At 75.2% G+C, this 47,730-nt stretch carries 32 protein-coding genes and 1 pseudogene; 23 read left to right on the forward strand and 10 right to left on the reverse strand.

From position 1 onward, the window contains the following. The first annotated feature begins 27 nt into the window (after positions 1–27). The 3 genes from EDJALFJO_RS17680 (at position 28) to polA (ending at position 4,711) form a co-directional block, all read left to right on the forward strand. The gene (locus EDJALFJO_RS17680; RefSeq protein ID WP_088287666.1) at positions 28–723 is read left to right on the forward strand and encodes an ABC transporter ATP-binding protein; all 696 of its coding nucleotides are present in this window, start codon (positions 28–30) and stop codon (positions 721–723) included. A gap of 358 nt (positions 724–1,081) precedes the next feature. Next, positions 1,082–1,924, forward strand: coding sequence for a GNAT family N-acetyltransferase (locus EDJALFJO_RS17685; RefSeq protein WP_088287637.1), 843 nt, complete (start codon positions 1,082–1,084; stop codon positions 1,922–1,924). Between the two features lie 78 nt (positions 1,925–2,002). Next, entirely contained in the window at positions 2,003–4,711 is a 2,709-nt protein-coding gene (gene polA, locus EDJALFJO_RS17690; RefSeq protein ID WP_233149927.1) for a DNA polymerase I, read from the forward strand. Positions 4,712–4,721: 10 nt separating this feature from the next. On the opposite strand, the gene EDJALFJO_RS17695 is transcribed toward polA, so the two are convergent. After that, complete coding sequence (locus EDJALFJO_RS17695; RefSeq protein WP_143448632.1) at positions 4,722–5,996, reverse strand: hypothetical protein; 1,275 nt, start codon at positions 5,994–5,996, stop codon at positions 4,722–4,724. 107 nt (positions 5,997–6,103) lie between these two features. On the opposite strand from EDJALFJO_RS17695, the gene EDJALFJO_RS17700 reads away from it, so the two are divergent. Then, entirely contained in the window at positions 6,104–7,945 is a 1,842-nt protein-coding gene (locus tag EDJALFJO_RS17700) for a hypothetical protein (RefSeq protein ID WP_088287640.1), read from the forward strand. Positions 7,946–7,975: 30 nt separating this feature from the next. Here the strand turns inward: EDJALFJO_RS17700 and EDJALFJO_RS17705 are convergent, their stop codons facing one another. After that, on the reverse strand, positions 7,976–9,412 hold the full coding sequence (locus EDJALFJO_RS17705) for a glycosyltransferase family 4 protein (protein WP_198950406.1): 1,437 nt from the start codon (positions 9,410–9,412) through the stop codon (positions 7,976–7,978). A 175-nt stretch (positions 9,413–9,587) separates the two neighbouring features. Here EDJALFJO_RS17705 and EDJALFJO_RS17710 point away from each other — a divergent pair, with 175 nt between their 5' ends. Both EDJALFJO_RS17710 and EDJALFJO_RS35680 read left to right on the forward strand, forming a co-directional pair. After that, positions 9,588–10,346 carry a bifunctional 2-polyprenyl-6-hydroxyphenol methylase/3-demethylubiquinol 3-O-methyltransferase UbiG gene (locus tag EDJALFJO_RS17710; RefSeq protein ID WP_088287642.1) on the forward strand — a complete coding sequence of 253 codons (759 nt, stop codon included), beginning with the start codon at positions 9,588–9,590 and terminating at the stop codon, positions 10,344–10,346. Beyond that, positions 10,343–12,358, forward strand: a pseudogene (locus EDJALFJO_RS35680) (alpha-(1->3)-arabinofuranosyltransferase family protein); the annotation flags it as partial. The gene EDJALFJO_RS17710 and the pseudogene EDJALFJO_RS35680, both read left to right, overlap by 4 nt. 2,061 nt (positions 12,359–14,419) lie before the next feature. Here the strand turns inward: EDJALFJO_RS35680 and EDJALFJO_RS35685 are convergent. Then, positions 14,420–15,637 (reverse strand): acyltransferase, encoded by a 1,218-nt coding sequence (locus EDJALFJO_RS35685; protein ID WP_143448633.1) that lies wholly within the window; start codon positions 15,635–15,637, stop codon positions 14,420–14,422. Next, complete coding sequence (locus tag EDJALFJO_RS17725; protein WP_088287644.1) at positions 15,634–17,571, reverse strand: hypothetical protein; 1,938 nt, start codon at positions 17,569–17,571, stop codon at positions 15,634–15,636. The genes EDJALFJO_RS35685 and EDJALFJO_RS17725 overlap by 4 nt, the downstream gene beginning before the upstream one ends. 169 nt (positions 17,572–17,740) lie before the next feature. Between EDJALFJO_RS17725 and EDJALFJO_RS17730 the strand changes: the two genes are divergently transcribed. Then, positions 17,741–18,808 (forward strand): DUF3068 domain-containing protein, encoded by a 1,068-nt coding sequence (locus EDJALFJO_RS17730; RefSeq protein WP_088287645.1) that lies wholly within the window; start codon positions 17,741–17,743, stop codon positions 18,806–18,808. Positions 18,809–18,850: 42 nt separating this feature from the next. On the opposite strand, the gene EDJALFJO_RS17735 is transcribed toward EDJALFJO_RS17730, so the two are convergent. Beyond that, on the reverse strand, positions 18,851–19,678 hold the full coding sequence (locus EDJALFJO_RS17735) for a class I SAM-dependent methyltransferase (protein ID WP_088287646.1): 828 nt from the start codon (positions 19,676–19,678) through the stop codon (positions 18,851–18,853). 308 nt (positions 19,679–19,986) lie between these two features. On the opposite strand from EDJALFJO_RS17735, the gene rpsA reads away from it, so the two are divergent. From rpsA to EDJALFJO_RS17770, 7 genes are all read left to right on the forward strand, one after another. Next, the gene (gene rpsA / locus EDJALFJO_RS17740; protein WP_088287647.1) at positions 19,987–21,477 is read left to right on the forward strand and encodes a 30S ribosomal protein S1; all 1,491 of its coding nucleotides are present in this window, start codon (positions 19,987–19,989) and stop codon (positions 21,475–21,477) included. A gap of 243 nt (positions 21,478–21,720) precedes the next feature. Beyond that, positions 21,721–23,334: a sugar transferase gene (locus EDJALFJO_RS17745; protein ID WP_088287648.1), complete on the forward strand. Its 1,614-nt coding sequence runs from the start codon at positions 21,721–21,723 to the stop codon at positions 23,332–23,334. A gap of 42 nt (positions 23,335–23,376) precedes the next feature. After that, on the forward strand, positions 23,377–24,543 hold the full coding sequence (gene coaE / locus EDJALFJO_RS17750; RefSeq protein WP_088287649.1) for a dephospho-CoA kinase: 1,167 nt from the start codon (positions 23,377–23,379) through the stop codon (positions 24,541–24,543). A 55-nt stretch (positions 24,544–24,598) separates the two neighbouring features. Continuing rightward, positions 24,599–25,234, forward strand: a complete 636-nt coding sequence (locus tag EDJALFJO_RS17755) for a hypothetical protein (protein ID WP_088287650.1) — start codon at positions 24,599–24,601, stop codon at positions 25,232–25,234. Between the two features lie 31 nt (positions 25,235–25,265). After that, a complete protein-coding gene (gene uvrB / locus EDJALFJO_RS17760; RefSeq protein WP_088287651.1) occupies positions 25,266–27,368 on the forward strand; it encodes an excinuclease ABC subunit UvrB in 2,103 nt (700 codons plus the stop codon). Between the two features lie 154 nt (positions 27,369–27,522). Beyond that, complete coding sequence (locus EDJALFJO_RS17765) at positions 27,523–29,085, forward strand: methyl-accepting chemotaxis protein (protein ID WP_088287652.1); 1,563 nt, start codon at positions 27,523–27,525, stop codon at positions 29,083–29,085. A gap of 156 nt (positions 29,086–29,241) precedes the next feature. Continuing rightward, on the forward strand, positions 29,242–30,228 hold the full coding sequence (locus tag EDJALFJO_RS17770; protein ID WP_088287653.1) for a TerC/Alx family metal homeostasis membrane protein: 987 nt from the start codon (positions 29,242–29,244) through the stop codon (positions 30,226–30,228). A gap of 18 nt (positions 30,229–30,246) precedes the next feature. Here the strand turns inward: EDJALFJO_RS17770 and EDJALFJO_RS17775 are convergent, their stop codons facing one another. From EDJALFJO_RS17775 to EDJALFJO_RS17785, 3 genes are read right to left on the reverse strand one after another with little or no spacing between them, the layout of a single operon-like run. Then, complete coding sequence (locus EDJALFJO_RS17775) at positions 30,247–30,744, reverse strand: hypothetical protein (RefSeq protein WP_088287654.1); 498 nt, start codon at positions 30,742–30,744, stop codon at positions 30,247–30,249. 20 nt (positions 30,745–30,764) lie between these two features. Continuing rightward, entirely contained in the window at positions 30,765–31,370 is a 606-nt protein-coding gene (locus EDJALFJO_RS17780) for an RNA polymerase sigma factor (protein WP_088287668.1), read from the reverse strand. Positions 31,371–31,375: 5 nt separating this feature from the next. Then, positions 31,376–32,611: a S8/S53 family peptidase gene (locus EDJALFJO_RS17785; RefSeq protein ID WP_088287655.1), complete on the reverse strand. Its 1,236-nt coding sequence runs from the start codon at positions 32,609–32,611 to the stop codon at positions 31,376–31,378. A gap of 178 nt (positions 32,612–32,789) precedes the next feature. Here EDJALFJO_RS17785 and EDJALFJO_RS17790 point away from each other — a divergent pair, with 178 nt between their 5' ends. Together EDJALFJO_RS17790 and EDJALFJO_RS17795 are read left to right on the forward strand one after the other, a co-directional pair. Then, positions 32,790–35,543 (forward strand): CHAT domain-containing tetratricopeptide repeat protein, encoded by a 2,754-nt coding sequence (locus EDJALFJO_RS17790; protein WP_088287656.1) that lies wholly within the window; start codon positions 32,790–32,792, stop codon positions 35,541–35,543. Beyond that, positions 35,540–36,370, forward strand: coding sequence for a hypothetical protein (locus EDJALFJO_RS17795; protein ID WP_088287657.1), 831 nt, complete (start codon positions 35,540–35,542; stop codon positions 36,368–36,370). The genes EDJALFJO_RS17790 and EDJALFJO_RS17795 overlap by 4 nt, the downstream gene beginning before the upstream one ends. 7 nt (positions 36,371–36,377) lie before the next feature. On the opposite strand, the gene EDJALFJO_RS17800 is transcribed toward EDJALFJO_RS17795, so the two are convergent. Next, a complete protein-coding gene (locus EDJALFJO_RS17800) occupies positions 36,378–37,052 on the reverse strand; it encodes an MBL fold metallo-hydrolase (RefSeq protein WP_088287658.1) in 675 nt (224 codons plus the stop codon). A 66-nt stretch (positions 37,053–37,118) separates the two neighbouring features. Here EDJALFJO_RS17800 and EDJALFJO_RS17805 point away from each other — a divergent pair, with 66 nt between their 5' ends. The 3 genes from EDJALFJO_RS17805 (at position 37,119) to EDJALFJO_RS17815 (ending at position 39,607) form a co-directional block, all read left to right on the forward strand. Continuing rightward, positions 37,119–37,640, forward strand: a complete 522-nt coding sequence (locus EDJALFJO_RS17805) for a hypothetical protein (RefSeq protein ID WP_143448634.1) — start codon at positions 37,119–37,121, stop codon at positions 37,638–37,640. Between the two features lie 141 nt (positions 37,641–37,781). Next, a complete protein-coding gene (locus EDJALFJO_RS17810) occupies positions 37,782–38,375 on the forward strand; it encodes a copper chaperone PCu(A)C (protein ID WP_088287669.1) in 594 nt (197 codons plus the stop codon). Positions 38,376–38,377: 2 nt separating this feature from the next. Next, complete coding sequence (locus EDJALFJO_RS17815) at positions 38,378–39,607, forward strand: Dyp-type peroxidase (protein ID WP_088287660.1); 1,230 nt, start codon at positions 38,378–38,380, stop codon at positions 39,605–39,607. A 13-nt stretch (positions 39,608–39,620) separates the two neighbouring features. Here the strand turns inward: EDJALFJO_RS17815 and EDJALFJO_RS17820 are convergent, their stop codons facing one another. After that, complete coding sequence (locus EDJALFJO_RS17820; protein ID WP_158220470.1) at positions 39,621–40,364, reverse strand: maleylpyruvate isomerase family mycothiol-dependent enzyme; 744 nt, start codon at positions 40,362–40,364, stop codon at positions 39,621–39,623. Between the two features lie 181 nt (positions 40,365–40,545). On the opposite strand from EDJALFJO_RS17820, the gene uvrA reads away from it, so the two are divergent. From uvrA to EDJALFJO_RS17840, 4 genes are all read left to right on the forward strand, one after another. Next, entirely contained in the window at positions 40,546–43,701 is a 3,156-nt protein-coding gene (gene uvrA / locus EDJALFJO_RS17825) for an excinuclease ABC subunit UvrA (RefSeq protein ID WP_369812552.1), read from the forward strand. 268 nt (positions 43,702–43,969) lie between these two features. Next, the gene (locus EDJALFJO_RS17830; RefSeq protein ID WP_088287663.1) at positions 43,970–45,466 is read left to right on the forward strand and encodes an APC family permease; all 1,497 of its coding nucleotides are present in this window, start codon (positions 43,970–43,972) and stop codon (positions 45,464–45,466) included. Beyond that, complete coding sequence (locus tag EDJALFJO_RS17835) at positions 45,463–46,863, forward strand: glutamine synthetase family protein (protein WP_088287664.1); 1,401 nt, start codon at positions 45,463–45,465, stop codon at positions 46,861–46,863. Before EDJALFJO_RS17830 ends, EDJALFJO_RS17835 begins: the two co-directional genes overlap by 4 nt. Then, on the forward strand, positions 46,851–47,730 hold an 880-nt coding region (locus tag EDJALFJO_RS17840), incomplete at its 3' end, for a MurR/RpiR family transcriptional regulator (protein ID WP_143448635.1). The genes EDJALFJO_RS17835 and EDJALFJO_RS17840, both read left to right, overlap by 13 nt.

The raw sequence follows: 47,730 nt of genomic DNA on the forward strand, positions 1-47,730 counted from the left end.
CGGGAGGGCGGGGACAACCTCCTCGCGATCGAGGACCTGCACGTCTACTACGGCAACATCGCCGCGGTGAAGGGCGTCAGCCTCCACGTCAAGCAGGGCGAGATCGTCACCCTCATCGGCTCCAACGGTGCGGGCAAGTCGACGACGCTGCGGACCATCTCCGGCCTCCTGCGGCCGAAGAAGGGCACCCTGACCTACAACGGCCAGAACCTCGCGACGATGCGGGGCGACAAGATCGTCGCCGCCGGGATCTGCCAGTCGCCCGAGGGCCGGCGGATCTTCCCCCGCATGACCGTGGAGGAGAACCTCGACCTCGGAGCGTTCCTGCGCAACGACAAGGCAGAGATCGCCTCCGACAAGGAGCGGGTGCTCGAGCTGTTCCCGCGCCTGCGGGAGCGGATCACGCAGAAGGCCGGGACGATGTCCGGCGGCGAGCAGCAGATGCTCGCCGTCGCCCGGGCCCTCATGGGCCAGCCGAAGCTCCTGCTCCTCGACGAGCCGTCGATGGGTCTGGCGCCGGTGCTCGTCGACCTGATCTTCGACACGATCAAGACGATCCGGGACCAGGGCACGACCGTCCTGCTCGTCGAGCAGAACGCGCTCGCCGCCCTGCGGGTCGCCGACTACGCCTACGTCCTGGAGTCCGGCGCCCTCAAGCTCACGGGCCCGGCCCGCGAGCTGGCGAAGAACGACGAGGTCGTCAGCGCCTACCTCGGCGGCTGAGCGCGGCCTCGCAGCACCTGTTCCACACCCGTCACGGACGCCCCAGGCGTCACGGACGGTGCCCGGAGGGCGTCCCGGTCGAGGACCGGGGCGCCCTCCGGTGCGTCGGTGCGGACCGTCAGCGACCGGTCACCCGATCGGAGCAACCCCGAGCCCGATTCGTCACGCAGTGTGATGGTGGGTGCCCGGATGCGACAACACCCTCCGGCCGGGGGAGTCCGTCCGGGGGTGCTTCTGACCGTTTCTGCAGAACGCTTCCGGACCGGTGGCGTGACGCTCTACGCTCAGCAGGGTCGTCCGGGGGAAGGTTCAGTGCCATCGCTGTCCGTAAGGACGGCACGAGGTCGAGGAGGCACGCGTGACCCGCGCACCCGTGGACGTACGGCGGGCCGGCGTCGAAGACCTCGACGACCTGCTCCTGCTCTGGGGCCAGGCCCGGGACGAGGTCACGGGGACGACCCGTGCCGTCGCCGGCACCGCGCCCGACCACCTCCGGCCGCGCCTGCGCGAGGCGCTCCAGGGGGACGACGTCCACGTCCTCGTCGCGCGGATCGACGGCGCCGCCGTCGGCTACGCGCTCCTGCGGGTCGCCCCGGTCTTCGCGATCACCGAAGGCCCGTGCCTGCACATCGAGCACCTCTTCGTGACGCCCGAGGCCCGCCGTCGGGGGGTCGCCAAGGGGCTGCTGTCCGGGGTCGCGTCCGTCGCGGAGCGCGCCGGTGCCGACCAGGTCCTCACGAGCGTCGCCCCCTCGGCCCGCGACACCCACCGCTTCCTCGCCCGGCTCGGGTTCAGCCCCTTCGTCGTCCGTCGCGTCGCGTCGACGGCGGTACTGCGCCGCAAGCTCGCGGGCGAGTCCCGCCGGGGCACCCTGGACGACCTGCTCTCCCGCCGCCGGTCGCTCCGCGGGAAGGCCTCCTGGTCCTCCGCCCGCGCCTCGGCGAAGCAGGACGAGGCGGCCGCGGCCGCCGTCCGGGCCGGTCTGCCGCACCCGGCCGGCCCCGACGCCGCGGACCTGGGCCTCTCCGACCCGTGCCCGACCGCCCGTCTCGACCTGGACGCGATCTCGGTGCACGACACCCACGACACGCTCGAGATGCCGGTCGTCACGGCCGACCTCGCGGACGCCCTCGAGCGCTCGTCCGAGGCCGGGCTGCGCTCGGTGTCGCTCGTCGAGAACGCGACGACCCAGCCCGCCTGAGCCGACCTGACGCCGTCCGGCGCCGACCCGTGCGCCGGTCGGCCCGGGTTGACGGTGGTGCGGCATAGGGTGACCTGCGTGAGCCCGAAGACCGGCGCGCCCGAGCGCCACCGCCTGCTGCTCGTCGACGGCCACTCGATGGCCTACCGCGCGTTCTTCGCCCTGCCCGTGGAGAACTTCTCCACGTCGACGGGGCAGGTCACGAACGCCGTCTACGGCTTCACGTCGATGCTCATCAACGTGCTGCGCGACGAGCAGCCGGACCACGTCGCCGTCGCGTTCGACGTCTCCCGCAAGACCTTCCGCAGCGAGCAGTACGCCGAGTACAAGGCGAACCGCAGCGCGTCGCCCGCCGAGTTCTCCGGGCAGGTCGCGCTCATCAAGGAGGTCCTCGCCGCGCTCCGGGTGCCGACCCTGGAGAAGGAGGGCTACGAGGCGGACGACATCATCGCGACGCTCACCAAGGAGGCCCGCCGGCAGGACTTCCAGGTCCTCATCAGCACCGGCGACCGGGACTCCCTCCAGCTCGTCGAGGACCATGTGACGGTGCTCTACCCCGTGCGCGGCGTCAGCGAGCTCATCCGGATGACGCCCGAGGTCGTCGAGGAGCGGTACGGCGTGCGGCCCGAGCGCTACCCGGACGTCGCGGCGCTCGTCGGGGAGAGCAGCGACAACCTCCCGGGCATCCCCGGGGTCGGCAACAAGACGGCCGCGAAGTGGCTCGCGACATACGGCGACCTCGACGGGATCGTCGCGCACGCCCCCGAGATCAAGGGCAAGGCGGGCGAGAGCCTGCGCGCCCACCTCGACGGCGTCCTGCGCAACCGCCGGCTCAACCGGCTCGTCGACGACCTCGAGCTGACGCTGCACGTGGACGACCTCGCGGTGCAGGCGTGGGACCGCGACGAGGTGCACCAGGTCTTCGACGGCCTGGAGTTCCGGGTGCTGCGGGAGCGGCTCTTCTCGACGCTCGCGACCCCCCAGCCGGAGGCCGACGGCGGGTTCGACGTCGACACCGAGCGGCTCGACGGCGCCGGCGTCAAGGAGTGGCTCGAGGCGCACGCCCAGGGCACGGTCGGCGTCGCCGTCGTGGGCCACTGGGCCCAGGGCCGCGGTGACGCGCGCGGCGTCGCGCTGGCCGCCTCGGACGGCGCCGCCGGCTACGTCGACCTCGTGGACGCCGACGAGCAGGCCCAGTCGGCGCTGGCCGCGTGGCTCGCGGACCCGGCAGCCCCCAAGGCCTTCCACGACGTCAAGGGCCCGCTCGTCGCGCTCGCGTCCCGGGGCCTGCCCCTGCGTGGCGTCGTGAGCGACACGGCCCTCGCCGAGTACCTGTGCCGCCCCGACCAGCGGCTGTTCGACCTCTCGGACCTCGTCCTGCGTCACCTCGGCCGTGAGCTGCGCGCCGAGGTCGGGGTGCCGGTCGAGGAGCCCGCGCAGCTCACCCTCGAGATGGAGGAGGCACCGGGCGGCCCCGACGAGGCGGAGACCGCGATGGTGCGGGCCCGCGCCGTCCTCGAGCTCTCCGAGAAGCTCGGCGCGGAGCTGCTCGACAAGGGCGGGCTCGCGCTCCTCGACGGCGTCGAGCTCCCGCTCGTCGACGTGCTCGCGCGGATGGAGCAGGCCGGCATCGCGGTCGACACCCAGGGCCTGGCCGACCTCGAGGCGTACTTCGCCGCCGAGGTCCAGGCCGCCGCGAAGGAGGCCTTCACCCACATCGAGGCCGAGATCAACCTCGGTTCGCCCAAGCAGCTGCAGGTCGTGCTCTTCGAGCAGCTGGGGATGCCCAAGACGAAGAAGACGAAGACGGGCTGGACGACGGACGCCGAGGCCCTCGCGGACCTCTACGCGAAGACCGAGCACCCGTTCCTGCTCCACCTGCTCCGGCACCGGGACGCGTCGAAGCTGCGGGTCACCGTCGAGGGGCTCATCCGCTCGGTCGCGGACGACGGCCGGATCCACACGACGTACCAGCAGAACATCGCGGCGACGGGTCGGCTGTCGAGCACCGATCCGAACCTGCAGAACATCCCGATCCGCACCGACGAGGGCCGGCGCATCCGGGAGACGTTCGTCGTCGGCGCCGGCTACGAGTGCCTGCTCACCGCGGACTACTCGCAGATCGAGATGCGGATCATGGCGCACCTGTCCAGGGACGAGGGCCTCATCGAGGCCTTCCTCACGGGGGAGGACCTGCACCGCTTCGTCGGCTCCCGGGTCTTCTCGGTGGAGCCGGCCGAGGTCACGCCCGCGATGCGCAGCAAGATCAAGGCGATGTCGTACGGGCTGGCGTACGGCCTGTCCGCGTTCGGTCTGTCCCGGCAGCTGGCGATCCCGCCGGCCGAGGCACGCACGCTCATGGAGGACTACTTCGACCGCTTCGGCGGCGTCCGGGACTACCTCCAGAGCATCGTCGCCGAGGCCCGCCGCACCGGGTACACCGAGACGATCCTCGGCCGCCGGCGCTACCTGCCGGACCTCACGAGCGACAACCGCCAGCGCCGCGAGGCCGCCGAGCGGATGGCCCTCAACGCCCCGATCCAGGGCTCCGCCGCGGACATCATCAAGGTCGCGATGCTCCGGGTCGACGCCGCGCTGCGCGAGGCCGGGCTCACGACCCGGCTGCTCCTGCAGGTGCACGACGAGCTCGTGCTCGAGGTGGCCGCGGGGGAGCGCGAAGAGGTCGAGCGACTCGTCCGGGCCGCCATGGGCGGCGCCGCCGAGCTGTCCGTGCCGCTCGAGGTGTCGGTCGGTGCGGGGCGGTCCTGGCACGAGGCGGGGCACTGACGGCGAGGGCTCAGCCGCCGGTCACCGCCGGTGCGTGCTCCCGGCCCCGGCGGAACGCCGCCCGCTCGACGACCAGACCGATGCCGACGAGCACGAGGGTCGCGGCCAGCGCCCGCGCGGCGACCCCCGCGACGGTCGGCGCGGGGTCGAGCAGCACGGCGACGGCGAGTCCTGCGATGCACAGCCACGCGGCGGCCCCGATCGTCCGGTCGCCCACGGCCAGCCGCGCGTAGAGCAGCACCTGCGCGACGGCGAGCGCGCCGCCGAGCGCGGCGAACAGCCACAGGTCCGGGCCGAGCGGGCGGTAGGCCTCGCCCGCCACGAGCGTGACGAGCGGGCCGCCGAGCGCCAGCGTCGCGACGACCGCGCCCGCTCCGACCGCGGTGCAGATGCCCACGGCGCCCACGACCGCCCGGGCCCGCCGGTCGGGCTGGGCCATCCGCGGGTAGAGCAGCGTCGAGACGAACTGCGGTGCCCAGAAGGCGCCCTTGGCGAAGAGCGCACCGACGGCGTAGGAACCCGACGCGGCGGGGTCGAGCACGTGCCGGGCGAGCAGGAGGTCGACGTTCGCCAGCGTCAGCAGGCCGGCCGTCGTCACCGCGGCGCCGGCCAGCGGGCCGCGCAGCCGGGCCGCCGCGGCGCGTGCGGCGGGCCCGAACAGCTGCAGCGGCTCGCCGACGAGGCGCAGGGCGACGAGCGCGGCGACCGCCGTCCCGGCGGCGACGAACCCCATGAGTGCGGTCACCCCGGTGCCGGTGACGGCCTCGACGGCACCGCCGAGCGGGCGGGCGGCGGCCGCGAGGACGAGCACCGCCGAGAGCGCGAGGAACCGCTCCCGGCCCTGGAGCAGCCCCTGCGCGGCGAAGACGACGGTCGCCGGGAGCAGCCACGCGCCGACGAGCAGCGCGGCCCACGGCCCGTCGAGGCGCAGGAACCGCTCGAGCGCCGGGGCGGCGACGGCGACGACGACGCAGAGCAGGAGCCCCGTCTCCACGGCGACCCGGACAGCGGCCCCGGGCGGGACGGCGTCGACGTGCGGGGCGTCGTCCTGCGCCCGGTCCGGCGCACCCGCGACCGCGCGGGCGACGACGAGCTGCAGCGCGACCGCCGGCACCATGCCGATGACCGCGAGGTTGAGCAGGGCGCCGGCCGCACCGAGGTCCTGCGCGGGCAGCGACCGGGTGAGCAGCAGGACGAGGGCGTAGCCGAGCAGGTTGGCGACCGTCGTCGCGGCTGCGAGGACGACCGCGGAGCGGGTCAGGGAGGCTGCCCGTCGCGACGTCACCGGCGCACCGTAGTCGCCGCACGCCCGGTCGCGCAGGCGGGCCCGGGCCGGGTCGCCCGGCCGGGCCATACTGGCGCCGTGCAGCAGCGACCCCCGGCCCGTCCGGCATGAGCCGGTGGGCACCCGCGGGGCCGGCGACGGGCGAGGTCGTGGCGGCGGCGGCGGTCGGGGCGGTCGTGCTCGGACCGGCCCTGCGGCCCGGCTACCTGCTCCGGTACGACCTCGTGTCCGTCCCCGGGCCGGTGCTCGGTGACGACGCGCTGGGGCTCGGGGACCGGCTGCCGCGCGCCGTCCCCTGGGACGCCGTCGTCGCGGTCATCGCCCGGCTCCTGCCCGACGCGGTCGTCACCCAGGTCCTCGCCCTCCTCGCGCTCACGGCGGCCGGTGCCGGCGCCGCCCGGCTCGCGCGGGCCGCCGGGCCCGGCCGCTGGGTCGCCCTGCTCGTCGCGGTGTGGAACCCGTTCGTCCTCGAGCAGCTCGCCATCGGCCACGTCCCGCACCTGCTCGGCTATGCGGCGGTGCCGTGGGTCGCCGTCGGCGCCCACGGCCTCGTGACCGGCCGGGCCGGGGCGTGGCCGACCCTGGCCGGGGCCTGCGTCGCGGGATCGGTCACCCCGGGCGGCGGGCTGCTGTGCGTCGGGACGGCGCTCGCCGTCGTGGCGGCCGGGGCAGCGGGTGGTGCCCTGCGACGGGCGCCCGGCCGCGGCGGAGCGGGGGCCGCCGTGCTCACGGCACTGGTCACCCAGCTGCCCTGGGTGGTCGCGGGCCGGCTGCACCCGGCGCTCGCCGCCCCGCCGGCCGAGGCCGTCGACGCGTTCGCGACCCGCGCCGAGACGGCCGCGGGCGTCGTCGTCGACGTGCTGGGTCTCGGCGGGCTGTGGGCGCCGGGTCCGTTGCCGGCGAGCCGGACGACGTCGCTCGCGCTCGCCTCGACCGTCGTCCTTCTCGGTCTCGCCGCCGCCGGGCTGCCGGGCCTGCTCCGGCAGGTGCGTCAGGAGGAGCCCCGTTCCGGCGCGGTGGCCGGTCCGGGGGACCGGTTCCCGCTCGTCGTGGCCGGCGCCGCCCTCGTCGCGGCGGGCTACCTCGTCGCCCTGCTGCCGCACCTGCCCGGCGGCCGGGACCTGCTGCTGCTGATCGCGCGGGGCGTCCCCGGTGGCGGGCTGCTCCGCGACGGGCATCGCTGGCTCGCCTGGCCCGCGGTCGGGGTCGCCGTCCTCGCAGGCTTCGGTGCGGCGGCGCTCGCGGACTCCGTCGGACGGCGCAGCCGCGGGGCGGTCCCGGCGCTCCCGGTGCTCGTGCTCGTCGCCTCGGCCGTCGTGGCGGTAGCCCCCGACCTCGCCCTCGGGCTCGGCGGCCGGCTGGTGCCCGTGACCTACCCGCGGGACTGGGCGCGGGTGCGGGCCGCGCTCGACGCCGCCGACGCACGCGGCGGGCCGGACCGGGTGCTCGTCCTGCCCTGGCAGCCGTTCCGGCGCTTCGCCTGGTCGGGTCCCGCGCCGGTGCTCGACCCGGCCTCGCGGATGCTGCCGAGACCCGCGCTCGTCGACGACGCGCTGAGCGTGGGCGGCACTCGGCTGCCCGCGGAGGGGGCCGGCGCCCGGGCCGTGGCCGCCGGTCTCGAGGACGGCGTCCTCACGGCCGACGAGCTCGGCCGGCTCGGGGTCGGCTGGGTGCTCGTGGAACGCGGCACCCCGGGCCGGGTGCCCGTGCTGCCCGCCGCCCCGCTCGTCCGGACCGTCGTCGACGGGCCCGACGCGCTGCTCCTGCGGGTGGCCGCACAGCCGGCGGGCACGTCGTCCGGGCCGGGGCCCGTCCTGCCCGCCGGACCGACCGACGGACGGCGACGCACGGTGACCGCGGCGCACCTGATCTACGGGCTCGTCGGCGTCCTGGCCGCTGTCGGTCAGCTCCGGCGGGGCCTGCGCGGTGCGGCCTCCCGGAAGCGGTGACCGGCTGCTACTCTCCGCGGGACGCAGAAGTCACCCCGCTCGCTTGGAGGAACCATGAGCCGCGCTTCCCGTGACCGAGGCGGGGTCGGCACGTCGTTCGTCGTGACCCTGCTCGTGGCCCTCGCCGGCGGCGGTGCCGCCGTCGCCGTGACGAGTGCGCTCGTCACCAGCCAGGCGCCCGACCTGCCCACCGACACCATCGCCCCCGCGGGCGGGTCCGTCGGTGACGGCCCCTCCGAGGAGATCCTGAACTACGGGGAGTAGGACCAGGGCGGGCGCGGGGAAGTCACCCGCGGGCACGCCCTCGTCCGCGTCGGCGACCGGGGCCAGACCGTCCGCCGCCCGGCGCAGCAGGCGCTCCATCGCCGTCGTCGCCGCGCGCCAGGTGAACCGCGCGGCGTGACCGCGCGCGACCTCGCCGAGGCTCGCCCGGAGCGCGCCGTCGCGCAGGAGGCGGTCCGTCGCCGCGACCATCGCGTCGAGGTCCTCGACGAGCAGCCCGGTCCGGCCGTCGAGCACCGACTCCGACAGGCCACCGGCGCCGTGGTAGGCGACCGTCGGCACGCCGTGCTGCGCCGCCTCGACGACCATGAGCCCCCAGCCCTCCTTCAGCGAGGGCGCGAGCATCATCGTGGCGCCGGCGAGGACGGCGTCCTTCTCCGCCTCGCTGACGAAGCCCAGGAAGTCGACGGCGTCCGTGACGCCGAGCCGGTCCGCCTCGGCCGCGAGACGTTCGTGCCACCAGCCCTCGCCGACGACCCGTAGCCGCAGCCCGGGGTGCCGCGGCAGCAGCCGGGCCAGCACCTCGAGCGCGTGCTCGACGCGCTTGTGCGGCACGAGGCGGCCGAGCACGACGAGCGTGGGGCCGGCGTCCGGCAGGGCGGGGGCGTCCCCGGCGCCGGCGTCCGGGGCGGGCAACGGGTCCACGCCGTTGTGCACGACCGCGACGGCCGCGCTGTCGACGCCGAGGGCGGTCAGCTCGGCGCGGGAGACCTGGGAGACCGTGACGTACTGCTGCCCGCGCAGGGCGCGGGGGGCCAGCCAGGACTCGACCCACCAGCCGACACGGGCGGCCACCGGGCCGAGGGCGACCGGCCACTGCTCGCGGTGCACGTGGTGCACGAGGACCACGACGGGGCAGCCGGCGGTGACACGGGCGAAGAACGGGACGCCGTTCTGCACCTCGAGGACGACCTGCGGCCCGCGCCCACGGAGCCGGTCCGCGAGCAGGCCGAGGAGCGCCCGCGGGTAGACCCCCAGGCGCCCGCCGGCCCGGACCAGGGTGAAGCCGTCCCGCTCCTCGCGGCGGGCCGCGCCGGCCGGACGGGCGCACCGGACGACGACCTCGCAGCCGTCGGCGGCGAGCCCGGCGGCGATCCGCTCGACGTAGCGCTCGGACCCTCCGCCCTCGGGATGGGTCGTGTCGCGCCAGTTCAGGACCGTCACGCGCAGCGGCCAGGAAGACACCGTCGACTCCAGGGCTGGTTACAGGTGGTCCACGATCCCGTGCTCGGCGGCCCCGACGCGGGGTGGGCCCGCGGACGCCGTGACGGTTCGTGACCACCGGGGGTGGTGGCGGCCACCCTAGGGACTGCGGCGTGATTTCTGCTACCCACGGGTAGCGGTTCGCTATGTTGCAGGAGTGCCGGTCGACGTCGATCCCGCCCTGCTGCCCGAGCGCGGCCTGCGGCGGTCCGTAGCCCTGCTGCGGGCGTTCCGGCTCGAGCAGAGCCGTCCTGACGTCTTCTACTCGACCCTCGCCGTCGACACCGTGCGGCAGGTGAGCCGGTACACCTCGCTCGACGGGGCCTCGGTCGTCGACGTCGGCGGCGGCCCCGGATACTTCGCGGACGCCTTCCGGGGCGCCGGGGCGCGCTACGCCGGCATCGACCCGGACGCCGGGGAGCTCACCGCCCGCGGCGACGCCCCGGAGGGCTTCCTCCGGGCGAGCGGGCTCGCCCTGCCGCTCGCCGACGGCAGCCTCGACGTCTGCATGTCGAGCAACGTCCTCGAGCACGTGCCGGACCCGGAGCGGATGGCGGGGGAGATGCTCCGGGTCGTCCGGCCCGGCGGCCTCGTGTGGCTGTCCTGGACGACCTGGCTCTCCCCGTGGGGCGGCCACGAGACCTCCCCGTGGCACTACCTGGGCGGCCGGCGGGCCGCCGACCGCTACGAGCGCCTGCACGGGCGCCGTCCGAAGAACGACTTCGGCCGCAGCCTGTTCGCGGTCTCCGCCGGGCGGATGTCCCGGTGGGCCCGCGAGGTCGCCGGCTCCGGGGCGGGCGAGGTCCTCGACGTCCGTGCGCGCTACCACCCGGACTGGGCGGCCTGGGTGGCCCGGGTCCCCGCCGCCCGTGAGGTCGTCAGCTGGAACGTCGTCGTCGTGGTCCGTCGGCGATGACGGCCCTGACGCGCGACCCCGCTCAGGTCGTGCGTCGGGTCGGTGGCGGTGCGGCCCTCGTCGCAGCCGCGTTCGTCCAGGCGCCCGGCCGGCTCTCGCCGGACACCAAGCTCGACCTGCTCGTCGACCCCGTCGCGTTCCTCGCCCGGGCGTGGACGCTGTGGGAGCCGCAGGGGGCCTTCGGCCAGCTGCAGAACCAGGCGTACGGCTACTTCCTCCCGATGGGGCCGTTCTTCGCGCTGGGGCACCTCGCCGGGATCCCGGCCTGGGTCACCCAGCGCGCCTGGTGGGCGCTGCTCCTGCTCGTCGCGTACACCGGGTTCCTGGCCCTCGCCGACCGGCTGGGGATCGGCACCGCCGGCACCCGGATCCTCGCGGCGCTCGCCTTCGCCCTGAGCCCGCGGGCCGTCACCGAGCTCGGCGGGATCAGCGCCGAGCTCTGGCCGACGGCGGTCGCGCCGTGGGTGCTCGTGCCGCTCGTCGCCGCCCGGGAGGGCGGGGAACGGCGGGCCGCGGCCCGGTCGGCGGTCGCGGTCGCGTGCGCGGGCGGTGTCAACGCCGTCGCCGTGGGCGCCGCGCTGCCGCTCGCCGTCGTCTGGTTCGCCACCGCCCGGGCGGGCCGGCTGCGGCGCCGGCTCGCCTCCTGGTGGGCCGTCCTCGTCCCGGCCGCCATCGCCTGGTGGCTCGTGCCGCTCGCCCTGCTCGGCCGCTACAGCCCGCCGTTCCTCGACTGGATCGAGTCGTCGACGACGACGACGTCCGTCGCGTCGCTGCCGCAGGCGCTGCGCGGGACGACGCACTGGGTGGCCTGGCTGCGCGGCTCGCTGACCGTCTGGCCGGCCGGCGGTGAACTCGTGTCCTCCGGCCTGCTCGTCACCCTCGGCTGGGCGGCGGTCCTCCTCGGCCTGGCCGCGCTGCTCATGCGCTCGACCCCGCACCGGGCGTTCCTCGTCGGCGGCATCGTCGTCGGGGTCGGCCTCCTCACACTCGGGCACGTCGGTGCGGCGACGCCGCCGTGGGCGGGTGCCGTCCGGGACCTCCTCGACGGCCCGGGCGCAGCGCTGCGCAACACCCACAAGTTCGACGTCGTCGTGCGGCTGCCGCTCATGCTCGGCCTCGCGCACGCCGTGGCCGCGATCCGGCTCCCGGTCCTGGCGTCCGCGCCGTGGGCCCGGCACGGCGTCCGGTTCGTCGCCGTGTGCGCCGTCGCCGGGACGGCGGTCCCCGCGCTCGCGGCCGGGCTGCCGGCCCGCGGCACCTTCACCGAGGTGCCGCCGTACTGGTCGCAGGCCGCCCGGTGGCTCGCGACCCACGACGACGGCGGACGCACCCTCGTCGTTCCGGGGGCGCCCTTCGCGACGAGCCTGTGGGGCGACCCCCGGGACGAGCCGCTGCAGGCCCTCGCCCGGACGCCCTGGGCGGTCCGCAACGTCGTCCCGCTGTCGTCGGCCGGCAACATCCGGATGCTCACGACCGTCGAGCAGCAGCTGTCGACCGGCCGCGGGTCGCCGGGGCTGGCCGCCTACCTGGCCCGGGCCGGCGTGACCCGGCTGCTCGTGCGCGCCGACCTCGCGGGCGTGCCCGGCTCGACGCCGCGCGCGGTGACCGTGCGCTCGGCGCTGTCCGGCTCGCCGGGGCTCGTCGCGCTCACCCGGTTCGGGCCGCCGGTCGGCGGGGCCAAGGTCGGGGACGCCGTCGTCGACGACGGGCTCGACGTCACCGTGCCGGCGCTCGAGGTGTGGCAGGTCGAGGTGCCGGCGGCCCGGGCGGAGGTCTGGGACGCGGGCTCCGCCGTCCGGGTCGCGGGCGGGCCGGAGAACCTGCTCGCGCTCGACGACGCGGGGCTGCTCGAGGGCCGTCCGGTCGTCCTCGACGGGGACCCGGAGGCGGCCGGCCTGGCCGCCGCGACGGGGGGTGCGGCCGCGCCGCTGGTCGTCACCGACGGCCCGCAGCGCCGGGAGGCGACCTTCTCGGCGGTCCGTGACGTTTGGTCGGCGCCGCTCACCGCGACCGCCCCCTGGTCGGCACGGCGCGCGGCGCACGACTGGACCGTCTTCGACGGGCCGCAGGTCGTCGCCCGCTTCACGGGCGTCGCGGACGTCACCGCCTCGAGCTCCGCCGGGGCGGCGGCGTCGCCCTGGGCGCTGCTCGACGACGACCCGCTCACCCAGTGGCGGACGGCGGTCCTCGCCGGCGGCACCCCGTGGTGGCAGGTCCGGTTCACCGCGTCCCGGCTCGCCCCGGCGACGGTCACCGTCACCCCCGCCGCCCGGTCCGGCGTCACGGCCGTCGACGTCGTCACCGAGACCGGACGGCGCCGGACGTCGATGTCCCCGGACGGCGGCGCGGCCCGCGAGGTCGAGGTCCCGCCGGGCCCGACGCGGTGGCTGCGCATCGAGCTGACGGGCCGTCGTCCGGCCCTCGTGCCCGAGCAGCCCGGCCTCGGGGCCGTGACGGTCCCCGGGGTGGAGCCCGCGCGCCCGCTGCGGCTGCCCGCCGTCACGGACCCGCCGGCGGACGTCGTCCTGCGGACCGCGCGCGACGGCGCCGACGGGTGCGTGCTCCTCGGGGACAGGCCGCTGTGCGGGTCGACGCTCGCCCGGCCGGGGGAGGAGGACCTGCGTCTGGACCGGGTCGTCCCGCTCCCGGGCGGCAGCTACCGGGTCGGCGCGCAGGTCCGCGCGCGGCCCTCGCAGGCCTGGGACGCCCAGCTGCGTCCCCTCGGGGACCCGCTCGTCGCGACCGCCTCGAGCCGCCGCTCGGAGGAGGCCGCGGAGCGCCCGCAGGCCGCCGTCGACCGGGACCTGGGGTCCGGGTGGGTCGCCTCACCGCTCGACCCCGCCCCCGCGCTGACCCTCGAGTGGTCGGGCCGGCGCGCCGTCAGCGCGTTCCAGCTGCAGACCGATGCCGCGCTCGCGGTCTCCCGGGCCCGCCGGGTCACGGTGACCGTGGGCAGCCGGACCCGGTCCGCCGCGGTCGGTGCCGACGGCTGGGTGCGGTTCCCGGCGATGACCGGGACGTCCCTGACCCTCGTCGTCACCGACCGCCGGGTGCAGCGGGGCGTCGACCCCGACCGCGGGGTCGTCGAGCTGCCGTTCGGGGTGAGCGAGGTCCTCGTCCCGGCGCTCGACGACCTGCGGCGTCCCCTCGACCTCGACGCCCGCACCGGGGTCGCCTGCGGCTTCGGCCCCGACCTCGTCGTCGGCGCCGTCACCGTGCCGACCCGGGTCGAGGGCACCGTCCGGGACCTGCTCGAGCGGCGGGCGATGGCCGCCGTCCCCTGCGGGCGCGGTCGGGCGGCCGCTGCGGCGAGGGTCGCCGCGGACCGGCTCACCGTGCCGGGCGGCGACGTGCGCGTCACCGTCGGGGCGACGCCGCTGTGGCGGCCAGAGTCGGTCCGGCTGCGCGGCGCCGAGGGGCTGCCCGCGGCCGCGTCCCGTCCCGTGACCGTGCGACGGTGGGACGCCGAGCACCGGACCCTCGCCGTGCCGGCCGCCGCGACGGCCCGCCTGCTCGTCGTCCACGAGAACGCCAACCCCGGCTGGCGGGCGACCGTCGGCGGCCGTCCGCTGACGAGCGTCCGGGTGGACGGCTGGCAGCAGGGCTGGGTGATCCCCGCGGGCCCGGCGGGCACGGTCGTCCTCACGTTCGCCCCGGGGGCCGGCTACCGGCTCGCTCTCGTGCTCGGCGGGGTGCTGCTGCTCGGTGTGGCGGCGCTCGCGCTCCCGCACCGGCGCCGGCGGGCGGCTGCGGACGGCGTGCCGGCAGCGGACGTCCCTGCCGCGTCGGCGCCCGCCCGGGCCGGGCTGTCGCGGCCCGCCCTCGTGACGGCGGCCGTCGTTCTCGTCGTGGCGGGCGGCTGGTGGGCCGCGGCCGCGCTCTGCGTCGCGGCGGTCGTCGCGCGCCGCGACCGGCGGGCCGCCGTCGTGCTCGCGGCGTCCGGCGCCCTCGTCGCGGCGGCGGTCTCGGTGGCCCGGGCCGGTGCCGTGCCCGGGGACTCGTTCGCCGACGGGCTGTGCGCCGTCGCGCTCTGGTGCACGCTCGGGTGCGCCGTCGTCCTCGCCGCGGCGGCGTCAGCGGACGACGTTGCGCAGTCGTCGCTGGAGCGGCCGCTCGACGAGGTGCCAGGACAGGGCGGACAGGGCGAGCGCGGGGAGGGCCGTGGCGGCGAGGAGGGGCAGGAACGGGATGTCGAACGTCCGCAGGTCGAACCGCTGGACGATCGCGATGAGCACGACCATGTGCCACAGGAAGAACCCGTAGCTGACGGTTCCGGCCCACACCAGAGGACGTGACCGGGCGAGGACCTGCCATCGGGCCGCCGGGTCGCCGAACACCGCGGGCACGAGCAGGACGAGCGCCAGCACGAGGTACAGCACGTGCTTCACGGCCGACTCGGCCGCCGTCGCCGGGCTGAGGTCGTACGGCCCGACGAGCCGGGTCGTGGCCACCCAGTAGGTCGCGGCGGCCATCGCGAACCAGGCCCCGGGAGCAGCGGCCGCCTCGCGCAGCCAGCGCGGGCCGCCGTCGCCACGGTGCTCGCGCAGCCAGGCCAGGCCCATCCCCGCCGCGAACCAGTCGAGGTAGCCGGGCAGCCAGTAGAGCGGCGCGAGCCGCCCGGCGCTCGAGGTCGCCCAGCCCAACCGCCATGCGGTCGCGACGACGACGAGCAGCACCACGACGGCGAGCACGCGCCGACCGTGCCACGTGCGACCGACCGACCGGCCGGACCTGCCGAGCCAGAGCACGGCCAGCAGGGGGAGAGCCACGTAGAACGAGATCTCCGTCCCCAGGCTCCACGTGTGCGTGAACCCGGGCAGCAGCGGGCCCTCGTGGTAGACCGAGGTGAGCGTCCAGGCCCGGAGCCAGTCCGCGCCGGGGCGCGCGGCGGCGCCGGGCACCAGCAGCGCGAGGCCGGCCACGGCGAGCAGGTACGCCGGCACGAGCCGTACCGCGCGCCGCCACAGATACGGGGCCGCCCGGACCGCCGGGGCCCGGCCGCGGGCGGCGAGCACCCGAGGCCGCATGAGGAGGAAGCCGGACAGGACGAAGAAGACCGCGACGCCCGCGTCGCCGCGGGCGAGCCAGCCGGCCCAGGGACCCCGGGTGCCGGCCCCGCTCTCGAAGCCCACGTGGGTCAGCAGGACGAGCGCCGCGGCCGCGGCCCGGTAGACCTCGAGGACGGGCAGGTCGTGCCGCGGCCGGGCGGCGGGCTCAGCGGTCGGGGCGCCGACGGGGGCCGGCGCGGCCGGCGGGCCTGGTGCCGTGCCGACGGCGGGGGTCGCGGTCACCGGGCACGCACCACGTCGGCGGCGACGACGCAGACGCCGGCGTCGGGGGTGGCGGGCCGCACCCGGACGGCGGCCGCCGTCCCGACCTGCGGGCCGACCGGGAAGAGCACGGTGTGGGGCCCCTCGTAGAGCACGTCGTCCGACCAGCGGCGCACCGCGGTGGCCTGCCCGTCGGGTCCCTCGACGACGACCCGCAGCCGTGCGCTGCCGGTGACGAGCAGCTCCAGGCGGATCTGCGCGCCGGGGGGCAGGTCGACCGGGGTGGTCATCGTGACCCGGGCGTCGGAGGTGTCCCCGGGCTGGACGACCGCCGCGCAGAGCTCCGTCCGGGCGGCGCCGCCGAGGCGGTCGAGCCGCGCCGTGACGAGCCGGCCGCCGGTGTCGTCCAGCGACAGCACCGGGCCGTCGGCGTCGTGCACGAGGGCGTCGGGGCGCAGCAGCGTGACGATGTCGGTGTCGAGGGTGCCGGCGGCCCCGGACGAGGCGGCGACCGGTGCCGGCACGGCCCGGGAGGTGATCCGGGGGAAGGGGGCGAGGTCCGCCAGGGTCGACCGGACGGCGGCCGCCCAGGCCGGCGCCGGGTCGGCGGCGGCCCGGCGGCCGAACCCGGTCGAGGCCGGGACGGCGGCCAGGACGACGAGCACGGGCAGCGCGAGTGCGAGGGCGCGGGGCGCCAGCGCACGCAGCCGGGGGAGCCGGCCGGGCGGCAGGTCCGCCGCGGCGTCGTCCGGCAGCCGCGCGCCGCGCGGCGCCAGCGTCGCCAGCGCGCCGGTGAGGACGACGGCGACCGTCACCCCGAGCACCGCGCCCGGGGCCTGCGGCCGGCCGGGGACGCCCACGACGAGCGCCGCGACCGACCACCCGGCACCGAGCGCGACGGCACGCAGCGCCCGGCCGCGGTCGTGCCGGGCAGCGAGCAGGAGGAGGCCGCCGACGAGGAGCACCGCGGCTGTGACGACGCCCGTGGCGGGCCGCGGCAGCCCCTGCACCTCGGCGGCGGACCAGGTCCACGGCGCCCCGAGCAACCCACCGGCGACGGCCCGCAGGACGTCTCCGACGACCCCGGCGACGGCGGCGTCCGCGGGCAGCACGAGGTCCGCCGGCCGCAGCCCGGGCAGAGCCACGAAGACCGCGACGACCGCGGCGGAGGCGGCCGCCGGCGGCCATGCGGCGCGCAGCCCGCGCAGGACGGCGCGGGCTCCGGACGGGACGGCGTCCGGGCCGGGCGGGCCGTCCTGGAGGTCTGGCGGCACCCGGACGACGGTGGCCGAGAGCAGGAGCAGGACGAGGGGGACGAGCACGCCCGACCGGTCGCACCCCATCGCGAGCGTGGTGAGCAGGGCGACGGCGCCGAGCCGGCGGCCGCCGCTCCACCACACGTGCGCCACCGCTGCCCACACGAGGGCGACGGTCGCCGCGAGCGGCCCGGCGACGTCCGTGGTGCCCGCCCCGGAGGCGATGAGCTGCGGCGCCGTCATGACCATCGCCAGCGGCACGAGGAGCAGCGGCGACGGGCGGAGCAGCCGGCGCAGGAGCAGCCAGACGCCGAGCGCCAGGGACACCCGCAGGGAGTTCGCCGCGATCGCGACGACGAGCTCGCGCAGGGGCGCGACGGTGGCGACGAGCCACACCGCGGCGCGGGTGAGGATGCCGCCGGCCGGGCCGCCGGGCGCACCGGAGACGGCGAGGGCGCCGGGGTCGACCAGGACGGCGACGAGGCCGCGCCGGGCCACCGCGGCCTGCCGGGCGACCTCCTCGAGCGTGGGGCCCGCGGCGCGCAGCGCGCGGGCCTGGAGCTCGGCGCCGACCACCGTGAGGGCCCAGGCGACGAGGTCGAGCACCGGGACCCGCCGACCACCGAGCGTCACGGTGCGCCCGGTCGCCGCGGCCGGTCGGGGGGTGTCCCGGACGGCGGGCGGGGCCTGGGCGACCACGTGACCTCCTCGGACCTGCGGCAGGGCCCCGGCGACGCCGGGAACGATCAAGGAACAGGGACTCTCGCGCAAGGCTACTCACTGGTACTGTGCGGCACGCCACATCGGGTCCTTGTTACCCGGAGTGGTCGTCGGTGGGTCATCAACGCTGCTGCCCAGGAGTAGGAACATGCGTCGCGTCCTCGGATTCGTCCTCGTCGGTCTTGGCGTCGCGCTGCTCACGCTCGGGGTGGCGGTGAAGTACTGGGCCTACCCGCGCATCGCGCAGGTCGGAGCCGTCTACCCGACCCAGAAGGACGTCGACGCGAAGACGCAGCCGCCCGCGGGCACCGTCGTCTCGAGCGGCAGCGCCGAGGTGTTCATCGCCGTGGGGGACAACCCCGTCGGCCCGCAGGTCGTCGACGTCGTCTCGACCCGGACCGTGCAGGGCGACCCGAAGTCGGCCAAGGGCGGGCACGTCTACTGGGAGACCCGGGTCGACACGAGCGTCCCGGACAAGTCGGCCGACCCGATCAACCGGACGGTCGAGGGCCTCTGCTTCGACAACGTCACCGGTGAGCAGCAGTCCGACTGCTTCAAGAAGCCGTACTACCAGACCGGTGCCGACGCGACCTCCCGGACGAACCCCGACCGCAAGGGCGTGTACCTCAAGTTCCCGTTCCGGACCCGGCCGACCGCGTACCAGTTCTGGGACAGCGCGTCGGGCGCGGCCTACCAGGCCCGCTACGTCGCCACCGAGAAGATCCAGGGCCTCACGGTCTACAAGTTCGAGCAGAAGATCCCCGACGTGAGCCTGGGCCAGCAGCAGGTCCCCGGGGTCCTGTTCGGCGGCGCACCGGACAGCACGGCCGCCACGGCCGACATCCGCTACGCCAACGTCCGCACCCTCTGGGTCGAGCCCGAGACCGGCGCCATCATCAAGGGCCAGGAGCAGCAGGACCGCCGCCTCGTGGCGAACGGCGTCACCGTCCCGATGCTCGTCGGCACCCTCGCCTACAGCGAGCAGACGGTGAAGACGAACGTCGAGGTGCAGAGCGCGAACGCGTCCTCGCTCCACATGCTGCGGGTCACCCTGCCGGCGTGGGGCTCGGTCATCGGCTTCCTCATGGCGATCGGCGGGGTCGCGCTCGTCTTCCTCAGCGGCACCGGGCGGCGCCGCGCCGGGCGACCAGACGACGCGGGCCCGGACTCGGTCGACCTGCGGGGCGTCCCGGCCGCCGCGGACGACGTGCGCTGAGCCGCGCGGTCCTGCGCTGATCCCCGCGCGAGCGGGCCCTGCCTAGGGGCGGCGCGTCACGAGGATCGCGGTGCCCGGCAGGAGCCTGCCGCGCAGCGGGCTCCAACCGCCCCAGACCCGGTCGTGGCCGTCCGGCCACTCGGGCTCGACGAGGTCCTCGACGACGAGCCCGGCCGCGACGACGTCCCGGACCCGGTCGCCGAGCGTGCGGTGGTGCTCGGCGTACACGACCCGGCCGTCGTCGTCCTCCTCGACGTACGGCGTCCGGTCGAAGTAGGAGCGGCTCGCGGTGAGGCCGTGCTCCGACGGGTCGTCCGGGAAGGCCCAGCGGACGGGGTGCGTCAGGGAGAACACCCAGCGGCCGCCCGGCCGCAGGACCCTCGCGACGTCGGCCATGACCCGCTGCGGGTCGGCGACGAACGGGACGGCGCCGTAGGCGCTGAACGCGAGGTCGAACGAGGCGTCGGGGAAGGGCAGCACCCGGGCGTCGGCCTGGACGAGCCCGACCGACCCGGGGGACCCGAGCCGGCGGCCCTCGGCGAGCATGCCCATCGACAGGTCGAGGGCGACGACGTCGGCGCCCCGGGCCGCGACCCAGCGCGCGCACTGGGCCGCGCCGGAGCCGACCTCGAGCACGCGGCTCCCGGCGAGCGCGGCCGGGTCGCCGAGCAGGCGGGCGTCCTCCTCGCGCAGGCCCTCGGGGCACCACACGAAGTCGTCCGCGCCGAGGAAGTCGCCGTGCTCGTCGAGGTACTCCCGGCTCGCGCCGTCCCACCAGTGCCGGTTCGCGCGCACGGTCTCCTCGGCGCCGGCCGGCCGGTAGCCGGCGGCCGCCAGGCCGCGGGCGTCGACGTCGTCCACGACGCTCATCCTCGCGGGTCCGGGGGCGTCCCCGCGCCGCGTGGGCGCTTTGACCCGCCCTGCGCAGACCGGGTAGTGTGACGACGGCGCACGCTGGGTGCGCGGACATGTGTTTGCCTTGTTTCCGACTGGACGACCTGTCGCGAGTCGTGCTCCGGGGCCCCTTCGAGGACATCTTCCGAGGGGCACGGTGCCCGGGCTCCGGGACGCAGGCCACCCACCGACGCGGGGCCGCCTGGACCGCACGCGCGTGCCGTACGCCGCACGTCCCTTGTCCAGGCCACATCGACATCTGTCCGCATCGGAGTCCCCCCTTCATGACCGCGAGCACGACCGAGCAGCCGACCGTTCCCCAGGTCGCCGTCAACGACATCGGCAGCGCCGAGGACTTCCTCGCCGCGATCGACGAGACGATCAAGTACTTCAACGACGGCGACATCGTCGCCGGGACGATCGTCAAGGTCGACCGGGACGAGGTCCTGCTCGACATCGGCTACAAGACCGAGGGCGTGATCCCCTCCCGCGAGCTGTCGATCAAGCACGACGTCGACCCCGGCGAGGTCGTCAGCGTCGGCGACGAGATCGAGGCCCTCGTCCTCCAGAAGGAGGACAAGGAGGGTCGTCTCATCCTGTCCAAGAAGCGCGCGCAGTACGAGCGCGCGTGGGGCACGATCGAGAAGATCAAGGAGGAGGACGGCATCGTCACCGGCACGGTGATCGAGGTCGTCAAGGGTGGTCTCATCCTCGACATCGGCCTGCGGGGCTTCCTCCCCGCGTCGCTCGTCGAGATGCGTCGTGTCCGCGACCTGCAGCCCTACGTGGGCAAGCAGATCGAGGCGAAGATCATCGAGCTCGACAAGAACCGGAACAACGTCGTCCTGTCGCGCCGTGCGTGGCTCGAGCAGACGCAGTCCGAGGTCCGCCAGACGTTCCTGCAGACCCTCCAGAAGGGCCAGGTCCGCTCGGGCGTCGTCAGCTCGATCGTCAACTTCGGTGCGTTCGTCGACCTCGGCGGGGTGGACGGTCTCGTCCACGTCTCCGAGCTCTCGTGGAAGCACATCGACCACCCGGGCGAGGTCGTCGAGGTCGGCCAGGAGGTCACCGTCGAGGTCCTCGACGTCGACATGGACCGCGAGCGGGTCTCGCTGTCGCTCAAGGCGACGCAGGAGGACCCGTGGCAGCAGTTCGCCCGGACCCACGCGATCGGCCAGGTCGTCCCGGGCAAGGTCACCAAGCTCGTCCCGTTCGGTGCGTTCGTGCGCGTCGACGAGGGCATCGAGGGCCTGGTGCACATCTCCGAGCTCGCCGAGCGTCACGTCGAGATCCCGGAGCAGGTCGTCCAGGTCAACGACTCGATCTTCGTCAAGGTCATCGACATCGACCTCGAGCGTCGCCGGATCTCGCTGAGCCTCAAGCAGGCCAACGAGGGCAGCGCCGCCGCGGGCGAGGAGTTCGACCCGTCGCTCTACGGCATGGCCGCGGAGTACGACGAGGCGGGCAACTACAAGTACCCCGAGGGCTTCGACCCCGAGACGAACGACTGGCTCGAGGGCTACGAGAAGCAGCGTGAGGAGTGGGAGCGGCAGTACGCCGAGGCCCAGCAGCGCTGGGAGGCCCACCGCAAGCAGATCGTCGAGGCCCAGAAGGCCGAGACCGAGGCCCGTACCGAGGGCGGCGAGAGCGCCGGCACCGGTGGTGGCGCCTCGGCGGCCTCCTCGTACTCCTCGGCGACGCCCGAGGCCGAGGGCACGCTCGCCTCGGACGAGGCTCTCGCCGCGCTGCGCGAGAAGCTCACCGGCGGCTTCTGAGCCGCGTGAACGACCGCACCACCTGACCCGCCGCACCACCTGAACGGCACGACGAAGGCCCCGGGCCCCGGCCCGGGGCCTTCGTCGTTGGCCCGTCCGGGTGACGTCGTGCGAGCCCGCTTCGCCCGTCCGGCACCGAGGCCGACGACTGGGAGGACAGCAGGCCCGCGCGGCACGAACTGCCGCGGGGCCGCCAGCAGGGGCGCCGCCGGACGGCGCGCCGTCGAGAACCGAGGCGGGTGCGTGCAGGACGTCACGGACGGCGCCGCGGACGCCGGGCCCCGCGCCGCAGCGGGCACCACCGGTGGCGGCGCCCGGGTCCCGGCCCCGGCGCGCGGGTCGACGCTCACGGCGACCCTGGCCGCGCTCGCGGCGACCGAGGCCGACACGCAGGCGGTCGTCGAACGCTTCGGCATGCCGGGTACGGGGGCGCTCCTGGCCCGTCGGGACCGCGCCAAGCCGAACGAGGCCCGGCGGGTACGCCCGCGGTGGCGCAACCGGTACACCCGGCTCCTCGTCGTCTGCGACAGCGCGGCGGGCGTCGCCGCCATGGAGCTCGCGGCCCGGCTGGCCACCCCGCGGATCGACCCGCTGCTCGCCGCCCTCGCGGCGGCCGCGGTCGTCGCCGCCGTCACGCTGAACCGCTCGTACGAGCACCGCTACCTCGGCCACGGCACCGACGAGTTGCACCGGGTGTGGACGGCGTGCGTCTACCTCGTCGCGGCGACCTCGCTCGCCGCGTACGCGACTCAGACGCTCCAGGTCCGCCCGCTCGTCGTCGTCGGCATCCCGCTCGCCGCCGTGGGGCTGCTCGGCGTCCACGGCGTCGCCCGGCTGCTGCTCTACCGGATGCGCCGCCGCGGCCGCTGCGTCCAGAAGGTCGTCGCCATCGGCTCCGAGCGCTCGGTCGCCGAGATGGTCCGGACGACGCGCAGCGACCCGAACGCCGGCCTCGAGATCATCGGCGCCTGCGTCACCCGCAGCCTCGGGGAGCGGATCGAGGACGTGCCCGTCCTCGGCACCCCGGCCGACGTGCTCGCCGCGCTGCGCGCCGTCCGGGCCGACACGGTCATCCTCACCGCCTGGTCGGACGTCGCCCAGGACGACCTGCGCCGGCTCTCCTGGGACCTCGAGGGCAGCGGCGCCCAGCTCCTCGTTGCCCCCCGGCTCGCCGAGGTGTCCGCGCCGCGGATGCACATCCGCACGGTCCGCGGGCAGCCGCTGCTCAACGTCGAGGAGCCCGAGTTCACCGGCATCCGCCGGCTCGTCAAGAAGGGCCTGGACCTCGGGCTCACGCTGCCGGGCCTGTTCGTGCTCTCGCCGGTGCTGCTCGGCGTCGCCCTCGCCGTGAAGCTCACCTCCCCGGGCCCGGTCCTCTTCCGCCAGGAGCGCGTCGGCAAGCACACCGAGCCGTTCCGGATGACGAAGTTCCGCAGCATGTACGTCGACGCCGAGGAGCGGCTGGCCCAGCTCCAGCACCTCAACGAGCACGGCGGCGGACCGCTGTTCAAGATGAAGGACGACCCGCGGGTGACCCCGGTCGGCCGCTTCATCCGGCGGTTCTCCCTCGACGAGCTCCCGCAGCTGTTCGACGTGCTCCGCGGGGACATGTCCCTCGTCGGCCCCCGCCCGCCGCTGCCCCGCGAGGTGCAGATGTACGAGGAGGACGTGCGCCGCCGTCTCGTCGTCAAGCCAGGCATCACGGGGCTGTGGCAGGTGTCCGGCCGTTCGGACCTCTCGTGGGACGAGTCCGTCCGCCTCGACCTGCAGTACGTCGACGACTGGACGCTCTGGCTCGACCTGAAGATCATCGCCCAGACGCTCGCCGCCGTCCTCGCCCGCAAGGGCGCGTACTGACGGGTGCGCCGCCGCAGCGGCGCGGGCTGCGAGGATGCCCGGGTGCTGAAGGTCGGGCTGACAGGCGGTATCGGGGCAGGCAAGTCGACGGTCGCGCGGCGGCTCGTGGAGCGGGGGGCCGTCGTCGTCGACGCCGACCGGATCGCCCGCGAGGTCGTCGAACCGGGCACCGAGGGGCTCGCCGCGGTCGTCGAGGCGTTCGGCCCGCAGGTGCTCGGCGCGGACGGCCGGCTCGACCGGCCGGCGCTCGGCCGCATCGTCTTCGGCGACGAGGCGGCCCGGCTGCGGCTCAACGGCATCCTGCACCCGCGGATCGCGGTGCGGACGTACGAGCTCATGAGCGCCGCCCCGCCGGATGCCGTCGTCGTCCACGACGTGCCGCTGCTCGTCGAGAACCGGATGGGCGCCGCGTACCACCTGGTGCTCGTCGTCCACACCCCCGCGGACGAACGGGTGCGGCGGCTCGTCGAGGAGCGGAGGATGACCGCGGACGACGCCCGGGCCCGGGTCGCGGCCCAGGCGGACGACGACGCGCGCCGGGCCGCGGCCGACGTCTGGCTCGACAACTCCGGGGCCCCGGACGCCGTTCTCGCGGAGGTCGACCGGCTCTGGGAGACCCGGCTCGTGCCCTTCGAGGCGAACGTCAGGCTGCGCCGCCGGGCCCCGCGGCCCGACGTGGTCGAGATCGTGGACGCCGACCCGACGTGGCCGGCGCAGGCGCAGCGACTGCTCGCCCGGATCGGTGCCGCCCTCGGGGACCGCGCCCTGGGCCTGGACCACGTCGGCTCGACGGCGGTGCCCGGCCTCCCGGCGAAGGACTGCCTCGACCTGCAGGTCGTCGTCGCCGACCTGGCGGTCGCGGACGGCGCCCGTGCGGCCCTCGAGGACGCGGGCTTCGCCTTCCGGGCGGCCACCGAGGACGACCTGCACGGGGGCGGCACCCACCCGAAGCGGCTGCACGTCGCGTGCGACCCGGCACGGCAGGCCCACGTGCACGTCCGTGAGGCCGCGAGCCCCGCCGTCCACGAGCAGCTCGCCTTCCGGGACCTGCTCCTGGCCCGCGACGACGAGCGCGACGCGTACGCCGCCGTGAAGCGGGCCGCCGTCGCGGCCGCGTCCGGGACGGCGCCGGGCGAGGGGCAGTACGACGCCTACCTGGCGGCGAAGTCGGCCTGGGTGCGGGGCGCGCTCGGCCGTGCCCTGACCTGAGCCGCGGCCTGCGGCCCGGGTGCAACGCCGGCCCGCTGCGCGGCGTCCCGACGGTATGAGCCGCGCGGTCCGCAGCGTCCTGTCCGTCGTGCTGGCCCTCGCCGGTGCGGCCGTCCTGCTCGTCACCGGGTCGCTGCCGGCGAGCGCCTGCAGCTGCGCGGTCGGCCCGCCCGCCACGCAGGCCGAGGCGGACGCCCTGCTGGCCGGTGCGGACGCGGTCTTCGTCGGCAGCCTCGTCGCCCGCGGGGACACGGCGCCGGGCGCCGGCGGCGAGATCTCCTCGGGCGACCCCGCGTCCCTGACGTTCGCGGTGACGAGGGTCTTCAAGGGGGACGTCGCCGCCGTGCAGGCGGTGGGGACGGCGCGCAGCAGCTCGTCGTGCGGGCTGGAGGTGGCCGAGGGGACGCCGTACCTGCTCTTCGCCGAGCGCACCGGCGGTGCCCTGCGGACGTCGCTGTGCAGCGGCAGCACCCCGGACCTCGCGTACGCGACCTGGGCCGGCTCGCCGCCCGAGGGCGCCGTCGCCGCCGGGGGCGCACCGGCGGCGAGCCCCACCGTGGCCGCCGGCGCGGACCCCGTAGCCTCCGACCGGCCGTGGCTGCTCGCCGCGACCGCCGCGGCCGCAGCCGTGGCGCTCGCCGTGACGGGCGGCCTGGCCGTCGCGCGCCGTCGCAGGCGCCCCGTGGAATGAGCTTGTCGGTGCGGGCGCTTACGGTGGTGCCATGCGTCCCGTCACCGACCTCCAGCGCACCGTCGCCCCGATCCGGGTCGTCTCGGACTTCTCGCCGAGCGGCGACCAGCCCGCGGCCATCGCCGAGCTCGCCGAGCGGGTCGAGGCAGGGGAGAAGGACATCGTCCTGCTCGGTGCGACGGGTACCGGCAAGTCGGCGACGACGGCCTGGCTCATCGAGAAGGTGCAGCGTCCGACGCTCGTCCTCGCCCCGAACAAGACCCTCGCCGCCCAGCTCGCCAACGAGTTCCGCGAGCTGCTGCCGCACAACGCGGTCGAGTACTTCGTCTCGTACTACGACTACTACCAGCCCGAGGCGTACATCCCGCAGACGGACACCTACATCGAGAAGGACTCCTCGATCAACGAGGAGGTCGAGCGGCTCCGCCACTCCGCGACGAACTCGCTGCTGACCCGGCGGGACGTCGTCGTCGTCGCCTCGGTGTCGTGCATCTACGGCCTCGGCACCCCCCAGGAGTACGTCGACCGGATGGCCCGGCTCAAGGTCGGGGACACGATCGAGCGCGACGACCTGCTCCGCCGCTTCGTCGGGATGCAGTACACCCGCAACGACCTCGCGTTCACCCGCGGCACGTTCCGGGTCCGCGGCGACACCGTCGAGATCATCCCCGTGTACGAGGAGCTCGCGATCCGGATCGAGTTCTTCGGCGACGAGATCGACCGGATCTACACCCTGCACCCGCTCACGGGCGAGATCGTCCACGAGGAGCGGGAGATGTACGTCTTCCCGGCGACGCACTACGTCGCCGGCCCGGAGCGGATGGAGCGGGCCATCGCGGGCATCGAGCTCGAGCTCACCGACCGGCTCGCCGAGATGGAGCGCCAGGGCAAGCTGCTCGAGGCCCAGCGGCTGCGGATGAGGACGACCTACGACGTCGAGATGATGCGCCAGGTCGGCTCGTGCTCCGGCATCGAGAACTACTCGCGGCACATCGACGGCCGCGGCCCGGGGACGGCCCCGAACACCCTCCTCGACTACTTCCCCGAGGACTTCATGCTCGTCATCGACGAGTCGCACGTCACCGTGCCGCAGATCGGGGCGATGTACGAGGGGGACATGTCGCGCAAGCGGCAGCTCGTCGACCACGGCTTCCGGCTCCCGAGCGCGATGGACAACCGGCCGCTCAAGTGGGAGGAGTTCCTCGAGCGGATCGGGCAGACCGTCTACCTGTCGGCGACCCCGGGCGACTACGAGCTGGCCAAGGGCCGGGGCGTCGTCGAGCAGATCATCCGGCCCACCGGCCTCATCGACCCGCAGGTCGTCGTGAAGCCGACGAAGGGCCAGATCGACGACCTCCTCGGGGAGATCCGCGAGCGCGCCGCGAAGAACGAGCGCGTCCTCGTGACGACGCTGACGAAGAAGATGTCCGAGGACCTCACCGACTACCTCCTCGAGCAGGGCGTCCGGGTCCGGTACCTGCACTCCGAGGTCGACACCCTGCGCCGGGTCGAGCTGCTCCGCGAGCTGCGGCAGGGAGAGTTCGACGTGCTCGTCGGGATCAACCTGCTCCGCGAGGGTCTCGACCTGCCGGAGGTGTCGCTCGTGAGCATCCTCGACGCCGACAAGGAGGGCTTCCTGCGGTCCGCGAAGTCCCTCATCCAGACGATCGGCCGGGCCGCCCGCAACGTCTCCGGCGCCGTCCACATGTACGCCGACCGGATCACCCCGTCGATGGAGCAGGCGATCGGGGAGACGAACCGGCGCCGTGAGAAGCAGGTCGCCTACAACACCGCCCACGGCGTCGACCCGACCCCGTTGCGCAAGAAGATCGCCGACATCACCGATCTCATCGCCCGCGAGGAGGCCGACACCGAGGAGCTCATCGGTGGCGGCGGCCGGCAGCGCAGCCGGGGCAAGGCACCCGTGCCCGGGATGCGCAGCGGGGGGCGCGCCGCGACGGGTGCCGCGGCGAACCTGCCGGCGACCGACCTGGCCGACCTCATCCAGCAGCTCACCGACCAGATGCACTCGGCAGCCGCCGAGCTCCAGTTCGAGCTCGCCGCGCGGCTGCGCGACGAGGTCTCGGAGCTGAAGAAGGAGCTGCGCCAGATGCGGGCGGCCGGGGCGAGCTGAGCGACCGCTGCCCAGGCGTCGGTCCGCACGGGTGCGGGGCGGACGTGTGGTCCGCTGCCTACAGGTGGCCCTTCGAGGCGCCGATGTCCTCCCTGATCGGGCGCCCCGGCTCGCCGGGAGGCCCGCCGTCACGGAGAGGACGTCGGAGACACGCATGGCGCTGCAGCTCACTGTTCGGCAGAAGGTCACCGCGCTCGGGATCGCGGCCGTGCTCTCGACCGGGGCCGGTGTGGCGGGCGCGCTCTCGATCTCGGCCGCGTCGACGGACGCCCGGGCCCGGGTCGACACCCTCACGTCGGCCGGCAACCTGGTGCGCGAGCTCGACACCCGCGCGAGCGAGCTGAAGGTCGACGGGTACAAGTCGCTGCTCATGCCGAAGCCCGCCGAGGAGAAGGCCGAGCTCGCCGACGACACGGCCAAGGTGACGAAGAAGCTCGACGCCCTCGACGCGCTCCCGCTGGACGCCGCGGCCCGCAAGGCCGTGGCGCCGCTGCGCGCCGCGTTCGCGGGGTACGCGGACGGGATCGCGGCCGTCATCGACGGTGCCGTGGCGAACCAGGGCGCGCAGCAGGCGAAGTTCGAGGACATCCAGGCCGCCAACGACGTCACCGACGAGGCTGTCGGGAGCGCCATCGACGCGCTCGACGCCGAGACGGCCAAGGTCGAGGCCTCGGTCGACGCCTACGCGAAGCGGCTGCGGCTCGTCATCCTCGTCGTCGCCCTCCTCGCCGTGGCGGCGGTCGTCGGCGTCGCGGTCGCGGTCTCGACGTCGGTCTCCCGCGGCCTCGGCCGGCTCTCCGAGACGCTCGCCGCCGTGGCGGGCGGGGACCTCACCCGCCGGGCCCCAGACGACGGCGGCGACGAGCTGTCCCGGATCGGTGCCGCGGCGAACACCGCCTTCGCAGCGGTCGCCGCTGTCGTCGCACAGGTCGCCGAGGCCGGCGCGCGGCTGAGTCGCGAGGCCGACACCCTGCGCGACGTCGCCGCCCGGGCCAGTGCCTCTGCCGGCACCGCCGCCAACGAGGCGGACGTCGTCTCGTCGTCCGCCACGACCGTCTCGCAGAACGTCCAGGCCGTCGCGGCCGGGTCCAACCAGATGGACGCCTCGATCGCGGAGATCGCCCGCAACGCCCAGGAGGCCGTGAGCGTCGCGCAGGACGCGGCCGGGGCGGTCGCCGCGACGACCGACACGATGAACACGCTCATGGAGTCCAGCCGCGAGATCGGGGACGTCGTCCGGCTCATCACGACGATCGCCGAGCAGACGAACCTCCTCGCCCTCAACGCGACGATCGAGGCGGCCCGCGCCGGGGACGCGGGCAAGGGCTTCGCCGTCGTCGCGGACGAGGTCAAGCAGCTCGCGCAGGAGACCGCGCGGGCCACCGAGGACATCTCCCGCCGGGTCGAGGCGATCCAGTCGGACACCGGCCGCGCCGGCGAGGCGATCGGGGAGATCGCGAACGTCATCGCCCGGATCACCGAGTTCCAGGCGACGATCGCCAGCGCGGTCGAGGAGCAGACGGCGACGACGCAGGACATGAACCGCGGCGTCGGGATCGCGGCCGCCGGCTCCGGCGAGATCGCGGCGAGCATCGAGGGCGTCGCCCGGGCGGCGTCGTCCGCGGCGACGACGGTCGACGAGGCGCTCACGAGCGCCGAGGCGCTCGCCCGGGTCGGCAGCGACCTCCAGGGCGCGGTCAGCCGCTTCCGCTACTGACACCCCGCCACCGCGTCCGCGCCGGGTCGTCCACAGGGGCGGCCCGGCGCGAGCGCGTGATCCGGCCGCGCTGGTTACCATCGGAGGGTCTGTTCGCCCGCCGTCGGCGACCCGCCGGCACCCGGTGGGGCCCGCCACGGCCTGCCCGGAGGTGTCGTGACGCTCCCCGCCTGGTTCGAGGTCGCGACGTTCGTCGTCCTCGGACTGCTGCTGCTCGTGGACCTCGCGGTCGTCGCCCGACGGCCCCACGCGCCCTCGATGCGCGAGGCGTCGCTCTGGGTGGCGTTCTACGTGAGCCTGGCGCTGGCCTTCGCCCTCGTGCTCCTCGCGGTCGCCGGCCCGCGGCCCGCGGGTGAGTTCGTCGCGGGGTGGCTCACCGAGTACAGCCTGAGCGTCGACAACCTCTTCGTCTTCGTCGTCATCATGAGCCGGTTCGCGGTACCCCGCGCCAACCAGCAGTTCGTGCTCATGATGGGGATCATCCTGTCGCTCGTGCTCCGCGGCGGGTTCATCCTCGTCGGGGCGGCCGCGATCGAGCGCTTCTCGTGGGTCTTCTACTTCTTCGGGGCGTTCCTCATCTACACCGCCGTGCAGCTCGCCCGGCAGGGGGAGTCCGACGAGGAGGACTTCAAGGAGAACGCCCTCGTGCGCAGCGCGCGCCGGGTGCTCCCGCTGACGAAGGACTTCGTCGGGTCGCGCCTGACGACCCGCGACGCCGGGCGGTTCATGCTCACCCCGATGGTCATCGTGTTCCTCGCGATCGGCTCGACCGACCTGCTCTTCGCGCTGGACTCGATCCCGGCGATCTTCGGGCTCACGAAGGACCCGTTCATCGTCTTCACCGCGACGCTCTTCGCCCTCATGGGCCTGCGCCAGCTCTACTTCCTGCTCGGCGGCCTGCTCGACCGGCTCATCTACCTGTCCCTCGGCCTGTCGCTCATCCTCGGCTTCATCGGGGTCAAGCTCGTCCTCGAGGCGCTCCACGAGAACGAGCTGCCGTTCCTCAACGGCGGCGAGAAGCTCGAGTCGGTCCCGACGATCTCGATCCTGTGGAGCCTGTCGTTCATCGTCGGCGTCCTCGCCGTCACGACCGTCGCGAGCCTGCTCGTGTCGAACCGGACGAAGGACTCTGCCGGCGCCTGATCCCGGGTGCGGCCCGGGTCAGAGGCTGATCCAGTCGGTGACGACGCTCGCCCCGGAGCCGAGGTGGCAGGTGAGGCGGAACCGGGTCGTCGGCACCGGCCGCAGAGTGAACCAGCCGACCTCGTCGACGGGGACGTCGACGCGGCTGGAGTCGGGGGACAGCACCTCGACGGTCGCCGACTGCGGCGGCACGAGCTGACCGAGGACGCCGTCGTCGGTCACCTCGAGCTCGATCGACAGGTCGTCCGCCGCGAACGTCAGCGAGCGCAGCGCCGCCTGCTCCGACCGGACGCCGACGAGCAGGCTGCTCTCCTCGCCCTGGAGAGCGGCGTCGTCGGCGAACGAGTCGTAGGTGAGGTGCGCCTGCGTCAGGGCGGTCAGCTCGGCGTCGATGGAGCGCCAGGTGAAGATCGCCTTCCCGGCGTCGACGAGCGCGCCGGGTACCTCGCGCTCGGCACGCAGCGCCTCGCCGAGCTCGGAGAGGAGCTCGTCGTCGGTCCACTGGTCGTCGTACATGTCATTCCCCTGGGTCGAGGTCAACGGTGGGCGGGCCGTGCGGGGCTCTCGAGGAGCGGTGCGACCGCGGGATGGTTGCGGATCTTCTCGAGGCAGCGCTGGCGGGTCGGGCCGATGCTGCCGATGGGCATGTCGAGCTGTCGCCCGATCTCCGCGTAGGCCAGCGGCGGGTCGTGGATGAGCAGGACGACGAGCTGCTGGTGCTGCGGCGGCAGGTCGGCGAGCGCCTCGAGCAGGGCCGCGTGCCGCTCGGCCTGCACGATCATGTCGTCGAGCTGCTCCGTGAGGTCGATCGTCGCCCCGTCGACCTCGCCCACCAGCTCCGCCCGCTGCCGGCCGCCCTTGCCGGTCAGCAGGTGCAGGCACTCCCGCCGTGTCGTCGTCGCGATCCACCCGGGCAGCGCCGCCGGCTCCCGGATCGACCCCAGGTGCTCCAGGAGCGACAGCCAGACCCCCTGCGCGACGTCGAGGGTGTCTGCCTCGTCGAGCCGGTGCCGGCGGCACACGGACGTGACGAGCGGCGCGTAGCGGGCGACGAGGGCTCCCCAGGCCCGGTCGTCGCCCTGCAGGGCACGGGCGACGAGGTCCGCGACGAGGTGCGACCCTCCCTGCGCTGCCGTGGCCACCGTCGTCACCCCGCGTCCGGTGCGGAGTACACCGACAGGACGTCGTCCGGGGCCCCCGCGGCGATCCGGGCGAGCGCCCCCCGCGCACCGCCCTCGCCGCCGGCGAGCGCGGCGAGCCGGCCCGCCGCCACGGCGGACGCCATGCTGCTCCCCGACCAGCGGGCCACCCCGTCGAACTGCTCGACGGTGCCCCCGAGGGAGACCTTGCCGTCGAGGAAGGTGCTCACGACGTCCGTCCCGTCCGTGAGGACGTTGACCCACGGGGTGCGCGGGGTGAAGGGCGCCGGCTCGTGGCCGCTGCCGTGCCGGATCCGGCCGCCGACCGCGACGACCCCGTCGAGGGCCGCGGGCCACAGCGGCGCGATCCTCGTCGGGACCTCCTTGGGACCCTGGCGGCCGTGGTTACCGCCCGCCGCGAGGAGCACGACGTCGTCGCGGACCATTTCGACGGCGGCGGCGAGCACCAGCGGCGGGCGGTTGTCCTCGGTGAAGCAGCCGAGCGACATGTTGACGATGTGCACCGGGGTCTCGGCCTGCGTCACGAGGTCGAAGAGCGCGAGCGCGACCTCCCAGGCCGTCGCCGTGGCGTCGCGGCCGGCGAGCACCCCGCGCACGAGGAGGTCGGCGTCAGCGGCCTGCTGGTGGACGAGCCCGGCGGTGAAGGTGCCGTGGCCCTGGACGAGGGCGGCGGTCTCGGTGACGTCGAGCCGGCTGCTGCCCGGCAGGAGCCGGTCGCCGTAGCTGATGTCATGACGGACCGGGGTGTCGAGCAGGCCGACCGTCACGCCGGCACCGCCGGCGCGGGGCACGGGCAGGTCGGACGCCGGGACGTCACCGGTCGGCGGGCCGTCGCCGCGGATGACCTTGATCGGGGCGCCCTCGCCCCCGACCATGACCCGGTTCTTGCCCAGCCGCGGGAACCAGCCGTCCCAGCGGTCCGCGAAGGTGAGCCGGACGCCCGCGAGCACCTGCTCCAGCGGGGACTCGGCGCGCAGCGGGATGCGGGAGCCGGGCAGGACGAGCGAGCGGCGCAGGGTCCGCGCGAACCGGGCGGCCACCTCGTCGACGTCGTGCAGCAGGAGGCGGGTCAGGCCGATCCCCTCGTGGCTCTCGAGCTCGAGGACGTCGGCGGACCCGAGCAGCCGCAGGACCCGCTCAACGTGCGGGGTCGCGACGACGAACTCGTTGGGGGAGAAGTCGGTGAACGACGGTGCCTCGTCGTCTCTGCCCGGGGAGGTCATGGCCTGGATCGCCTTCCGCTGTGGGTCGGGTCAACTCACGGAGGACGATCGGACGCACCTGATACATGTGTTCCGGACGTGACCTGGTACACACGTGTGCTGTGACGCCTCCGGCCTGGCTCCGCGGCCCGGCAACTCTATTGCGGGCAGGGGCGCGAGCGCACCAGTGTGTCCTGGTGTGACGGGTCTGTCCGGGGTCGACGAGCTCGCCGACGCGCACCGGCTCGTCGAGAGCGACCCCGCACAGGCGCTGGCGCGGGCACTGGAGGTCGTGCGGAGCGCCCGTGCCGGGCGGCAGCCGGCCCTGAGGTCCCGAGCCGAGCGCGTCGCAGGGCTCGCGAGCTTCCATCTGGGGCGGGTCGACGAGGCGGCCGGCCACCTCCGGGCGGCCGTCGGTGCGGCCGTCGCCGCTGCCGACCACGGGCTGGAAGGTCTGGCCCGGATGTCGCTGGCGGGAGCGCTCAGCTTCCAGGGCCGTACGGCCGCGGCGTTGCGCGAGATGGACCGCGCCCTCACCCATCTGACGGGGGCCGACAGGCTCACCGCCCTGGGGCAGCACGCGATGATCCTGTGGAACTGCGGGCGTTTCGACGAGGCGCTGGACGGCTACGGCACGGTGCTGCGCGAGATGCGCGACGCGGGCGACCTCGCAGGCGTCCACACCGTCCTCCTGAACCGAGGGGCGTGCCTGCTGGACCGGCTCGACCTGCAGGCTGCGGAGCAGGACCTCGTCGAGGCGGTCGGTGTCGCGGCCGGCATCGGCGACGAGCTGTCGGCCGCCTACGCGCGCGCCAACCTCGGCTACCTCTACGCCCTGAGCGGTGACGTCCCCCGGGCCCTGGAGGTCCTCGGGGCCGCGGAGCAGCGGCTGCGCGCCGCGTCGTCCCACGTCGGTGAGCTGCTCTCGATGCGGGCGGACGCGCTGCTCGCCGTCCGGCTCCTGCGCGAGGCACGGGAGGTGGGCCTCGAGGCGCTCGAGGCCCTGACCCAGGAGGGCAACCGCTCGTCGGCCGCCCTCACCCGGCTCACCGTCGCCCAGGTCGCGGCCATCGACGGCCGGACCCGGCCGGGCGCGCTCGCCGAGGCCGCGACGCACGCCCGGCGGGCCGGCCGGGAGTTCCGCCGCCTCGGCCGCGCCGACCAGGTCACCCTGGCCCGGCTCGTCGAGCTCCAGGCGCTCGCGAAGGACCCGGCGACCGCCGGCCGCGTCCGCCTCCGGGACGTCACCCGCGTCGTCGAGGTGGCCCGGGCCGCGGGCTGGTGGGGGCCGCTGCTCGACGCCCACCTGCTCGCGCACGACGTCGCGGCGGCGCAGCGGCACCGGTCCGGGCCCGACCACCTGCGGGCGGCGAGCCTGCTGCGGCACGGCCGGCGCCCGGCGGACCTGCGGGCCCGCGCCTGGTACGCGGAGGCGCTCCTGCGGCGGACGGCGGGCAACCCGGCGGGCGCCGAGCGGGCGGCCCTGCGCGGCCTGGAGGTGCTCGACGAGTTCCGTGCCGTCCTGCCCGCGACCGACCTGCGGGCGCACGCGGCCGCGCACCGCGGGGACCTGTGCGACCTCGGCGTCCAGATGGCCCTCGACAGCGCGGATGCCCGGCGGGTGCTGCGCTGGGCCGAGCGCAGCCGTGCGACGCACGTCCTCACCCGGCCGGTCACACCGCCGCGCGACCCCGTCCTCGCCGAGCGGATGGCGACGCTGCGCCGGGCGGTCATGGACCTCTACGACGCCCGCAACGAGGGTGCGGCCTCGGTCCGCGGCGAGCGCCTGCGCACCCGGGTGACCCGGCTCGAGCGGGAGATCCGCGACCTCGCCCGCCGGTCCGGCGGGCCGGGGACGGAGCCGGCCGCCCGGCTGCGGGAGAGCCTCGTGCGCCCGGCCGCCCCGGCCGACCTCGCGTCCGCCCTCGGCGATCGCGCGCTCGTGGAGTACGTCGTCCATGACGGCGCCCTGCACGCCGTCACGCTCGTCGACCGGCGCTGCCGGCTGCACCACCTCGGGGACGTCGCCCGCGTCGCGGGGCTCGTCGAACGGGTCCCGTTCGCGGTGCAGCGGATGATCCGGGCCGCGCGCAGCCCGGGCGGGGCCGCCGCGGCCCAGACGCTGCTCGCGGACGCCGGGCGGCGGCTCGACGCGCTGCTCCTCGAGCCGCTGCGGGAGACCGCGGGCCGTGACCTCGTCGTCGTCCCCACCGGCGTCCTCCAGGCGACCGCGTGGTCGGTGCTGCCGTCGTGCCAGGGCCGGCCCGTGACGGTCGCCCCGTCGGCGACGGTGTGGCTCGCGGCGAGCGGGCGGCCCACCGCCCACGGGCCGGCCGTCGTCGCCGCCGGCCCCCGGCTCGCGAACGCGGCCCAGGAGGCGCGCGCCGTCGCGGACCTCTACGGCGTCGAGCCCGTCGTCGACCCGGACGCCACGGTCTCCGCCGTCTCCGCGGCGCTGCCCGGCGCCTCGGTCGCGCACCTGGCCACCCACGGCCGGCTGTCGGCGGACAACCCGCTCTTCTCGCACCTGCTGCTCTCCGACGGGCCGCTCGTCGTCTACGACCTCGAACGGCTCGAGTCGCTGCCGCACACCGTCGTCCTCGCCGCGTGCGACAGCGGACGGCACGTCGCCCCGGCGGGGGACGAGCTGCTCGGGCTCGGGGCGGCGTTCCTCGCGGGCGGGACGGCGCAGGTCGTCGCGTCGGTCGTCCCGGTGCCGGACGCCGAGACCGCGACGCTCATGGGCGCCCTGCACGAGGGGCTGGTCGCGGGCCTCCCGCCGGCCGTCGCGCTGGCCCGCGCGCAGGCCTGGCTCGCCGGCGCCGGGCCGGTCGCCGCGGCGACGGCCGCCGGGTTCGTCTGCGTCGGCGCCGGCTACGTGCCCGTGCCCGCGCGGCCGGCATCCGGGCGCACGACGAGCACCGCGGGCGCGGCGGGCGGCGCGCACCCGTGAGCCAGGGGACCGGGTGGGCGGTCGCCCTCGCGGTCGCGGCAGCGGTGGGCTACGGCCTGGCATCGGTGCTCCAGGCCGTCGGGATGCGGGGCGCCGACGCGACCGTGACGGGCATGCGGCGGCCCGCGTACCTCGCCGGGGCGGTGCTCGACGTGGCGGCCTGGGGGACGTCCCTCGTGGCGCTGCGCACGTTGCCGGTCTTCGAGGTCCAGTCCGTCCTCGCGGGCTCGCTCGTCGTGACCGCCCTGGCGGCGAGGGTCCTCCTCGGAGCGCTGCTGCGGCGGCGGGACGTCGTCGCGATCGCGGCGGCCGTGCTCTGCCTCGCCGCCGTCGCGTGGTCGGCGTCCGCCCAGGAGGCGGCAGCCCTGGGGCCGGTCACCCGGTGGGCGCTCGCCGCCGCCGCGGTGCCGGTCGTCGTGCTGGGGGTGCGGGCCACCCGGCCCGGCACCTCGGCGGTCGCGGCCGGTCTGGCCTTCGGCGGGACGGCGCTGTGCTCGCGCGCCGCAACGCTGCCCGCCGCGCCGTGGCAGCACCTCGGGGCCACGGCCGGCGCCCTCGCCACCGACCCCCTCGTCTGGGCGCTGGTGGTCTACGGCGCAGGTGGGGTGGTCTTCTACGCCCAGGCCCTGCAGCACGGGTCGGTGGGTCCGGTCACCGCGCTGCTGTGGATCACCGAGGTCGTCGTCCCGGCCCTGGTCGGCGTCGCGATCCTCGGGGACCGCGTCCGGCCGGGGTGGACCGTCCCGGCCGCCGTCGCCGTCGTCGGCGTCCTGGCCGCCGCCGTCACGCTCGCGGGCTCGGCCGCCGCGCACCCGCGGCAGTCGTGACTCCGCCTCACCAGCCGCGTTCGCGCCACTCGGCGAGAGCGGGGCGCTCGGCGCCGATCGTCGTGTCGCCGCCGTGGCCCGGGTAGACCCAGGTCTCGTCGGGGAGCGTCCCGAACAGGCGCGTCTCGACGTCGTCGATGAGCTGCGTGAACCGGGCGGCGTCCTTCTGGGTGTTGCCGACGCCGCCGGGGAAGAGGCTGTCGCCGGTGAAGACGTGCGTGCTGCCGTCCGACGAGCGCAGCACGAGGGCGACCGAGCCGGGGGTGTGCCCGCGCAGGTGGACGACGCCCAGCGACACCGCGCCGAACGTCACCGTGTCGCCGTGGTCGAGCCGGTCGTCGGGCGTGACCGGCAGCGCGTCCGCGTCGTCGCGGCCGGCCGCCGTCCGCGCACCGGTCGCGGCGACGACCGCGGCCAGCGCCCGGTGGTGGTCCCAATGCTGGTGGGTCGTCACGACGAGGCGAAGGCCCGTGCCGCCGTCGGCGGCGCCCTCCTCGACGAGCGCAGCGAGCCGCGGCGCGTCGTCCGCGGCGTCGACGAGCAGCTGCTCGCCCGTGGCCCGGCACGTGAGCAGGTAGCAGTTGTTGTTCATCGCCGACACGCTCGCCTTGCGGACGACGACGTCGGGCAGCACCCGGACGTCGCTCGGGCCGCCGGAGGTGACCTCACCGGTGTACGTCATGGCACAAGGATGACGTCACCGTAAGGTCCGGGTCATCAGGGGGTGGGCCCCGGTAGCGTGACCGCTGTGCCGGGGCAGACGGGCGTGCAGGTGGCGGGGCGGAGCGCCGCCTTCGGCGTGCTCGCGACCTGCCTGGCGCTGCTCGCCCACGCGGCCGCCGGTGGCGCCGTGCCCGGGCCGGGCGCGTTCGCCCTCGCGGCCCTGCTGAGCGCCACCGCCGGTGCCTGGCTCGCGGTGCGCGCACCGTCGCTGCTCCGCGCGGCCGCGGGCCTCGCCGTCGTCCAGGTCCTCACGCACGTCCTCTTCATGGGCGCTGCCCCGATGGGGCACACCGGCGGGACGTCGATGACCGCCGCGCACGCCGTCGCGGTGGCGGCGACGGCCTGGCTGCTCACCCGTGGCGAGCGCGCGGTCGAGGCGGTGCTCGCACGGCTGCGGGCCGACCTGCCGGGTGCCCCGCGGACGTGCGTCCCGGCGGCGTCGCTCCGACCGGCGCCCGACGCGCACCACCGCCCCGCCTACGGGCGGGTCGTCGTCCGCCACCTGCTGCGCCGGGGACCTCCCGGGAGCCTGCCGGCCGTCGCCTGACGGCCCCGCCGGACGCCGCGCCCGCCTTCCGGGCCGCCGTCCGGAGCACCTGCGCACCTGCCGACGGCTGGTGCGCCCGCTCCCAGTTCCCGCGCGACCGGCCGGTCCGGCGCGCCCAGCGAAGAGGTCTCCGCAGTGCACATGTCTCTCCTCGGCCGGTCCGGCGCCGCCCGGTCCGCCGCCGGCGCCGTCGTCCTGACGGCCGCCGCCCTCGTCCTCGCCGCGTGCGGCTCCACCGCGTCGGGCACCGACGCCGCGGTGTCGCCGTCCGCGTCCCCGACCGCCGCGTCGACCACCAGCGCGGCAGCCATGACGCCCGTCACCGTGTCCGACACCTGGGTCAAGTCCGCGGACAGCGGCATGACCGCGATGTTCGGCATGATCAAGAACACCGGCAGCGCGGACGTCACCGTCGTCTCCGCGACGTCGGACGCCGCCGACATGCTCGAGCTCCACGAGGTCGTCATGGTCGACGGGGCGATGAAGATGCAGCCCAAGAAGGGCGGCTTCACCATCCCCGCCGGCGGCACCCACGAGCTGAAGCCCGGTGGCGACCACGTGATGTTCATGGGGCTGAAGAACCCGGTCAGGGCCGGTGACCCGGTGACCGTCGTCCTCACCCTCTCCGACGGGTCCACGGTCACCGTCAACTCGGTCGGCAAGGACTTCACCGGCGCCAACGAGAGCTACCAGCCCACGCCGGGCATGTCCGGCTCGGCGTCGAGCGGGATGTAGGGATGAGCGGACCGAGTCGCCGGCAGCTGCTCACCACCGCGGGGGTGGCTGCCGGCGGCGCGGCCGCGACGGGCCTCGGGCTCGTCGCGGTCCGCGCCGCACGCACCGACGGGGCCGCCCCGGCGGCCGTCACGACCCCCGCCGCCGGGGGCACGGCGGCCGTGGACGCCGCCCGGGCGCTGCGCGTCGAGCCGTTCCACGGCGCGCACCAGAACGGCGTCGCCACCCCGGCCCCCGAGCACGCCACCTTCGTCGCGCTCGACCTGCGCCGGGACACCGGCCGCACGGAGGTCGCCCGGCTCATGCGGCTGCTCTCGGACGACGCCGCGTACCTCACCCAGGGCCGCGCGGCGCTCGCCGACACCGAGCCGTGGCTCGCGGCCCGGCCCGCGGGGCTCACCGTGACGTTCGGCTGGGGGCCGCGGCTGTTCGACCTCGCGGGGCTCGCGGCGCAGCGCCCGGCCGCGTTGGCCGACCTGCCGGCGTTCCGCGGCGAGAAGCTCGAGGACCGCTGGTCGGGCGGGGACCTGCTGCTCCAGGTGTGCGCCGACGAGCCCACGACGGTGAGCCACGCCGTCCGGATGCTCACCAAGGACGCCCGCCGCTTCGCGACCGTGCGATGGGTGCAGAACGGGTTCAAGACCCCGGCCGCCGCCGGGACGCCCCGCAACCTTCTCGGCCAGGTCGACGGCACGGTCAACCCCAAGGACGCCGCGCTCGACGCGGCGGTCTGGCACGACGGGGCACCGGACTGGTTCGCCGGCGGCACCGTCCTCGTGCTCCGGAGGATCTCCCTGACCCTCGAGACGTGGGACGCCTTCGACCCGGCGGGCAAGGAGCTCGTCCTCGGCCGCCGGCTCGACACCGGCGCCCCGCTGACCGGCACCGTCGAGACCGACCTCGCCGACCTCGACGCCGTCGACGAGCAGGGTTTCCCGGTCATCGACGAGACGGCGCACATCCGGCTCGCGAAGGCCCGGACCCCGGCCGAGGTCATGCTCCGCCGCGGGTTCAACTACGACGCCGGCCCGGCCGCCGACGGCAGCGCGGACGTGGGCCTGCTCTTCGCGGCCTACCAGCGCGACCCGCGGACGGCGTTCGTGCCCGTGCAGCGCCGGCTCGCCGCGACGGACGCGATGAACCGCTGGGTCAGCCACGTCGGGTCGGCGGTCTTCGCGCTGCCGCCGGGCTGCGCCGAAGGAGGTTTCGTCGGGGACGGGCTGCTGGGGTGAGTGACCCTGGTCGTCAGGCGAAGGGGGGCAGTGCCGGAAGGGAGCCGGACGACGTCACGCCGCTGCCGTCGCCGCGCCCGGTGAGCCAGGTGGCGAGCGCGGCGGCGGTGCCGGACACCGCCGCCGCGTCCTGCGGCGCACCGATCTCCCACGTCGCCCCGAGGTCCGTGGCGGTGACGGCGAGCGGCGGGACGTCGGCCCGGCCGGCGAACGTCGCGCACGTCTCGGTGAGCAGCCGGGCCACGAGGGCGGGCTCCGCCGCGGCGAGGACGTCGGCGGGGGAGCGCCGCCCGGCGTCGGCGGGGTGCAGGTCCGCCTGGTGCAGGACGACCTCGCGCCAGCGGAAGAACGCGATGACGCCGGCCGGCTGGAACCAGCCGGCCGGGGAGGTGAACTCGACGTCGTGCCGCTGCCGCGGCAGGGCGGCCCACGCGCGGGTGAACCGCTCGGCGGAGTCGAGGAGCGCCGCCGTCTGCCGGTCCGGGGCGTCGGTCGCGGCGGCCTCGATGGCGGCGTCCCGCTCGGCCCGGCCGGGGTACATGCTCACGACCTCGCCGCGCGCGGCCGCGCCGAGCACTCCCACGAAGGCCTCGGCGTTGAGCCGCACGTGCGCGAGCACGTGGCCACGGCTCCACCCCGGCAGCGCCGACGGCGCGGCGAGGTCGGCGGCCGTCAGGGTCGCGGCCTCGGCGGCGAGGGCCAGGGTCTGCTCCGCGAGGGCGGCCCGGACGAGGTCTGGCGAGGGTGTGGTGTCCACCGCGCGACCGTATGCCCGGAACAGCCCGGCGCGCGACGGGGTTGACCTGTCGGGGCGCCGGACGCGGCGGCGTGTCGTGCTGCGTGTCGGGCCCGCTCCGGAGCAGGCGTCCTCGCTCTGACCTGGGACGACGTCCGAGGGGCCGGCGTTCGACACGAGACTGTCGGACGGGGCACCTAGCATGGGCGACGCCCCTTCACGTCTTTCGGAAGTGGATCCCGTGATTGACCGTCTGATCGTCCGTGGCGCCCGTGAGCACAACCTCAAGGACGTCTCCATCGACCTGCCGCGCGACGCCCTCGTCGTGTTCACGGGTCTGTCCGGGTCCGGCAAGTCCTCCCTGGCGTTCGACACGATCTTCGCCGAGGGGCAGCGCCGGTACGTCGAGTCGCTCTCGGCGTACGCCCGGCAGTTCCTCGGCCAGATGGACAAGCCCGACGTCGACTTCATCGAGGGCCTGTCGCCCGCGGTGTCGATCGACCAGAAGTCGACGAACCGCAACCCCCGGTCGACGGTCGGCACGATCACCGAGGTCTACGACTACCTGCGCCTGCTCTGGGCCCGCGCCGGTCGCCCGCACTGCCCGACGTGCGGCGAGCCGATCCAGCGCCAGACCCCGCAGCAGATCGTCGACCAGCTCCTCGAGCTGCCGGAGGGCACCCGGTTCCAGGTGCTCGCGCCGGTCGTGCGCGAGCGCAAGGGCGAGTACGCCGACCTGTTCCGCGAGCTTCAGGGCAAGGGCTTCTCCCGGGCCAGGGTGGACGGCGAGGCCGTGTCGCTCAGCGAGCCGCCCGCGCTGGAGAAGAAGCTCAAGCACACGATCGAGGTCGTCGTCGACCGGCTCACGGCGAAGGCGTCGGCGAAGCGCCGCCTCACCGACTCGGTCGAGACCGCGCTCGGGCTGGCGAACGGGATCCTCCTCGTCGACCTCGTCGACCTCGTCGACGAGGAGGAGGGCTCGCCCGCCCGGGAGCGCCGCTACAGCGAGAAGATGGCGTGCCCGAACGAGCACCCGCTCGCGACCGACGAGATCGAGCCGCGGACCTTCTCGTTCAACAACCCCTTCGGCGCGTGCCCGGAGTGCACCGGCATCGGCACGAGGCTCGAGGTGGACGCCGACCTGCTCGTCCCGGACGAGGACCTCACGCTCGCCGAGGGCGCGATCGCGCCGTGGGCGTCGGGCTCGAACGACTACTTCATCCGCCTCATGAAGGCGCTCGGCGAGGACCTCGGGTTCTCCATCGACGTGCCCTGGCGCGCGCTGCCGCAGCGCGCGAAGGAGGCGCTCCTGCGCGGGCAGGACTACAAGGTCCACGTGAAGTTCAAGAACCGGTACGGCCGCGAGCGGTCGTACACGACGGGCTTCGAGGGCGCCATCCCGTTCGTCCAGCGCCGGCACTCCGAGACCGACTCGGACTGGAGCCGCGAGCGCTACGAGGGCTACATGCGGGAGATCCCGTGCCCGGCGTGCAACGGCGCGCGGCTGCGTCCGGAGTCGCTCGCGGTGCTCGTCGGCGGGCGCTCGATCGCCGACGTCTGCAACCTGCCGATCCGGGACGCCGCGGACTTCCTCGGTGCCCTCGAGCTGTCTTCGCGCGAGCGCCAGATCGCCGAGCGGGTGCTCAAGGAGATCCACGCCCGGCTCGGCTTCCTCCTCGACGTCGGCCTGGAGTACCTCTCGCTGGACCGGGCCGCGGGCACGCTCTCCGGCGGCGAGGCGCAGCGGATCCGGCTCGCGACCCAGATCGGCTCCGGGCTCGTCGGCGTCCTCTACGTGCTCGACGAGCCGAGCATCGGCCTGCACCAGCGCGACAACCGCCGGCTCATCGACACCCTGACCCGGCTACGTGACCTCGGCAACACGCTCATCGTCGTCGAGCACGACGAGGACACGATCCGGGCCGCCGACTGGGCGGTCGACATCGGCCCGGGCGCCGGGGAGCACGGCGGTCAGGTCGTCCACTCGGGCCCGGTCGCCGGGCTGCTGTCCCACCCCGACTCGCTCACCGGCCAGTACCTCTCGGGCCGGCGCGAGATCGCGATGCCGGCGGTCCGCCGGCCGCGGGACCCGAAGCGCCAGGTCACCGTCGTCGGGGCCCGCGAGCACAACCTGCGTGGGATCGACGTGTCGTTCCCGCTCGGCTGCCTCGTCGCCGTGACCGGCGTCTCCGGCTCGGGCAAGTCGACGCTCGTCAACGACATCCTCTACACGGTCCTCGCGAACAAGCTCAACGGCGCCCGCCAGGTGCCCGGCCGGCACAAGACGGTCACGGGCCTGGACCACCTCGACAAGGTCGTCCACGTCGACCAGGGCCCGATCGGCCGGACGCCGCGCTCGAACCCCGCGACGTACACCGGTGTGTTCGACCACATGCGCCGGCTGTTCGCCGAGACGACCGAGGCGAAGGTCCGCGGCTACCTGCCGGGCCGGTTCTCCTTCAACGTCAAGGGCGGCCGCTGCGAGGCCTGCTCCGGCGACGGCACGATCAAGATCGAGATGAACTTCCTTCCGGACGTCTACGTCCCGTGCGAGGTCTGCCACGGCGCCCGGTACAACCGCGAGACGCTCGAGGTGCACTTCAAGGGCAAGACGATCAGCGACGTCCTCGACATGCCGATCGAGGAGGCCGCCGACTTCTTCGGTGCGGTCCCGGCGATCGCCCGGCACCTGCGCACGCTCGTCGAGGTCGGCCTCGGCTACGTCCGTCTCGGGCAGCCCGCGCCGACGCTGTCCGGCGGCGAGGCGCAGCGGGTCAAGCTCGCGACCGAGCTGCAGAAGCGCTCCACGGGCCGCACGGTCTACGTGCTCGACGAGCCGACGACCGGTCTGCACTTCGAGGACATCCGCAAGCTCCTCGTCGTGCTCCAGGGCCTCGTGGAGAAGGGCAACACGGTGCTCGTCATCGAGCACAACCTCGACGTCATCAAGAGCGCGGACTGGATCGTCGACATGGGCCCGGAGGGCGGTTCCGGCGGTGGCACGGTCATCGCCGAGGGCACGCCCGAGCAGGTCGCGGCCGTGCCCGAGAGCCACACCGGCCGGTTCCTCGCGCCGATCCTCTCGGGCCGCGGCCACCTGCCGGTGGGCACGATCGACGTCCGCGACGCCGTGACGGCGCCGACCGTCCCGGCGGCCCGGGCGAAGAGCCGGGCCACGGCGGCCGTGCCTGCGTCGGGGACCCGGACGACGGCCCGGGCAGCAGCGAAGACGGCCGCCCCGAAGGCCTCGGCCCCGACGGCAGCGGCTCCCAAGGTCACGGCCAAGAAGGCCGCCGTCAAGAAGGCGGCGAAGGCTCCCGCGAAGACCGCCAAGAAGGCGAGCACCCGGGCCCGCTGACCTCGTCGCACGGCACCGCTCAGATCGCCGCACCGTGCAGAAGGCCCCCGGCACCCCGCCGGGGGCCTTCTCCACGCCCGTGGGACTCGACGTAACAGCAATTTCATCTGTGCCCCTTGTGGCGATGCCCGTAACGGAGCTTTCATGTCTGCACGGCAGAACGGCGCCGGTCGCAGTCCGGGTGGGTGGCCCGGGCCGGTCGTCGTGGACGTCGTGTGGGGGGCCAACAGGTTCCGGTCCGGAGCCCGTCGCCCGAGGAGACACAGCCATGGCCGGTGAGGGTCCGAAGCTCGCGCGCGAGCTCAACATCTGGGAAGCGATCGGCATCTCGGTGGCGCTCATGGCGCCGTCGATGGCCGCGAACATCAACCCGCAGGGCATGATCGGCGTCGTCGGCGGGGCGATCCCGCTGACCTTCGCCCTCGCGACGGTGGGTGTCCTGCTCGTCGCGTACACGTTCGTCCGGCTCACGCAGCGGTTCCACCACTCCGGGTCCGTCTACGGCTTCGTCGGGGCGACGCTCGGCCCCCGTGCGGGCGTCATCGCCGGCTGGGGCCTGCTCGGGACGTACACCTTCTACGGCGTCGTCACCGCGACGGCGTCCTCGCGGTTCATCCTGTCCTTCCTCGACAGCACGGGGATCTGGTCCGCGCCGCCCGACGGTCTCGTCCTCGCGCTGGTCCTGCTCGTCGTCGCAGGGGTGTTCTGGCTGACGATCTCGCCGATCCGGATGGGCACGAGGTTCCTGCTCGTCGTCGAGGGCGCCACCGTCGCGCTCATCCTCGTCGTCGCGCTCGTCGTGCTCGCCAAGCTGGCCGGGGGCGACGGCCCAGGCGGCCAGGGCATCACGTTCTCGCCGTTCACCCTCGCCGAGGGCACCGGGGTCTCCGCGATCTTCCTCGGCATCGTCTTCGGCTTCCTCTCGTTCGCCGGCTTCGAGGCCGCCGCCACCCTGGGCGAGGAGACGAAGGAGCCCCGCCGGGACATCCCGCGCGCCATCCTCGGCACCGCGGTCTTCGGCGGCGTCTACTTCGTCTTCGTCACCTGGGTCGAGGTCATGGGCTTCGGCAACGACGAGAAGGGCCTGGCCGCGTTCGCGTCGTCCGGGTCGCTCTTCGGCGACCTCGGGACCCAGTTCGTCGGCGCCTGGCTCGGCGAGCTCATCACCCTCGGCGCGGCGATCAGCGCCTTCGGGTGCGCCCTCGCGTGCTCGGTCGGCGCCTCCCGGCTGCTCTTCGCCCTCGCCCGCGACGGCATCGCCCCGCCGGCGCTCGCGCAGGTGTCTGCGACGAGGCGGACGCCGGTCCTCGCGTCCGGGGTCGTCGCGGTCGCCGTCCTCGTCCTCGAGGTCGTCCTCTGGGTCATCTACCGGCCGACGGTCGCCGTCGACGCCGAGGGGTACACGGCGGGCTCGCTGTCGGTCTTCATCGCCTCCGGCGTCATCGGGACGCTCATCCTGCTCGTCGCGTACGTGCTGGCGACCGTCGGCGTCGTCCGGCTGCTCTTCTTCGGCCGCACCCGCCAGGTGGCGATGTGGGAGGCGGCGATCCCGGTGCTCGCCATCGGGCTGCTCTTCTACACCCTCTACAGGAACGTCTACCCGTTCCCGACGGGCAAGGCCGCCGTCCCGGCGGTCCTCTCCGTCCTGTGGCTCGCGCTCGGGGTCGGGTTCGTCCTCGCGGCGCCGGGCGCTGCCCGCCGGGCGGGTGAGAAGCTCACCGCGGACGAGGGCCTGGCGTCCGCAGACACCAAGGAGATCGTGTGACGACGTACGCAGACCCCGTCCCCGGCGGCCGCGCCGGGGACGGGGACCGCGCCCAGGCGCTCGCCGGGGACCTCGCCGCGAAGGGCGTCCACGGCGTCGTCATGTCGTGGGTCGACACGTGCGGGGTGAACCGGGTCAAGACCGTCCCGGTGGCCCGGCTCGCGTCGGCGGCCCGCTGGGGCGTCGGGATGTCACCCGTCTTCGACCTCTTCCTCGCCGACGACTCGATCGTCACCGGTGACCTGCAGGGCGGGCCGGACGGCGACCTGCGGCTCGTCCCGGACCTCGACCACGTCGTCCCGCTCGCCGGGCAGCCCGGCTGGGCCTGGGCACCGGTGGACCGGATGCGGCAGGACGGCACGATGCACCCGGGCTGCTCGCGGACGATCCTGCGCCGGCTCGTCGGCGCCGCGCGGGAGCAGGGCATCGAGCTCAAGGCGAGCATCGAGATCGAGTTCGCGCTCGGCCGCGGCGACGTGCCGTACCCGGCGTTCGAGCCGGCGTGCGTCGGGTCCTCGTACGGCATGACCCGGCTCGTCGAGCAGACCGACTTCTGCGCCGACGCCCTCGAAGCCCTTGCCGCGGAAGGGGTCGACGTCGACCAGATCCACCCCGAGTACGCGGCCGGGCAGTACGAGGTCTCCGTCGGCGCGCTCGACCCGGTCGGCGCTGCCGACCGCTCGGTGCTCGTCCGGCAGACCCTGCGGGCCGTCGCCCAGCGGCACGGCCTGCGGATCTCGTTCTCGCCGTCCGTGCTCGCGGCGGGCGTCGGGAACGGCGGTCACCTGCACCTGTCGGCCTGGCGGGACGGCGCGAACCTGCACTCGACCGGCCAGGGCCGCTACGGGATGACCGCCGAGGGCGAGGCGTTCGCGGCCGGGGTGCTCGACGCGCTGCCCGCGCTGGCCGCGGTCACGACGCCGAGCCCGGCGAGCTACCTGCGGCTGCAGCCCTCGCACTGGGCCGGCGTCTACGCCTGCTGGGGGCACGAGACCCGGGAGTCGGCGCTGCGGATCGTCACCGGCATGGTCGGCAACACCGCCCGCGCGGCGAACATCGAGGTCAAGTGCGCCGACCTGTCGGCCAACCCGTACCTGCTGATCACCGGCGCCGTGGCCGCCGGGCTCGACGGCATCGCCCGTGGGCTCACGCTGCCCGACGAGATCTCCGGCGACCCGGCCGGGCTCGACCCGGTGCAGGCCGAGAAGGCCGGGGTCCGCCGGCTGCCGACGTCGCTCGCGCAGGCCGTCGACGCCTTCGCCGCGAGCCCGCTGCCGACAGCCGCCTTCGGCGACCTCGTCGTCGACGCCGTCCTCGCCGTCCGCCGCGGGGAGGCGGCGCGGGCCGCTGGTCTCGACGCGGAGGCCGTCGCCGAGGCCTACCGGTGGGTGTACTGACCCCCGACCCCCGGGGGTCGGTCGCCGAACGGCTCCGCCGTACGTCGCCGTCGTTCGCGCCCGCCGAGCGGCGCGTGGCCCGGGCGCTGCTCGCCGAGTACCCGCTCACCGGGCTCGAGCCGCTCGCCGTCGTCGCCGACCGGGCCGGTGCGAGCGCGCCGACGGTGCTGCGGGTCGTCGGCAAGCTCGGGTTCTCCGGGTACCCGGACTTCCAGCGGGTGCTGCGCGCCGAGCTCGCGGCGCGCTGGTCGACGCCGCTCGACGTCATGCCGCGCGAGCCGGCGACCGGCCTCGTCGACACCGTGCGCGAGGCGATCCGGACGTCGGTCGCGGCGGATCTCGACCGGCTCGCCGCCGAACCGGACCCGGACGCCGCGGCGACCCTGCTCACGGACGCCCGGCACGCCGTGTGGACGGTCGGCGGCCGGTTCAGCAGCGTCCTCGCCGACTACCTCGCCCTGCACCTGCAGGTGCTGCGGCGCAGCGTGCACCGGGTCCCGGGCGACCCCGGGGGCCGCCACACGGCCCTGCTCGACGTCGCCCGCCGCGACGTCGTCGTCGCGTTCGACTACCGGCGCTACCAGAACGACACCGTCGAGTTCGGGGCCCGCGCGGTCGCCCAGGGGGCCCGGCTCGTGCTCTTCACCGACCACCTCATGTCCCCGCTCGCCGCCGACGCTGAGGTCGTCCTCGCGACGACGATCGAGACCGGTTCGCCGTTCGCGGTGATGTCGCCCGCGATGGCCGCCGTCGAGACGGTGCTCGTCAGCGTCGTCGACCGGCTCGGCGGCGCGCCGCGCGAGCGGATGGAGCGCTACGACGCACTGTCGACGGAGGTCCGGTCCGGCCCCGCCGACCGGGCCGAGG

The sequence above is a fragment of the Kineosporia sp. A_224 genome, from assembly GCF_002198655.1.
In the GTDB taxonomy this organism is placed as follows: Bacteria; Actinomycetota; Actinomycetes; order Actinomycetales; family Kineosporiaceae; genus R-H-3.

Bases quoted from the DNA above. Each gene is read 5' to 3' on its own strand.
- EDJALFJO_RS17700 (WP_088287640.1), top strand. From the start codon at position 6,104: ATGAGCCGGTGGGCACCCGCGGGGCCGGCGACGGGCGAGGTCGTGGCG.
- EDJALFJO_RS17730 (WP_088287645.1), top strand. From the start codon at position 17,741: ATGCGTCGCGTCCTCGGATTCGTCCTCGTCGGTCTTGGCGTCGCGCTG.
- EDJALFJO_RS17735 (WP_088287646.1), bottom strand. From the start codon at position 19,678: ATGAGCGTCGTGGACGACGTCGACGCCCGCGGCCTGGCGGCCGCCGGC.
- rpsA (WP_088287647.1), top strand. From the start codon at position 19,987: ATGACCGCGAGCACGACCGAGCAGCCGACCGTTCCCCAGGTCGCCGTC.
- EDJALFJO_RS17755 (WP_088287650.1), top strand. From the start codon at position 24,599: ATGAGCCGCGCGGTCCGCAGCGTCCTGTCCGTCGTGCTGGCCCTCGCC.
- uvrB (WP_088287651.1), top strand. From the start codon at position 25,266: ATGCGTCCCGTCACCGACCTCCAGCGCACCGTCGCCCCGATCCGGGTC.
- EDJALFJO_RS17765 (WP_088287652.1), top strand. From the start codon at position 27,523: ATGGCGCTGCAGCTCACTGTTCGGCAGAAGGTCACCGCGCTCGGGATC.
- EDJALFJO_RS17775 (WP_088287654.1), bottom strand. From the start codon at position 30,744: ATGTACGACGACCAGTGGACCGACGACGAGCTCCTCTCCGAGCTCGGC.
- EDJALFJO_RS17785 (WP_088287655.1), bottom strand. From the start codon at position 32,611: ATGACCTCCCCGGGCAGAGACGACGAGGCACCGTCGTTCACCGACTTC.
- EDJALFJO_RS17800 (WP_088287658.1), bottom strand. From the start codon at position 37,052: ATGACGTACACCGGTGAGGTCACCTCCGGCGGCCCGAGCGACGTCCGG.
- EDJALFJO_RS17810 (WP_088287669.1), top strand. From the start codon at position 37,782: ATGTCTCTCCTCGGCCGGTCCGGCGCCGCCCGGTCCGCCGCCGGCGCC.
- EDJALFJO_RS17815 (WP_088287660.1), top strand. From the start codon at position 38,378: ATGAGCGGACCGAGTCGCCGGCAGCTGCTCACCACCGCGGGGGTGGCT.
- uvrA (WP_369812552.1), top strand. From the start codon at position 40,546: ATGGGCGACGCCCCTTCACGTCTTTCGGAAGTGGATCCCGTGATTGAC.
- EDJALFJO_RS17830 (WP_088287663.1), top strand. From the start codon at position 43,970: ATGGCCGGTGAGGGTCCGAAGCTCGCGCGCGAGCTCAACATCTGGGAA.